Annotated in this window: 49 protein-coding genes and 10 pseudogenes (1 of these 59 only partly in view); 33 read left to right on the forward strand and 26 right to left on the reverse strand. The window is 69.4% G+C overall.

All coding sequences use genetic code 11. From position 1 onward, the window contains the following. The first annotated feature begins 383 nt into the window (after positions 1-383). Positions 384-980: a hypothetical protein gene (locus AB0B29_RS34650; protein ID WP_362246195.1), complete on the forward strand. Its 597-nt coding sequence runs from the start codon at positions 384-386 to the stop codon at positions 978-980. A gap of 28 nt (positions 981-1,008) precedes the next feature. Next, positions 1,009-3,705 (forward strand): DEAD/DEAH box helicase, encoded by a 2,697-nt coding sequence (locus AB0B29_RS34655; protein ID WP_362246370.1) that lies wholly within the window; start codon positions 1,009-1,011, stop codon positions 3,703-3,705. Between the two features lie 129 nt (positions 3,706-3,834). Here the strand turns inward: AB0B29_RS34655 and AB0B29_RS34660 are convergent, their stop codons facing one another. Together AB0B29_RS34660 and AB0B29_RS34665 are read right to left on the reverse strand one after the other, a co-directional pair. Next, entirely contained in the window at positions 3,835-4,053 is a 219-nt protein-coding gene (locus AB0B29_RS34660) for a helix-turn-helix domain-containing protein (RefSeq protein WP_362246372.1), read from the reverse strand. A gap of 382 nt (positions 4,054-4,435) precedes the next feature. Next, positions 4,436-5,287 carry a hypothetical protein gene (locus AB0B29_RS34665; protein WP_362246197.1) on the reverse strand — a complete coding sequence of 284 codons (852 nt, stop codon included), beginning with the start codon at positions 5,285-5,287 and terminating at the stop codon, positions 4,436-4,438. 265 nt (positions 5,288-5,552) lie between these two features. On the opposite strand from AB0B29_RS34665, the gene AB0B29_RS34670 reads away from it, so the two are divergent. Continuing rightward, on the forward strand, positions 5,553-5,756 hold the full coding sequence (locus tag AB0B29_RS34670) for a hypothetical protein (RefSeq protein WP_362246199.1): 204 nt from the start codon (positions 5,553-5,555) through the stop codon (positions 5,754-5,756). A gap of 380 nt (positions 5,757-6,136) precedes the next feature. On the opposite strand, the gene AB0B29_RS34675 is transcribed toward AB0B29_RS34670, so the two are convergent. The 4 genes from AB0B29_RS34675 to AB0B29_RS34690 form a co-directional block, all read right to left on the reverse strand. Then, on the reverse strand, positions 6,137-7,198 hold the full coding sequence (locus AB0B29_RS34675; protein WP_362246201.1) for a hypothetical protein: 1,062 nt from the start codon (positions 7,196-7,198) through the stop codon (positions 6,137-6,139). Positions 7,199-7,209: 11 nt separating this feature from the next. Continuing rightward, entirely contained in the window at positions 7,210-7,953 is a 744-nt protein-coding gene (locus AB0B29_RS34680) for an ATP-binding protein (RefSeq protein WP_362246203.1), read from the reverse strand. Next, complete coding sequence (locus AB0B29_RS34685) at positions 7,950-9,641, reverse strand: Mu transposase C-terminal domain-containing protein (RefSeq protein ID WP_436845956.1); 1,692 nt, start codon at positions 9,639-9,641, stop codon at positions 7,950-7,952. The genes AB0B29_RS34680 and AB0B29_RS34685 overlap by 4 nt, the downstream gene beginning before the upstream one ends. A 191-nt stretch (positions 9,642-9,832) precedes the next feature. After that, the gene (locus tag AB0B29_RS34690; RefSeq protein WP_362246207.1) at positions 9,833-11,098 is read right to left on the reverse strand and encodes an ATP-binding protein; all 1,266 of its coding nucleotides are present in this window, start codon (positions 11,096-11,098) and stop codon (positions 9,833-9,835) included. 282 nt (positions 11,099-11,380) lie between these two features. Between AB0B29_RS34690 and AB0B29_RS34695 the strand changes: the two are divergent. Next, positions 11,381-12,140: pseudogene (locus AB0B29_RS34695) on the forward strand (helicase associated domain-containing protein); the annotation flags it as partial. A 276-nt stretch (positions 12,141-12,416) separates the two neighbouring features. On the opposite strand, the gene AB0B29_RS34700 reads toward AB0B29_RS34695, so the two are convergent. Beyond that, positions 12,417-12,572, reverse strand: a complete 156-nt coding sequence (locus AB0B29_RS34700) for a hypothetical protein (protein WP_318197911.1) — start codon at positions 12,570-12,572, stop codon at positions 12,417-12,419. Positions 12,573-13,494: 922 nt separating this feature from the next. Here AB0B29_RS34700 and AB0B29_RS34705 point away from each other — a divergent pair. The 4 genes from AB0B29_RS34705 (at position 13,495) to AB0B29_RS34720 (ending at position 17,603) form a co-directional block, all read left to right on the forward strand. Then, positions 13,495-14,037 (forward strand): hypothetical protein, encoded by a 543-nt coding sequence (locus AB0B29_RS34705; protein ID WP_362246209.1) that lies wholly within the window; start codon positions 13,495-13,497, stop codon positions 14,035-14,037. Between the two features lie 569 nt (positions 14,038-14,606). Then, positions 14,607-16,091: a PP2C family protein-serine/threonine phosphatase gene (locus tag AB0B29_RS34710; RefSeq protein WP_362246211.1), complete on the forward strand. Its 1,485-nt coding sequence runs from the start codon at positions 14,607-14,609 to the stop codon at positions 16,089-16,091. Continuing rightward, a complete protein-coding gene (locus AB0B29_RS34715) occupies positions 16,091-16,591 on the forward strand; it encodes an STAS domain-containing protein (RefSeq protein WP_362246213.1) in 501 nt (166 codons plus the stop codon). Before AB0B29_RS34710 ends, AB0B29_RS34715 begins: the two co-directional genes overlap by 1 nt. Positions 16,592-16,955: 364 nt before the next feature. Next, positions 16,956-17,603: a GNAT family N-acetyltransferase gene (locus AB0B29_RS34720; RefSeq protein WP_362246374.1), complete on the forward strand. Its 648-nt coding sequence runs from the start codon at positions 16,956-16,958 to the stop codon at positions 17,601-17,603. Positions 17,604-17,672: 69 nt separating this feature from the next. Here the strand turns inward: AB0B29_RS34720 and AB0B29_RS34725 are convergent. Both AB0B29_RS34725 and AB0B29_RS34730 read right to left on the reverse strand, forming a co-directional pair. Further along, positions 17,673-18,059 (reverse strand): annotated as a pseudogene (locus tag AB0B29_RS34725) (VOC family protein); the annotation flags it as partial. A gap of 331 nt (positions 18,060-18,390) precedes the next feature. After that, complete coding sequence (locus AB0B29_RS34730; protein ID WP_362246215.1) at positions 18,391-18,696, reverse strand: hypothetical protein; 306 nt, start codon at positions 18,694-18,696, stop codon at positions 18,391-18,393. Between the two features lie 451 nt (positions 18,697-19,147). On the opposite strand from AB0B29_RS34730, the gene AB0B29_RS34735 reads away from it, so the two are divergent. Further along, positions 19,148-19,564, forward strand: a complete 417-nt coding sequence (locus AB0B29_RS34735; RefSeq protein ID WP_362246217.1) for a hypothetical protein — start codon at positions 19,148-19,150, stop codon at positions 19,562-19,564. A gap of 279 nt (positions 19,565-19,843) precedes the next feature. Here the strand turns inward: AB0B29_RS34735 and AB0B29_RS34740 are convergent, their stop codons facing one another. The 8 genes and pseudogenes from AB0B29_RS34740 to AB0B29_RS34775 all read right to left on the reverse strand — a co-directional run bounded on the left by AB0B29_RS34740 (position 19,844) and on the right by AB0B29_RS34775 (position 25,428). Further along, positions 19,844-20,689, reverse strand: coding sequence for an enoyl-CoA hydratase/isomerase family protein (locus AB0B29_RS34740; RefSeq protein ID WP_362246219.1), 846 nt, complete (start codon positions 20,687-20,689; stop codon positions 19,844-19,846). A gap of 62 nt (positions 20,690-20,751) precedes the next feature. Beyond that, entirely contained in the window at positions 20,752-21,273 is a 522-nt protein-coding gene (locus AB0B29_RS34745; RefSeq protein ID WP_362246221.1) for a class I SAM-dependent methyltransferase, read from the reverse strand. Between the two features lie 232 nt (positions 21,274-21,505). Next, a pseudogene (locus AB0B29_RS34750) lies at positions 21,506-21,682 on the reverse strand (helix-turn-helix domain-containing protein); the annotation flags it as partial. Further along, the gene (locus AB0B29_RS34755) at positions 21,607-22,071 is read right to left on the reverse strand and encodes a response regulator (protein ID WP_362246223.1); all 465 of its coding nucleotides are present in this window, start codon (positions 22,069-22,071) and stop codon (positions 21,607-21,609) included. The pseudogene AB0B29_RS34750 and the gene AB0B29_RS34755, both read right to left, overlap by 76 nt. A 313-nt stretch (positions 22,072-22,384) precedes the next feature. Then, positions 22,385-23,308, reverse strand: a complete 924-nt coding sequence (locus tag AB0B29_RS34760; protein ID WP_362246225.1) for a low temperature requirement protein A — start codon at positions 23,306-23,308, stop codon at positions 22,385-22,387. An 85-nt stretch (positions 23,309-23,393) separates the two neighbouring features. Next, positions 23,394-23,537: pseudogene (locus tag AB0B29_RS34765) on the reverse strand (low temperature requirement protein A); the annotation flags it as partial. Positions 23,538-23,697: 160 nt separating this feature from the next. Next, positions 23,698-24,549, reverse strand: a complete 852-nt coding sequence (locus AB0B29_RS34770) for an alpha/beta fold hydrolase (RefSeq protein WP_362246227.1) — start codon at positions 24,547-24,549, stop codon at positions 23,698-23,700. 60 nt (positions 24,550-24,609) lie between these two features. Continuing rightward, positions 24,610-25,428 carry an oxidoreductase gene (locus AB0B29_RS34775; RefSeq protein ID WP_362246229.1) on the reverse strand — a complete coding sequence of 273 codons (819 nt, stop codon included), beginning with the start codon at positions 25,426-25,428 and terminating at the stop codon, positions 24,610-24,612. A 165-nt stretch (positions 25,429-25,593) separates the two neighbouring features. Here AB0B29_RS34775 and AB0B29_RS34780 point away from each other — a divergent pair, with 165 nt between their 5' ends. The 9 genes and pseudogenes from AB0B29_RS34780 to AB0B29_RS34820 all read left to right on the forward strand — a co-directional run bounded on the left by AB0B29_RS34780 (position 25,594) and on the right by AB0B29_RS34820 (position 30,047). Beyond that, positions 25,594-26,172 (forward strand): TetR/AcrR family transcriptional regulator, encoded by a 579-nt coding sequence (locus AB0B29_RS34780; protein WP_362246231.1) that lies wholly within the window; start codon positions 25,594-25,596, stop codon positions 26,170-26,172. A 76-nt stretch (positions 26,173-26,248) separates the two neighbouring features. Beyond that, positions 26,249-26,446: a hypothetical protein gene (locus tag AB0B29_RS34785; protein WP_362246233.1), complete on the forward strand. Its 198-nt coding sequence runs from the start codon at positions 26,249-26,251 to the stop codon at positions 26,444-26,446. 460 nt (positions 26,447-26,906) lie between these two features. Next, positions 26,907-27,755 (forward strand): PhzF family phenazine biosynthesis protein, encoded by an 849-nt coding sequence (locus tag AB0B29_RS34790; protein WP_436845957.1) that lies wholly within the window; start codon positions 26,907-26,909, stop codon positions 27,753-27,755. 93 nt (positions 27,756-27,848) lie between these two features. Further along, positions 27,849-27,976 (forward strand): annotated as a pseudogene (locus tag AB0B29_RS34795) (RacP protein); the annotation flags it as partial. Between the two features lie 68 nt (positions 27,977-28,044). Next, positions 28,045-28,361, forward strand: a pseudogene (locus AB0B29_RS34800) (transposase); the annotation flags it as partial. A gap of 62 nt (positions 28,362-28,423) precedes the next feature. Then, positions 28,424-28,564 (forward strand): hypothetical protein, encoded by a 141-nt coding sequence (locus tag AB0B29_RS34805; protein ID WP_362246237.1) that lies wholly within the window; start codon positions 28,424-28,426, stop codon positions 28,562-28,564. Positions 28,565-28,570: 6 nt separating this feature from the next. Beyond that, positions 28,571-28,978, forward strand: a complete 408-nt coding sequence (locus tag AB0B29_RS34810) for a transposase (protein ID WP_362246239.1) — start codon at positions 28,571-28,573, stop codon at positions 28,976-28,978. Further along, a complete protein-coding gene (locus tag AB0B29_RS34815; protein WP_362246241.1) occupies positions 28,963-29,250 on the forward strand; it encodes a plasmid pRiA4b ORF-3 family protein in 288 nt (95 codons plus the stop codon). The genes AB0B29_RS34810 and AB0B29_RS34815 overlap by 16 nt, the downstream gene beginning before the upstream one ends. Next, on the forward strand, positions 29,247-30,047 hold the full coding sequence (locus AB0B29_RS34820) for a class I SAM-dependent methyltransferase (RefSeq protein WP_362246243.1): 801 nt from the start codon (positions 29,247-29,249) through the stop codon (positions 30,045-30,047). Before AB0B29_RS34815 ends, AB0B29_RS34820 begins: the two co-directional genes overlap by 4 nt. 364 nt (positions 30,048-30,411) lie before the next feature. Here the strand turns inward: AB0B29_RS34820 and AB0B29_RS34825 are convergent. Next, positions 30,412-30,687, reverse strand: a pseudogene (locus tag AB0B29_RS34825) (IS701 family transposase); the annotation flags it as partial. A 255-nt stretch (positions 30,688-30,942) separates the two neighbouring features. On the opposite strand from AB0B29_RS34825, the gene AB0B29_RS34830 reads away from it, so the two are divergent. The 3 genes from AB0B29_RS34830 to AB0B29_RS34840 all read left to right on the forward strand — a co-directional run bounded on the left by AB0B29_RS34830 (position 30,943) and on the right by AB0B29_RS34840 (position 34,385). Next, positions 30,943-32,898 (forward strand): amino acid transporter, encoded by a 1,956-nt coding sequence (locus AB0B29_RS34830; RefSeq protein ID WP_436845958.1) that lies wholly within the window; start codon positions 30,943-30,945, stop codon positions 32,896-32,898. A 57-nt stretch (positions 32,899-32,955) separates the two neighbouring features. Next, on the forward strand, positions 32,956-33,114 hold the full coding sequence (locus tag AB0B29_RS34835; protein ID WP_362246247.1) for a hypothetical protein: 159 nt from the start codon (positions 32,956-32,958) through the stop codon (positions 33,112-33,114). Positions 33,115-33,650: 536 nt separating this feature from the next. Beyond that, complete coding sequence (locus AB0B29_RS34840) at positions 33,651-34,385, forward strand: tRNA-dependent cyclodipeptide synthase (protein ID WP_362246249.1); 735 nt, start codon at positions 33,651-33,653, stop codon at positions 34,383-34,385. A gap of 348 nt (positions 34,386-34,733) precedes the next feature. Here the strand turns inward: AB0B29_RS34840 and AB0B29_RS34845 are convergent, their stop codons facing one another. Further along, positions 34,734-35,003, reverse strand: a complete 270-nt coding sequence (locus tag AB0B29_RS34845) for a recombinase family protein (protein WP_362246251.1) — start codon at positions 35,001-35,003, stop codon at positions 34,734-34,736. 1,214 nt (positions 35,004-36,217) lie between these two features. Between AB0B29_RS34845 and AB0B29_RS34850 the strand changes: the two genes are divergently transcribed. Both AB0B29_RS34850 and AB0B29_RS34855 read left to right on the forward strand, forming a co-directional pair. After that, entirely contained in the window at positions 36,218-36,388 is a 171-nt protein-coding gene (locus AB0B29_RS34850) for a hypothetical protein (RefSeq protein ID WP_031106884.1), read from the forward strand. 364 nt (positions 36,389-36,752) lie between these two features. Next, positions 36,753-37,145 carry a peptidase inhibitor family I36 protein gene (locus AB0B29_RS34855; RefSeq protein WP_362246253.1) on the forward strand — a complete coding sequence of 131 codons (393 nt, stop codon included), beginning with the start codon at positions 36,753-36,755 and terminating at the stop codon, positions 37,143-37,145. 60 nt (positions 37,146-37,205) lie between these two features. Here the strand turns inward: AB0B29_RS34855 and AB0B29_RS34860 are convergent, their stop codons facing one another. Continuing rightward, entirely contained in the window at positions 37,206-37,427 is a 222-nt protein-coding gene (locus tag AB0B29_RS34860) for a hypothetical protein (RefSeq protein ID WP_362246255.1), read from the reverse strand. Between AB0B29_RS34860 and AB0B29_RS34865 the strand changes: the two genes are divergently transcribed. Next, entirely contained in the window at positions 37,416-38,822 is a 1,407-nt protein-coding gene (locus tag AB0B29_RS34865; protein WP_362246257.1) for a glutamine synthetase family protein, read from the forward strand. The two genes, AB0B29_RS34860 and AB0B29_RS34865, sit on opposite strands and share 12 nt — an antisense overlap. 591 nt (positions 38,823-39,413) lie before the next feature. Here the strand turns inward: AB0B29_RS34865 and tpg are convergent. The 4 genes from tpg to AB0B29_RS34885 all read right to left on the reverse strand — a co-directional run bounded on the left by tpg (position 39,414) and on the right by AB0B29_RS34885 (position 44,028). After that, a complete protein-coding gene (gene tpg / locus AB0B29_RS34870) occupies positions 39,414-39,971 on the reverse strand; it encodes a telomere-protecting terminal protein Tpg (protein ID WP_362246259.1) in 558 nt (185 codons plus the stop codon). A 12-nt stretch (positions 39,972-39,983) separates the two neighbouring features. Then, positions 39,984-42,212: a telomere-associated protein Tap gene (gene tap / locus AB0B29_RS34875; RefSeq protein WP_362246261.1), complete on the reverse strand. Its 2,229-nt coding sequence runs from the start codon at positions 42,210-42,212 to the stop codon at positions 39,984-39,986. Between the two features lie 746 nt (positions 42,213-42,958). Beyond that, positions 42,959-43,375 carry a BBE domain-containing protein gene (locus AB0B29_RS34880; RefSeq protein WP_436845949.1) on the reverse strand — a complete coding sequence of 139 codons (417 nt, stop codon included), beginning with the start codon at positions 43,373-43,375 and terminating at the stop codon, positions 42,959-42,961. A gap of 131 nt (positions 43,376-43,506) precedes the next feature. Then, complete coding sequence (locus AB0B29_RS34885) at positions 43,507-44,028, reverse strand: hypothetical protein (RefSeq protein WP_362246263.1); 522 nt, start codon at positions 44,026-44,028, stop codon at positions 43,507-43,509. 531 nt (positions 44,029-44,559) lie between these two features. Between AB0B29_RS34885 and AB0B29_RS34890 the strand changes: the two are divergent. The 6 genes and pseudogenes from AB0B29_RS34890 (at position 44,560) to AB0B29_RS34915 (ending at position 51,958) form a co-directional block, all read left to right on the forward strand. After that, positions 44,560-45,465, forward strand: a pseudogene (locus AB0B29_RS34890) (SDR family oxidoreductase). 502 nt (positions 45,466-45,967) lie between these two features. Then, entirely contained in the window at positions 45,968-47,476 is a 1,509-nt protein-coding gene (locus AB0B29_RS34895; protein ID WP_362246265.1) for a cryptochrome/photolyase family protein, read from the forward strand. 630 nt (positions 47,477-48,106) lie between these two features. Continuing rightward, the gene (locus AB0B29_RS34900; protein WP_362246267.1) at positions 48,107-48,295 is read left to right on the forward strand and encodes a hypothetical protein; all 189 of its coding nucleotides are present in this window, start codon (positions 48,107-48,109) and stop codon (positions 48,293-48,295) included. A gap of 125 nt (positions 48,296-48,420) precedes the next feature. Continuing rightward, positions 48,421-50,178 carry a histidinol-phosphate aminotransferase family protein gene (locus AB0B29_RS34905; protein ID WP_362246269.1) on the forward strand — a complete coding sequence of 586 codons (1,758 nt, stop codon included), beginning with the start codon at positions 48,421-48,423 and terminating at the stop codon, positions 50,176-50,178. Continuing rightward, positions 50,175-50,978: a phosphatidate cytidylyltransferase gene (locus tag AB0B29_RS34910; RefSeq protein WP_362246271.1), complete on the forward strand. Its 804-nt coding sequence runs from the start codon at positions 50,175-50,177 to the stop codon at positions 50,976-50,978. The genes AB0B29_RS34905 and AB0B29_RS34910 overlap by 4 nt, the downstream gene beginning before the upstream one ends. Positions 50,979-51,184: 206 nt before the next feature. Next, entirely contained in the window at positions 51,185-51,958 is a 774-nt protein-coding gene (locus AB0B29_RS34915) for a polysaccharide deacetylase family protein (protein ID WP_362246273.1), read from the forward strand. Between the two features lie 106 nt (positions 51,959-52,064). Here the strand turns inward: AB0B29_RS34915 and AB0B29_RS34920 are convergent, their stop codons facing one another. Further along, a complete protein-coding gene (locus AB0B29_RS34920; RefSeq protein ID WP_362246376.1) occupies positions 52,065-53,009 on the reverse strand; it encodes a MerR family transcriptional regulator in 945 nt (314 codons plus the stop codon). Between the two features lie 119 nt (positions 53,010-53,128). Between AB0B29_RS34920 and AB0B29_RS34925 the strand changes: the two genes are divergently transcribed. Further along, positions 53,129-54,652, forward strand: coding sequence for an alpha/beta hydrolase (locus AB0B29_RS34925; protein ID WP_362246275.1), 1,524 nt, complete (start codon positions 53,129-53,131; stop codon positions 54,650-54,652). Positions 54,653-54,887: 235 nt separating this feature from the next. Further along, positions 54,888-55,949 (forward strand): fatty acid desaturase family protein, encoded by a 1,062-nt coding sequence (locus AB0B29_RS34930; RefSeq protein ID WP_436845959.1) that lies wholly within the window; start codon positions 54,888-54,890, stop codon positions 55,947-55,949. Positions 55,950-56,003: 54 nt separating this feature from the next. Here the strand turns inward: AB0B29_RS34930 and AB0B29_RS34935 are convergent. Further along, positions 56,004-56,261, reverse strand: a pseudogene (locus tag AB0B29_RS34935) (alpha/beta fold hydrolase); the annotation flags it as partial. A 53-nt stretch (positions 56,262-56,314) separates the two neighbouring features. Between AB0B29_RS34935 and AB0B29_RS34940 the strand changes: the two are divergent. Further along, positions 56,315-56,502, forward strand: a pseudogene (locus AB0B29_RS34940) (helix-turn-helix domain-containing protein); its annotated part runs 34 nt beyond the window's last position; the annotation flags it as partial.

Raw genomic sequence — 56,502 nt, forward strand, 5'->3', positions numbered from 1 at the left:
GCTGCTGCGCATGGAGGACGAGCTGGGCAAGCGGCTCATCGGCCAGACCGAGGCCGTGCGCGCGGTGAGCGATGCCGTGCGGCGCTCCCGTGCCGTCCGCTGCGCTCCCGGACCGGCGGGACTTTGTCCCGCTACCAGGCTTGCGCTTCGCTCCAGCCTGGCCGGCGGGTCCGCTGCGCTCCCCCGCCTGACGGTCCTTCCGGCTGCGCCTTCAGTACCGTTGGGGCCCGCTAACGCGGGCCAGCTGGTTACAAGGGCGTGGGGGTCGCTCGTGCGGGTCGGATTTCTGTGTTGTGGCTCCTCGGATTGATGCATCATGTACCGTTGGCGAAAACATGAGACACCCCTCAACCTCAGTGCACCGGCTCAGGAGATGAATGCTCGTGGACAGAGAAGAACCTTCTACATTCTGTCACCCGGCGTGGGACGTGCTGGTCCCCGCACGCGCGGCCTACCTAGCAGCCGTATCACCTCACTATGACGAGGTGTTCTGGGATGTTGCGCAGCACGTCGAGCGTGCCGGCAGTCTTGGTAAGAGGGACATCGCTGCCTTGGTCGTGTGGAAACGCCTCTCTGCGCAGACCCGTTGGGTGACAGCTCTCATGTCGCTGCCCGACAGCCAGGTGCGAGCCGTCACCGAGCAGGCCGTCGCGTCAGTGCAAAACCTCACTCTCTCACTCGGTGAGGCGGCTCAGGCGGGGCGCAGTGCCATCTCTGAACTGCCGGGGTTCGTCAAGGGTGACGCTCTCGCGTCGGCCATCCTGACCTCGGCAGCTCCCACGCGGATGGCCGTCTACGACCGGCGTGTCCAGCGCGCCATCGACCTGCTTGGGCTCACACTCACGGACCGTCCGGGCCGCTACGGCCGCTACATGGACCTCCTCGACACCCTCCTCAAAAACAGCGGAGGACGCGCAGAAGGTTGGACCCCGCGCGATGTCGACACTGCTCTGTACTGGGCTGGAAAGAACCCTGAGTAAAAGTAAGGATGAGAGAGTCGATGAAAAGATGCAGGGAAGGGCTCTGAAATTGCAGAGGATCACTCTGAAGGAACACCAGGTTGACCAGAAATCTGCGTTCCGAAAATGGGTAGGATTTCCTGCAAGATCATCTGTGCCCCCGCAGGGTGCCCGGGGCACGATCGTGTCAGCGACCGGTTCGGGCAAGACGATCACGGCCGCCGCGTGCGCGCTGGAGTCGTTCGCCAACGGCCGGATCCTCGTGACCGTGCCCACCCTGGACCTGCTCGTGCAGACCGCCCAGGCGTGGCGCCTGGTGGGCCACCGCGCCCCGATGGTCGCGGTGTGCTCGCTGGAGAACGACCCGGTGCTGAAGGAGCTGGGGGTGCGGACCACCACCAACCCGATCCAGCTCGCCCTGTGGGCCAGGTCCGGACCGGTCGTCGTGTTCGCCACGTACGCCTCCCTCGTGGACCGCGAGGATATCGACGAACTCCAGGGCCAGCGCAAGGTCCGCGGGCCGCTGGAGGCCGCTCTGGCAGGCGGGGAGCGGCTGTACGGGCAGCGCATGGACGGCTTCGACCTAGCGATCGTCGACGAGGCCCACGGAACCGCCGGTGATCTTGGTCGGCCGTGGGCGGCTATCCACGACAACGCCCGCATCCCCGCCGACTTCCGGCTCTACCTGACCGCGACGCCGCGCATCCTCGCCGCGGCCCGGCCGCAGAAGGGCACGGGCGGCCAGGAGGCGGAGATAGCGACCATGGCCGACGACCCCGAGGGCACCTACGGCGCATGGCTCGCCGAGCTCGGGCTCTCCGAGGCGATCGAGCGCGAGATCCTCGCCGGGTTCGAGATCGACGTCCTGGAGATCCGCGATCCTTCGCCCGTTCTCGGGGAGTCGGAGGAGGCGCGGCGCGGCCGGCGCCTGGCGCTCCTACAGACCGCCCTCCTGGAGCACGCCGCCGCGTACAACCTCCGCACCGTCATGACCTTCCACCAGAAGGTGGAGGAAGCCGCCGCGTTCGCGGAGAAGATGCCGGAGACCGCTGCCGAGCTGTACGTCAACGACGCCTCCCAGGACGATCTGGCCGCCGCCGACAAGCTGCCGAAGTCCTCCATCGACGCGGAGTTCTACGAGTTGGAGGCCGGCCGCCACGTCCCGCCGGACCGCGTGTGGTCGGCGTGGCTGTGCGGCGACCACCTCGTCACCGAGCGGCGCGAGGTCATCAGGCAGTTCGCCAACGGCATCGACGCCGCCGGGCACCGGGTCCACCGCGCCTTCCTCGCCAGCTGCCGCGTGCTCGGAGAAGGCGTCGACATCACCGGCGAACGGGGAGTCGAGGCCGTCTGCTTCGCCGACACCCGCGGCTCCCAGGTCGAGATCGTCCAGAACATCGGCCGCGCGCTCCGGCTCAACCGCGACGGCAGCACGAAGATCGCCCGCATCATCGTGCCGGTCTTCCTCGATCCCGGCGAGGACCCCCAGGACATGGTCGCCTCCGCCAGCTTCCGCCCCCTCGTAGCCGTCCTCCAAGGCCTGCGCAGTCACGATGAACGACTCGTCGAGCAGCTCGCTTCCCGTGCCCTCACCCACGGCAAGCGCAAGGTGCACATCCGGCGCGATGCGGAAGGGCGGATCGTCGGGGCCGGCGGCGAGGACGGCGAGGACCAGGAGCACGACGACGGCGCCGACGCTGCTGCCGAGTCCGCGCTGCTGCACTTCTCCAGCCCGCGCGACGCCTCCACGATCGCGGCGTTCCTGCGCACCCGGGTCTACCGGCCGGAATCACTGGTGTGGCTGGAGGGCTACCAGGCCCTCATCCGCTGGCGAGCGGAGAACGAGATCACCGGCCTCTACGCCGTGCCCTACGACGCCGAGGTCGAAGTCGGGGCGACGAAGGCGTTTCCGCTTGGCCGATGGGTCCACCAGCAGCGGAAGGCGCTACGGGCCGGAGAGCTGGAGGAGCGGCGCAAGACCCTGCTGGACGCGCCCGAGGCCGGGATGGTCTGGGAGCCGGGCGAGGAAGCCTGGGAGAACAAACTCGCCGCGCTCCGGTCCTACCGGCGGGCCATGGGGCACCTCGCTCCGCGTCAGGACGCGGTGTGGGGCGAGGGCGAGGCGATGGTGCCCATCGGGCAGCACATGGCCAACCTTCGGCGGAAGGGAGCGAAGAACGGCCTGGGCAAGGACCCGGAGCGGGCCGCCGTACGCGCCGCGCAGCTCACCGAGATCGACCCGGACTGGAACTGCCCCTGGCCACTGGACTGGCAACGGCACTACCGCGTCCTCGCGGACCTGGTCGACGCCGACGGCCAGCTTCCCGACATCGCACCCGGCGTGCTGATGGACGGCGACGACATCGGTAAGTGGCTGGAGCGGCAGAAGAACCCGGGCACCTGGGCGCAGCTGTCCACCGAACAGCAGGAACGGCTGACCCAGCTGGGCGTACAGCCCGCTGAGGCCCCCTCTCCCGCCCCGGCGGTCACCCGCGCGACGAAAGGCCAGAGCAAGGCGCAGCAGGCGTTCCAACGCGGGCTAGCGGCCCTCACACAGTGGGTCGAGCGGGAAGGGGCGAGCGGGTCGGTGCCGCGCGGCCACAGCGAGGAAATCGCGGTCGACGGCGAGGCGGAACCGGTGCCGGTGAAGCTGGGCGTGTGGGTCTCGAACACCAAGGCCCGGCGGGACAAGCTCAGCGCGGAGCAGCTGGACGCGCTGCGGAAGCTGGGCATCGACTGGGCATGACGCTGGCACCGCACGACCATTGAGCCGGACGGTAGGAGCAGAGGCCCAGCAGCGGGTGGGTCACCGTGTAGTACCCATACAGCTTTGCAGGTGGCGACTCCGCCAGCGTGAGTCGTTTTGCGCGGCCCGTCATGATCGCTGTGGCGGGTTGGCCGACGCCTGCGTGAATGACGTGCCCAGGAATTCACGTACAGCGGCTTCGGGGATGCGGAAGGATCTGCCGGAGGCGGTGCGGACAGCCGCCAGATGCCCGCTGTGCACCAGCCGGTAGACGGACTGCTTCGACACCCGCATGATCGAAGCAGTCTCCGCCACGGTGAGGAGGACAGGCGCGGCCTGTGCTGCCAGGCGAGTGGCGACGACCGTGAGAGCCGCTCGTAGTTCCTGCGACATAGCGGCGTCCAGTCCGTCCAAGGGCAAGAGGCTGAGGGCTTCCATAGCCTCGGGCAGGTCATCGATCGCTTCAGTCCCTTCATGGGCATGAAGGCGGGCCATGGCGTCACGCAGCCTACGCAGACCGGTGTCATCGCTGGTCAAGGAGTCGAGCGCGGTGAGAATTCCGGTGACGTCCTGCTCGGTCACTTGGCCACCGTGGGCGATCGTGTTGCGCAGATGGGTAATGGCGCGGATGGCTTGGGCGGTGCTCTGTGGGGTCCGCTCCCGGAGGCGTCGTGCCGCGTCAGTGCCTAGCGATGACGCGTTGAGCAGCGCGGTGAATTCGTCGTCGCGGCTAGTCATCACGGTCCCCCCTCCTCTTCTGCTTGGCTTTGGTTCTCCAGCGGTAGAGCGAGCCTTCGACGGCTCGGACGGTCGTGGCGTCGACCAGCTCGCGGATCTCGTCTTGTGAGTAGCCGTCCAGGGTCAGCGCGACGATGGCTTGGACGCGTGGGTCGGTGATCTCCCCCAGTTCGTCCAGGACGCTCAGATTGCCCAGGACCTCCTGGGCGACGCTGAGTGTGCTGACGGGTGGGCTGTAGAGCTCCTTCTCCCGGCGCAGGGCGCGGTGCTGGCGGGCTTCGCTGGCCCTGTGGCGGCGGAACTCGTTGGGAAAGTCGTACGCGCACGCTCCCATGAAGTAGGTAGTGATGCTTGCTCCGCCCTCAGGGGTCCATCCCTTGTCGACCAGGGCCTGCTGGCGGAAACGCGGCAGGGCTCGGGCGATGGTCATGGTGGCCAGTTCCTCGCGCAGGTCGCTGTCGGTGGCAAGGTCCTCCAAGTCGAGTTCGTGGGGGTTGAGGCCGAAGCCGCGCTGGGCGACCAGGTCGAAGATGTAGCCGGAGTGCATCCAGCCGCGCAGGACAGAGATGCCGTAGCGGACGAGTTCTTCCACGAACAGGTCGTAGCGCGGGCCGGTGAAGCCGTCTTTTTCGAGCAGGGCCACCAGGCGTCCGTCGGCCAGCCGACGGTCGATGTTCTCTTGCAGCCGCCGGGCGATTTTGGCCTGGCGGCCATTCATGGCACGCACGTCCTGGGGGGTGACCGGGGCGCCGAGCAGCCGCTGCGCGTCAAGGGGGCCGTCGTTAGGTTGTAGGTTGCGGGCGCGCGCGGCCGCGACCTCCTCGCCCGCGCCGTCGCCCTGCATGCCCTCCCCTTCCGGTTGTCGTCTCCGCCCCCTTTAGCTGTGCAAGGGGACGGCTCGCCACCAACCGCGCCAGCCCACTCGCAAGCTCCCGGGCCGCCGCGGCCGGCGCCGAGACGACCCCTTGTAAGTGCGCCCTCCACGGCCACCCCACGGATTTTTCCAAGATTCTTTTTTGGCCCACGGAGCCGGGAAATCAGGCCGTGGGGTGGGGCTCGGACTGGCACTTACGAGCGGACGTCACATCATCAACCTCTGGGGAGAAATAGTGAGTTCGCCCGTGCCGACGCCGCAAGGGCCGGCCCCGTTCCTGACGATCCACACGGCCGTCGTCCTTCTGATCGCGGGCGTCATCGGCCTGGTCGTCGGAGGGCTCGCCTTCCTCAGCGGCGGTGCCGTGGCCGCTGCTGTTCTGGCTGGTCTGACCGCAGCCGGTGTCAGCGTCCCGGTGCTCCGCTCACTCATCGGCTGAGGCCCGGCCACGGTCTTTATGGATCTTCCGAAGGAGGCACCGTGGATCAGCTCCCCGCCGGGCTTCAGGACAGGGCGCTGCTCCTCGAAGTCTTCCGCCTCATCGGGGGATGATCAGACCGGTGAGCTCCCCCGCGGTTGGCATCCGCCTCGACGCGTCGGGTCAAGCGATCCCGCTCTGCCGCTTCGGCTGCGGTCAGCCCGCAAGCCTTCCAGGACCCGAAGGGCGGCTACCCGAACACTTCTCGTGCCGCCGGAAGCATGAGGCGTGATCCAACGGCCAGCGCTGACGGCCCCTCGCTGCGTCACCTGGTGTCAGAGCCCCCTGCCCGGTTCAGGTGGGGATGCCGTGTTTCGCCGCGTAGCAGGACGCCGTTCCAGTCACAGAGGCTGGGTGGCGTAGGACCTTCGAGCGAGCGTGGTGGCCCGGGCGGGCTGGTCGGGCGGCGGCGTAGCGGGTCGCGGCCTGGACTTCGTCGACGATGCGGTCGCTACGCAGCATGTCGTTGGCCAGCTCTGCAGCAGAGGGGGCTCTGGCTGTGCAGGTGGGTAAGTCACAGCTCGTGCAGGCAAGGAAGCGCATTGCCAGGTGCCCGTCGAGGGGTCCCAGTTCCCCCGCACGCTGCCGTCGAGAAGCGGGTTGAGGAAGATTTCGGCGGCATGGGCTGCTTCCGGGAAGGTGCGGCATCCCTGGAGGCCGAGGGAGGCGCCGGTGAACAGCGCGGCGGCGACGGCCGCGGCCAGGCGAGGATGTGCGGTTGCCGCGTGCAGCCGGTGGGCGACTTGCTGGGCGGTGTGCGCGGTGAGAGGAGCGGGTGGTGGGCGGTGCCGCCAGGCGATCTGCGGTGGCGTGCACGGGTCGGCGCAGGGGCAGGGGCTGTCGTAGGAGACGAGGCGGTCAAGTGCCGGCAGGGTGAGCCACCGGCTGGCTGGCGTGGCGGGCTCGTCTGCGGGCGGGGGTTCGGTGACAGGCGTGCCGTAGTAGTGGCGGCGGGCAGCCTCGATGTCGGCGGTGACGGAGTAGTCGGCCGTGCGCAGGGCCTGGTGCAGGGCGGCGGGAAGGTGAGGGCGGTGGCAGACCAGGGTCAGGTGGATACCGGTTCGGGCCTGTAGCTGCAGGAGGCGCATCGTGCGGCGGGCGGTGAGGCGGTGGGTGCGCAGGACGGTCAGCCGGGTGACGGGCAGGGCGGTCATCCAGGCGGTGGCGGCTTCCCAGGCGGGCTGGCGGCCGCCGGGGAAGCGGCCCGGGAGCAGGGGCGGTTTGCCCAGGGCGGCGAGAAGGTCGTGGGCGAGGCCGGTTTCGCTGGTGGTGCCCGGGCCGGGGTGCAGGGTGATCCGGCCGGACGGCGGATGGTGGGCGGCTAGAGCGGTGTGCGTGTGCAGCGTGTCGTCGTGACGGTCGAGGACCACGGTGATGGACGGCAGCGGCGGGGCGGGAGGCATGGGTGGTGTGGTCAGGCGAGGCGGCTGAAGGCCCAGCGCAGCAGCTCTTGGTCGACGCGGGGGCGGCCGGTGCGTGCCAGGGCGGTGCGGGTGTGGGCGGTCAGCTGGGCCCAGGCGCGGAAGTTGCCGTGTGCGGCGTGGCTGTCGGCGAAGGTGATGTCGTCGGGGTCGGCGTCGGCCCAGACCGGGTGGAAGAGCGGGATCACCTCGAGGACCTCGTCGGGTGTGAGGCGTGTGAACTGCTGCCAGATGAAGACGCGGGAGGACAGCATCGGTTCGCGGCGCAGCACGGTGTGACAGCCCGCGCCGCCGACGAAGATGATGGCGAGCTGGGTTGAGGGCTCGTCCCAGAGGTAGCGGAAGTATTCGAAGGCCTCACCGTTGAGCCACTGGGCCTCGTCGACGAGGAAGGTACGGGGGCGTTCGGCCAGGGCCGTCTTCAGCAGGCGGTCGAACTCGCTGGGGTGGCGCGGTGGCTCGCCGGCCAGGTCGAGTGTGGTGAACAGTTCGTAGCGCACCGCGCGTGCGGTGGGCCGGGCCCGGAAGGTGATCTTGCGGACGTCCTCTCTGGGTTCGAGTGCGCGCAGGCAGGTGTTGACGGCGAGGGTCTTGCCGAAGCCGGCGCCGCCGTGGATGCACATCATCGCGCGGGCGGCGACGGTGTCGCTGATGTTCTCCCGGGCAGTGAGCAGGGCGCGGGTGGTGACCACGGACGCATCGGGCAGGTCGACGTACTGGTAGGTGGCCGCGGTCACAAGGCGTCTCCGTCTTCAGCGTTCTGCGCAGTCGGCTCGAGCGGGCCGTCGGGGGCAGGTTCGGCGGGGAGGGGAGCAGGCCGGCCGGGCGCGGTCCGGGCAGCGAGGGAGGGCGGAGTGCGCCAGTCGGCCGGTGGCGCGGCGGGCGGAATGAGGTCCGGCAGCGCCAGCTTCGAGGCGTCGGTGTGCTCGATGGCGGCCAGTTCGTGCCCGGCTTGAGCGCAGGTGATGGCTCCCAGCCGCTGGGCCGGCCCGGCCGTAGTGGCCGGGGCGAAGCGCTGTCGGCGCAGCGCCTCGGCGGCTTTCACCTCGGCACGCAGACGCCGGGCACGCTCCGCACGGGCTGTCCGCAGGGCATCAAGTTGTTCGGGGGTGGCCGCGTCCGCGAGGTGCGCGGAACCGAGATACTTGCCGCTCGCGTCACAGATGTCGATCTCGTGATCGTGGTGCGGCATGTAGCGCACTGTGACGCTACGGCCGGCCTGGCCGGTCATCCATGGGGCGATGTAGGTGCGCCCGCGCCACCGCACGCCGTGGCTGGTCAGCTTCCGCGGGCGGCCGTCGTCCTCCAGAGTGAACGTCCACAGGTCGGCGGCGGGCACGTCCGTGACGGGAGTCGGATCGGCCTGCCATGCCTCAAGCGGCGTACGGCCGGACAGCGCCTTGGGACGGTGCTCGGTGTTCCACCAGTGTGTCCAGGCCAGCACTTCCGCGGTGAAGTCTTGAAACGACATGGCACCGGACGTCTCTGGCTTGCGGCCCGCGTCTTTGCGTCGCCGGCCGGAGCGGGGCTTGGTGGAGGTGCGGGTGTAGCCGGGCAGGGCCGCGAACAACATCCGGTCGACGGCTCGGTTGAGGTTTTCCACCGTGCCTTTGAGATGGGGGCTGTAGGCTGGCAGGTCCTTCACCGTCACGCCCATCGTTCCGAACGCCGCGGTGACGGTGGTCGACAGGAAGTCCTTGCCCCGGTCCACCCGCACCTGCTCCGGTGTCCCTCCCGCAGGGCCGTAGGGATCTTCACGCAGAACAGCGGCGCGCAGCGCGACCAGCACGGAGGCACGGGAAGGAACGCCAGGAGTGACCGCGGTGCCGGTGATCACTTTGGTGGCGGTGTCGATGAACCACGTCACCCACGGGCGCACCAGGTCGCCGTCGGCATCGACCAGCAGCGGGGCCTGGACGTGATCGGCCTCCCACACGTGATTGCGCCAAGAGGCCGCCCGTTTACCGAAGACGTCGTGCGCGCGTGCCGCATCCGGTCCCGTCGCAAGACCGGCCCGCTCCCCCGCGGTGAGATCACGCCGCACCGCGCGCAGGAACGTCGACAGCGACGGCACCGGGTCCAGCAACGGCACCGCACTCGGCGGGGCGCCCGCGGGAGAAGCCGCGGAATCAGATGCCGTCATCGGCTGCCCTTCACGGCCGCCGGTCTGGGCCCGGGTCACCAACTGGCGGTGGACCGCGGAAGCGTTGCCGTGCCAGTACGCCAGCAGCACCCGGATCTCCCTGGTGATCTCGAACCGGTCACTGCTGCGTTCGCCGGGGCGGATCGCGGCCCGGGGCGACCGGGAGGCCTCAGCCAGCCACCGCCACACTGTCCGCTCCGACACGCCCAGGCACTCCCCGGCCAGGCGCACATGCTCCCGCGACAGCCGCCGCTCGGCGCGCAGTGCCAGCAGACGACGCACCGCCGGCGCCCGCAACGCCGTCAGCGACTCCTCCCCCAAAACACCGGCCGGATTTTCCGGCGGCGCCATCGGCTGCCCGTCCACTCCATGCCCCTTCGTTCTCATCCGCTTTTCGTGAAGCCCCTCTTCGCTCACCCCGTCGGAACAGGTGAAGGCCCCCCGTACGCGAGCCCTCCGAGCAGCGCGGACCGTCACGGGTAGGGTCCAAGACGCGCGCAGGCCTGCTCGATCAGCTCCCGATTCACACGCCGTGCGGGGCCGCGCTCGCGGGCTGCGTAGACATGCGACGTGATCTTCGCCCACGTGCGGAAATTGCCGCGCGCCATCTGCTCGTCCGCCCGCGCAAGGTCGTCCGGGTCCGCCTGCGCCCACACGGGATGGAACAGGGTCAGCGTCTGCGGGACTTGAGACGGCTCAAGCCGGCCGACCTGGTGCCAGGTCAGCACGCGCGAGCGCAGCGCCGAAGCACGGGCGAGGGCCCGCTCGCTTCCCGCCCCACACAGCACCAGCGCCGCCGCACAGCCCGGCGCGTCCCACAACTGCCGCAGATAATCCAGCAATGGCGGCGTTAGCCGCTGGGCGTCATCGATAAACAGCACACCGGGCTCGGCCAGGGCCCGCGTCAGAGCCTGGCTGGCCGGCCCGGCCCGGTGCGGCAGCGCCCCCGATGGCAGCCCGAGCGCTTCACACAGCGAGGCCCGCAGCTGCGGCAGACCGGGTGCCACGCCGGCCACCGCCCGCCACACCGGCACCCGGCCGGGCAGAAGATGCAACGCCTGCTCGACGGCGACCGTCTTCCCCAGGCCCGTGTCCCCGTACACACAGCACATCCCGCGTGCCGCGACCGTACGCCCCACAGCCTCCGCCACAGCGGCCACCTGCCGTGTGGACACCAGCCGGGCTCCCGGCACGTACAACCGCACACCGCCGCCCCGCACGCCCGCATCCGCGGCGCCCTCCTGCACCGGCATGTCGGCGGGCGGCCCATCGACAACAAGCGGACCGCCCGCCCCGTCCACGAGCCCCAAATCCGCCAGCGCCCGGTCATACCGGCTCGGTTCCAGCCCCACCCTGGCCCCTGCCGGACGGGCCACCTCAAGAACCCGGCCCGCCCCCAGATCCCGCTTGATCACCCGGTGCAACGTCGGCAGCGAGGGCACACACTGCGCACCCCACCCCTCCAACGCCCCCTCTTCCTGGGCCCGGAGCATCCTGCGCCGCAACTCCGCGACGTTCCCGCCCGCCTGAGCCAGGACCTCCCACAAGGCGTCACTGAGCGAAAACCCGTCCTGCCGCGGCCGCGCCTCGACATGGCCCCGGCGCCCATCGGCCAGCCACCGCCACACCGTCCGCTCCGACACACCCGCCAACTCCGCCGCGATCCGCACATGCAGCGCCGACAGAGTCCCCTCCCCATCCACCGCAAGAAGCCGCCGTACCACCACACCCCGCGCCAACGACACACCCCCCGTCGGCACAACCCCAGCCGACCCCGCCCCGGGCTCACCCGCCGGACCCCCCTGAACCGTCATACGGCCCAGCCCACCCGACCCCGCCAGCCCCTCACATAGGAACAGCGAAACCCATGACAGCCAGCAACCAACCTGCTAGCCACATCACAACAGCCGCTTGGTCACCCCATGACAGCGACCACAACCCCGTCCCGGACCCACTACCAGGACACCCACATCACAAGCCCGCTGACACCCACCCGCTGCCACCCCACCACCCACTCACACAAGACCGTGCTGGACGCGCCGGAGGTCGGGATGGTGTGGGAGCCGGGCGAGGAGGCGTGGGAGAACAAGCTCGCCGCGCTCCGGTCCTACCGGCGGGCCATGGGGCACCTTGCGCCGTGTCAGGACGCGGTGTGGGGCGAGGGCGAGGCGCTGGTGCCGGTCGGGCAGCACATGGCCAACCTCCGCCGGAAGGGCGGTCTGGGGAAGGACGCGGAGCGGGCCGCCGTTCGCGCGCAGCAGCTGGCTGCGATCGACGCGGACTGGGACTGCCCGTGGCCGCTGGACTGGCAGCGGCACTACCGCGTCCTCGTGGGCCTGGTCGACGCCGACGGCAGCCTGCCGGCCATCGAACCCGGAGTGCTGTTCGAGGGCGACGACCTTGGCAAGTGGCTGGAAAGGCAAAAGGATCCGGGCACCTGGGCGCAGCTGTCGAGCGAGCAGCAGGAGCGGCTGTCCCATCTGGGCGTGAAGCCCGACCAGGCCCCGTCTCCCGTCCCGGCGGCCGCTCGTGCGGCGGAAGGGAACGAGTAAGGCGCAGCAGGCCTTCCAGCGCGGCGTTCAGGCCCTTGCGCAGTACGTCGCCCGTGAGGGCCACCGCCGCGTCCCCAGGGCCCACGGAGAAGAGATCGCGGTGGAGGGCGAAGCCGCCTCGGTGGTCGTCAAGCTGGGCGTGTGGGTCTCGAACACCAAATCGAGGCGTGACACGCTCACCGCGGAGCAGCGCGCCGCACTGCGGGAACTGGGTATGGAGTGGGCGTGACACAACTGCCTGGGAAGATTCCGGTCGGCCGTTCTATTGGCTGGTCGGGTTCAATGTCTGTCTCGGGGCGGGAAGAAGCCCTGGCGGTTTCACTCGGCTTTCCCTGTGATGTGCGTCCAGCGAGAGAAGAGGCAGGCGCAGACGCCTGGGAATGCGCGCTGCTGCGAAGCGGAGCAACGTAGCACGGGATCGCCGGCTAGCCCAGCCGGCGGTCCCGCCCATCGTTGATGATCCACCGCCACTATCTGCCCTTACTTTCAAAGGCATGACCTGCCTTTAGAAGAAGTGCTTGCGTCCACCGACCGCGCGACCGGTCGCACCCAGGAGCCACAGGATGGCGCCCACCAGAATGAGGATGCCACCGATCGTCGTCAGCAGACCCATGCCGACAAGCAGGCCGATAATCAGCAGAATAAGCCCAAGAATGATCATCTCAAAACCCCTCGTCAATTCCGGCTCGAGCGTGTGTGCGTTTAAGCTTCACAAGGGCATGAGTCGTCCCTTGGTTGGTAAATCACGACCAGCTCCGAAGGCCAGGACTTCGGTGCGATAGTCCTTGTGCCCGGCGACACGGGGTTCACGCACTCCTTCGAGACTTCGTTCAGTACGCCATCTCCTCGACCGTCCTGCGCTCCGGAAGACCCTTCCACCCCGTACGGTTTGGATGTTGGTGATGGAGACACTGGGCAGCGGCGCCTTCGGGCAGGTCGGGTCCTCAGTTCCAGGGGGTTCTTCACCCTCTCCAGCCAGCGCCAGGTGGCGGTGGCACCTGACGGAGCCGCATCGAGGATGCGGCCGGGGGAACGCGCACCCCGGCCTACAGGGCCGCACGCCAGCCAAGGCGGCAGTGAGCCCACCTCCCCCAGGGTGAGAGCTGGCACCGCTCGAAGGGAGCGGTCCCGGCGGTGACCAGGACAGGACCGCCGTTGGTCTATGAACGGCCAGCGACCTGCTCAGCTCGAGGACATTCAGAGGAGGGTTTGTGCGGTCCCGGCTGCCAGAGGGGTGCCGCGTGTCAGCGAGGCGGCGGCTGCGGCTGACCTCCTCGACCGCGCCACAGGCGCTCTGCGCACCGGCGGGTCGGGACCGACCGCGGACTGGCCCACCCCGGCGCCCGCTACGCCTGCTCAGTGGGGTGCTCGGCTCGGTCCGTCTCCTCCGGCCAGCGCAGGCAGAGAGCGCACAGGCGGACGCTCTGAGCCTGGCGCCGTAATGCCGGGATCATCCTTTCGGGGCCACCCGGTGCGGGAGCAGGCCCGGTCCTGCTGGTGATCAGTAACGTGCGGACATGCCGTCACTCGCACGGCGTGACCGCGTCGTTTGGCGCGGCTTTTTCTGCTCCGGAGGTGTCTCGATGACGAGTCCTGGTGGCCTGCTCCCCCCGGTCGGGCTGGAGATCCCATGCTCCAGCCACGCCGCGGACGTACCGCTGAAGATCGACGCGGTCGGCATGGTCCAGCTCGACTTCAAGGGCGGCATCAGGTTGCGCGTCGAGTCGAACATCGGCGGTGGTGTCGGCGGGGTGAGGCTGAAGATCATCGGTGAGGAGTACAGCGCCGACCATCCGATGCTCGGCAGGGTCACGCTCTCGCAGGCCGACATCGACACTACGCCGCTCAGCCTGCTGGAGATCGTCTCGGCCACGCCGCAGACGTTCAGGAACACCCTGTTCCACGACTTCATCCTCAGCATCGAGAAGTTCCCCGGCTCCGACGAGCCGGTGGTGCTGGCCAACACCAAGACGATGACCACCCTGAACAACAGCCTCCGCGTGTTTCCCCCGCAGGGCGACGTCTATCAGATGCAGGAGCCAGTCAGCTTCGCCCCGATCGGCAACCCGGGCAGAGTCGTCGCACAGCTCATGAACCTTCCGATCACCAGGTCCCACAACCCCTGACCGCGAGCCTCGCCTGACCGGCGGTCGTCCAGGCATCAGGCGGGGCGACGCGCGAGCGCGTATGGCGGCGCGCATCGTCCACCAGGACGCGCTGACGTTCTTCGCGGAGCCCTGTTGCCGGGCGATGCCTGCACCGCCCGGCAACAGGGCGGACTGGGGACATGGGTGCATCCGCAGGGGGTGGTGACGCCTTGGCGCGCTGAGCTTCCTTCGCACACTCGGGCCGTCGATCAACTGCTTGGTATTCCAGCTGCCACTATTGCCGGGCCGCGACGCTGCCTCGGAACGGGTGGAGCAGCTGTCCGTGCGATGGGCGAAACTACGGCGCTTCAGCGCGGTCCAACCCCGGTCTGAGTTGTTCCGGCCCGAGCGTCAGGAAGGCCGATCGGGCCGAGGGCGGCGGTTGCTGGTTCTCCCGTTTCTGTTGCCGAGAGTGACCGCATCACCGGGCAGGAGGCCGCGTCCGGTGCCCGGCTGACGGCGGCATTGGCGTCCGGGCGTCCGGTCGATTTAGGCTGCGCCGGCTCGTGTCGTTCATGGCGGCAGCCCATCCACGGAGAGGAAAGCCGATGATGCAGCAGGTATCGGCCACCGGCCCGGCTCCCGGGCGCCGCCCCGAGCTGGTCCCTGACCCGGATGTGGAGGCGGCCCGGATTGCAGCGGTGCGCCGCTACGACATCCTCGACACTCCGCCCGACGGGGCGTTCGACCGGGTGGCGGCGATGGCCGCCCGGCTTTTCGACGTGCCGGTGGCCACCGTCACGATCGTGGACACCGACCGCATCTGGTTCAAGGCCGCCCACGGCCTGGAGGGTGTCGCGGAGATCGGCCGTGATCCGGGCCTGTGCGGCTCGGCGATCCTGCGCGATGACACGATGGTCATCCCCGACACTCTTCAGGACCCCGTCGCGGCGGACAACCCGCTGGTCGCCGGGGAAATGGGGGTGCGCTTCTACGCCGCCGCACCGATCATCACCCCCAACGGGCACCGGCTGGGCACGGTAAACGTCCTCGACACCCGGCCGCGCTCGATCACCGAGGAGGACACCGCCACCCTCGCCGATCTCGCCGCGATCGTGCTGGACGAGATGGAGCTGCGGCTGTCGGCGCTGCGCGCACTGCGCGACGAGCAGGCCCGCCGGGAGGCGGAGCAGCGGCACGCCGAGGCGGAACGGGCGCGGGCCGAGGCGGAACGGGAGGCGCGGGAGAAGGCGGAGCGGGACAAGGCCGCCATCGCCGCGTTCGCCTCCACCCTGCAGCGCACCCTGCTGCCCCCGGCTCTTCCTGTGGTGCCGGGCCTGGAACTGGCCTGCCACTACCGCACCGCCTCCGCCCACGATGTGGGCGGTGACTTCTACGACGTCTTTCCCCTCGACGGTGACCGGTGGGCGTTCTTCCTCGGTGACGTGTGCGGCAAGGGCCCGGAGGCGGCGACCGTCACCGCCCTGGCCCGCCATACCCTGCGCACCGCGGCCCAGATCAACGCCGACCCCGTCACCGTGCTGAGCGCGCTCAACACCATGCTGCTCACCGACGTCACCGCCGGCCGCCGCTTCTGCACCGTCCTGTTCGGTCTCCTGGAACCTCGGGAGGACGGCGGTTTCACCGTCACTGTCGCCGCCGGCGGCCACCCGCCGGCCTACCACCTTCGCCCCGACGACAGCGGCGCCGTCTGGGTGCGGGCCGTACGTCCCAAGGGCGGGATGCTTGTCGGCGCCTTCCCGCAGGCGCTCTTCGTCCAGACCACGTTTTCCCTGACGGCCGGGGAAAGCCTGTTCCTCTACACCGACGGGCTGATCGAAGCCCGCACCACCGAGGGCGACATGCTCGGGGACGACGGCCTGACCGGCTTCCTCCACCAGCGCACCGGGCCCGTCACCGCCACCTCCCTGGTCGAGGACAGCATCAGCCTGCTGGCCTCGCTGCCCGACGGAGCCGGCGACGACGTGGCTCTGCTGGCCGTGTCCGTCCCCCACCCTCACACCACACCCCACGGCAGTGCCGCTGCCACCGCCCACACCGCCGCCGCGCCCGAACACTTCGGCCAGGAGTGATGACCGACGTGACCAACACGCTGCACCTGACCGTCCAGCACCCACGCCCCGACCTCGCAATCGCCACCGTCGCCGGCGACGTGGACCTGCACACCGCGGACACCCTGCGCCGCGAAGCCTCCAAGATCCTCGAGCGCGGATGTCCGCGCCTGATCCTGGACCTGTCATACGTCGGCTTCTGCGACTCCGCCGGTCTGAGCGCCCTCATCGGCCTCTGGCACGCCGCCCAGGCAGTGGGCGCTGCCCTCGGACTCGCCAACGTCCCTGACCGCCTGATGCGGATGCTCACCCTCACCGGCGTCGACGCAGTCCTGCCAGTCCACGCCACCGCCGCCGAAGCACTCACCACCATGACCGACAGCCCATCCACCAGTGCAGGCGAGCACGGCTCCATCACCCCAGTCTCCACGGACGCCGGGACCCGTGAGCCGACCGAGGTGGAGCGCCCGGCCTGCGACAGCGGTTTCCGGCCGAGAACCCCCGCAGACGGTTTGAAATGAAGTGGCGTTGCTGGTGCCCTGTTGCTTGGATGCCCGGCGTGACCTCTGCTGATTTTGACGGTCATCCCCAGCGGGCATTGCTGGACCGGCTTGAGGAGTACTACGACGCCATCCCGCGCCACGGCGCCCGAGTTGAGGACCACGGGCCGCTGACCCTGTTCGTGCGGAAGGGCAGGGCTGGCCGTTCTACGCACGTCCCGCACGGGGATGGAGCGGACCGCTGGAGGCCACCGACGTGCAGAAGGTCCGTGCCCGCCAGCGGGAGCTGGGGGTCCCGGAGCGTTTCGAAGGGGTCGCGGAGACCACGCCCACGCTGCGGGCAGCAATCGAGGAGTCGGGACTCGTGGTTCACGAACATCCGCTGATGGCACTCGATCCCGGTACTCCCGCAACTCCATTGGAGGAGTTGTCCGGCAACATATCCGTGCGAATCGTAGGCGCGGACGATCCGATACTGCCCAGCGCCCTGGCCGTTCCTCACGTCGCCTTCGCCGAGCCTGGAACCCGCTTCGGTCACGCGGGAGCACCACACCTGGCGGAAGCGATCGACGCCCGCGTCGCCGACGGATCGGTAAAACGCACGATCGTGCGTATCCGAGCAGGTCTGACGGCGGTCGCCGCAGCTGTCGAGCACGGATCAGCGCTGTCCGCAGGCCAACACCCATTACGCGCAGGAGTCAGCGAGATCGTCGGCGTCGGAACACTCCCCGCAGCTCGCCGTCGCGGTCTCGCACTCGCAGTCACCGCGGCACTGGTGGCCGACGCCCGATCGCGGGGTGCGGCAACCATCTTCCTGTCGGCAAGTGACGACGACGTAGCGAGGGTCTACGCCCGACTCGGCTTCCGCAAGATCGGTACGGCGCTGATCGCCGAACCCGCCGAATCTTCCCAGTTGCTCCAGGTCCCCATGTGCAGTGCACTCCCCCTTCGTGATGCGGTTGCGGCACCCCGCGCCGTCGGCGCCTTGGTCAGGGGCGCCGCCGGAGCGGATGCTGCGCTGTCCGGGCAGTGAGGTCTCCTCGGCAACGTGACGGTTGCGGTGTGTGACGGGGTGCGGGTGCCCGCTCGCGGCCTGGTTCTGCGGTGCCAGGGTGCGCAGGACGCAGAACTCGTTGCCCTCAGGGTCTGCCATGACCACCCAGTTTCGGTCTGAGCCCTGGCCCACATCCGTCTTGGTGGCGCCGAGGCCGAGCAATCTGGTCACCTCGTTCTCGGTGCTGGCGTCGATCGGGCTGACGTCGAGGTGAAGCCGGTTCTTCACGGTCTTGCCCTCGGGTACCTGGATGAACAGCAGGGTGGCTGGCATCTGGCGGGCCCGAACATCCTCGACGGTCGGCACCCAGGAGCCGATCTCGACCTTGCCCTCGCTCCGGTCGATCACCTTGAAGTCCAGGACCTCGCACCAGAAGGCCGCGAGCCTCTCCGGATCGTGGCAGTCAACGGCCAACTCGGTGAACCTACTTGTCATGACTCTCCCAGATAGCGCGGGACGGGGCTCAGAGTATTGGCTGGGCCACCCGTCCGGCTTCGCAGGCGCGGGCTGAACCAAAGCAGAGACGTGGCAGCCGCCCGATCGTTCTTGAGTCCCGCCCCCGGGAAACCGAGGCCGCCAGGGTTCCGGACGACGCGTCAGGGCAAGCGATCCCGCTCTGCCGCTTCGGCTGCGGTAAGCCCGCAAGCCTTCCAGGACCCGAAGGGCTGCCCGAGCACTTCTCGTGCCGCAGGAAGCATGAGGCGTGAACAGATCTCTGGTGGGCGGTTGTCCGGCGCCGGGGGACGGCCGCGGGGGCCAGCTAGCGTCAGGTTGCCTTGTAGGTGGTGGGGGCGGTGGGAGCCCCCACCGCCCCCCCACCACCGAGCAGGTCTGCTGGAACAGTCCCTGCTTCGTTCCCCTGGCGGGCGAAGGCCGGCCACCTCGGATCGCCGCGCTTGCCCTCGGTTGCGGGCAGCTCGTAGGCGCGTACCTGCTCGTAGGTCAGCAGCACCCGCTCGGTGTGGCTCCAACAGCCCGTGCGCGCCATCCAGTCCCGCTCGATGTCCTCGCCCGAGCAGTCGAAATCGCCGACCATTCTCCGGGGCTTCACGAGCGTGCGGTTGGTATTCACGCAGCTCAGGGGCGGTCGATATGACCGTATCTGACGCAACAGAATGGTGCACGGATTCGCTGAATGGCTTCAGCCAAGCCGGTCAGCCGGTCGATGGGAGCCTGCCGTTCGGCCGGCTCTCGCTCAATTCCCTGTCGGAGGACGTCCATGTCGCGGCGGGCCTCGATCGCCTCGCGCACGATCGCAGCCAGGACGTTGGGAGCCAGCGCCTCGGCCCGGGTGGTGGTGGAGCCGGAGAACGAGCGGCAATCGGTGACGCTCGGCAGGGGCGGTGGGCAGCTGGTAGGTCTCGACATGCTCGGGGGGGACGGCAGTGACGGAACATCAACACCGTGGGCAGTGAAGACCTTGGCCCGTAGACGCGAGAAACATCAACGCGCTAGGTAGTTTGACGCGCGAGAAAATTTTCATTGTCGACTGCGTGTCACCTGGCCACTACCAAAGGGGATAGGTGGCACAGACCGCTACCGTCCCGGCACAGGCCGAAGCGACGAAGACCGTCCGACAGTTCTACGCGGAGATCCGCGTCGGGAACCTGCACGTCGATCAGACCCTCGACCCTGCTCGCCTGTTTGGCACCAACACCGCCGAGGACGCCGGGCCGTCCACGCAACGGAAGAAGGACACCGCGTGGACGGCGCGGCTGATGAAGATGTGGGCCCCCTTCGCGCTGCTCCCGGCGATCGTCTCCCTCCGGGAGGACGGCCAGTACTACCTTCCCGATGGCCGGCACTCCACACAGGTGGCGGTCGAGAAGGAGGGCCCGGACCTCCTCCGGGACTGCATGGTCTACGAGAGCCTCTCCGACGAGCAGCAGGCGAAGTTGTTCCTCGCGGCGAACCGCGACCACAAGGCCGTAAAGCCGTAAAGCCGTTCGACATCTTCCGCGTCCCGAACACCGCCGGCGACCCGCGCCACACCCGTATCCCCGCCGAGGTTGAGAGCTGCAATCTCGGCATCTCGGGCAGCACTTCGGCGAACAAGATCGGCGCCGTCCAGACGCTCACCTCCATCGCGGTGATGGACGAGAAACACGCCGCCCGAGCAGCGCGGGGACTTCGGTTTGCTGCGGGTGGTCGACGTGCTTCTCACCGGTTTCCGTACGGAGGGAGGCGACGCGAAGCGGGCATCATCGCGAGGACGGCGCTCATGCCTGTTCATTGATGAGGCCGGCGCAGTGGCCCAGGTTCCGCTCGATCTCCTCAAGACCCATCTCGGCGATGGCCTTTCCGAGCTGCGGCACACGCGCCTGGAACCCCGGCCAGTTGACCGATTCCGCGAACTCCGCCCAGGACGCACGCAGATCGGCCACCGGCGGCAGAGTCGACCGGTTGATCTGTGTCTTGGCACCCAGGACGGACTGCTTGTCGAACGAGGCGATACGCGCTGCCACGCCATTCACCAGGTCGTCGAGTTCGGCGCCGGCGACGGCCCGGGTCACCCACCCGTACCGCTCGGCCGTATCGGCGTCGAAGTCCTGGCTGGTGAGGATCGCTTCGAGAGCCCGGTCCCGCCCCAGCAGCCGGGCCAGACGGTCGCTGCCGCCACCGCCGGGGACAATGCCGATCGCGACCTCGGGTTGGCAGAAGAACGCCTCCTCACGGCTGGCGTAGCGCAGGTCGAAGGCCAGGGTGATCTCCTCCCCGCCGCCCCGCGTGCGCCCGCGGATGGAAGCGATGCTGACGAACGGGGCACTGGTCAGGCTCGTTACCAGGTCGACCCACGTCGGCGTCCCGTCGGCGCTGTTCAGCGCCAGGAGTTCGGGCACCTGGCCGAGATCGGCGTGGTTGAAGAAGTATCCGGGCGTGCCGCTGTCGAAAACGACGACCTGAACCTGCTCGTCCCGGCTCAGCTCGCCGACGACGTCGACCAGTTGAATCACGGTGTCCGCGCCGACGACGTTCACCGGCGGATTCGAGAAGGTGACCTTGCGGATCTTCGGCGCCACTGTCTCGATACTGAACATGCTGTGCTGCGTCATGGTGTGCTCCAATGCTGATCCTCTGAAAGTGCTGAGGGGACGAATGGGTGAAGGGGAGAATCAGGGGGGCGTTGTCAAGGTGTTCCGGAGGCTGTCGTCGGCGGCCTTTTGTGACAGGGCAGGGCGGCGCGGTGTACGTACGCCGGCGGGACGTTCGGCCACACCACCCGACTGCGCTCGACGGCGGAGAACCGCGCGGCCAGTTCGGCGGCGCACCGTCGGACCGGCGGTGTCCACGCCGCGTGCACGTACGCAAAGGTGCTGAACCTGCCGCTCGTGGCGAGTGAGCCGACCGCCGCGTCGAGGATCCGGCGTTGCCGCTCGTGCGGCGTGACGGTCCACGGCAGACCGGACACGATGACGTCGACCCGATTCGGGACGAGCGTCGCCAGGTCCTCGGCGCAATCCTGGACCACCTCGACGGCGCTGCCCTGGTATCGGTCCGCGAGCCGGCGGGCGAACACCGGGTTCAGTTCGACCGCCACCAGCCGCGCCCCCGGAGCCGGCCGCCGCAGGATGGCCCCGGTGATCGCGCCGGTGCCGGGCCCCAGCTCCACGACGACTTCGGCGTGGTCCAGGCCGAGTCCGGAGATCATGGCCTGAGCGAGGGTGGAGGAACTGGGAGCGACCCCGCACCGGTGAGTCGGGGGCGGCGAAGGAACTCCCCCATGATCGACATGCCCCGAACCTAGGCATCGGCTGTCTCGTCGGGCGTCCTCCCCAGCGTCCGGCCGTGTCATCCACCAGGACGAACCAGCCCGCTTCGTAGGCCACGACGACCGCTTGTATGCGGTCACGGATGTGCAGTCTGGTGAGGATCCGGGCTACATGGGTCATGACCGTGGTCTCGCCGAGGAACAGCCTCTCGGCGATCTCCACGTTGCTCAGCCCGCGGCCGACCAGACCCAGTACCTCCCGCTCGCGGTCGGTCAGTGTGTCCAGGCGTGCATCGGTGAGCGGAGCGACGGCGCCTGTGACGTACCGGTCGATGAGCCGCCGCGCCACCGACCGGCGATCATCGTGTCGCCGCGCAGCACACCGCGGACGGCGACGAGCATCCCGGCGGCCGAGGCGTCCTTGACGAGGAATCCACTCGCTCCGGCACGCAGCGCCGCGTACGCGTACTCGTCGCGGTCACAGGCACTGAGCACCAGTACGTGTGTCCCGGACAGCTCGGCGCGCACCTGCGCGGTCGCCGAGATGCCGTCCAGACACGGCATCCGCACCCCCATGACGACGAGGCCCGGGCGCAGCGCGAGTGCCTGCACCACAGCCGTCTCGCCGTCCCCGACCTCGCCGACGACCGTGAGGTCCGCCTGGCTGTCGACCACCCCGCGCAGGCCGGCCCGCATCAACTCCTGGGCGTCACAGATCAGTACGCCGGCCTCTGTCATGGCGCCCCGCCCCCTGACACGGCCCCCCGCTCCCGCGCACCGGTCGGCCTGCGTGCGGACACCGGATGGTCGGGGGTGCGGGCATCGGCGTAGACGGCCGTGCCCGGGCCGAGCGGCTCGAGGGCAGGTGTCGGGCCGAGGCCTCGGTCGACTTCGGTGATGAAAACGGAGCTGGTGGACAGGCCCATCAAATCCTCCTGATGCAATGGGGCGTGAGAGGCGTACTGGCCTGACCGAACGGCCCGCCGCTCTTCTGTGCGGACCGGACGCGTGTGCCGGGGGTCAGGTGATCCGGTCAGTTGTGTGGGCGGCCTCAGGAGGTCGGCTTCGCATGCGCGTCGCCGGTCGGACGGCGTTCTTCGAGCGCGGCCAGCACGACGACGATCGCCGCGGCGATGACCACCGCAAGGTACACCGTGGCCGCCAGCGTGAGCATGCCTGCGACGACCAGACAGGACAGGGCGAGCAGCCGTGACCAGTACAGGCCGTCGAACAGGCCGGCCCCGTGCCAGGACTGCGTAGCGATGAAGAGGCCAGGCCCCCCGCCGAACAGCAGCAGGTTCGTGATGAGGCCGGCATGCTCCATGGGGTGTGCGATGACGCGTTCATCGGCCACAGCGGCCGCGATCAACCCGGTGACCGAGGCCATGAGGCTGATGACGCCGCTGCGCCCGGCCCGCATCGCGTCCTCCGTCCACTCGTAGTGGCGCCCCACACGTTCGCAGCTACCGAAGAACAGCCAGAACAACGCGATCGTGCCGGTGAACGCCACGCCGGCGGTCAGGAGGGTCACCGGCTTGTGCGGCGCCGCAGTGAGTGCGGTGCCGGTGGTCATCACCGTCTCACCCAACGCGATGATCATGAACAGGCGGCCGCGTTCCAGCAGATACCCACCGGCCAAGCCGACCTGCCGGGACTGAAGCCTGCGACCGGGCAGGGGATACACCGTCCAATCACCCGCCAACCCGACCAGGGCCGCCACCACCCACCACGCCAACCCCGCACCGCCACATACCACCGCGCCGGTCAGCCACAGGGGTACGGCCGTGATGAACCAGATCAGTACGCGAACGAAGTGCTCCTGATTGACCTCATCGAGGCCCACCCTGAGCAGCCATACCGTCCGGCCGATGTGAATCAGCAGGAAGGTGGCGACGAAGACCCACCCGGCGTCGTTGAAGGCGCGTGGGATCGCGGCGTTCATGAACAGCCCGACGAGCATGACCGCCAGCAGCATCCGCCGGGTTCGCGGGTCCTTCGGCCGGGACCAGGGTGACCGCCCAGGTGGTGTACGCCCACGCCGCGTAGACCGCGAGGTAGAGCACGAGCGTCTGGGCCGCGCCGGTCCACGTCGGGTGCGCCAGCAACTGATGCGACAGCTGCCCGATCGCGAAGACGTAGACCAGGTCGAAGAACAACTCCAGCGGCGTGACCTCCCGGCGCGCCTGATTATTGGTCAACTGCACGGGGTCTCCTCGGTTGCACGGTTCCAGGGCGATGTCTGACAGTTGCCAGCCGGCCGCCGGCGGAACCGCTTACGGAAACGTCGTCCGGGGACGCGGACCTGGACCTTGACCATGACCGGGGGCGTTGCGATTTCCGGGCTGTCGGGCTTGGGACGAATGGTCAGTCGGCGAGGAAGGCCGTCACCTGGGCGGCGAAGTCCTTGGCACGCTGGAAGAGGAAGGCGTGACCGGCGTCGCTGTAGGCGACGAGGGTGGCGTGGGGAAGGTGCTGTACGGCGGTGTAAGCCGCCAGCGCGGGGATCATCACGTCCTGCATGCCGGTCGCGTACAGGACGGGCTGCTGGATGCTCTCCAGGTCCGCTCGCACCTGCTCGAAGGGGATCGCCGCGTCTTTCCCGATCGCGGTGATCTGACCCGTGGCCGCCGCCTCGGACACCTCGGGGACCCCGGTGGCCAGCCGGGTGGCCACCCTGGCGAGGTGGGCGTGCCCGGCGGCGCGCCCGGTGTCCGTCTCGGGGAAGAACAGGTACACCAGGTCGTCCCCCGTGACCTGGGGCTTGGTCATGGTGGCGCGCACCTTCGGGTTCGGGTCCGGGGCGCCGGGCACCGTGCCGCCGGGGTTGGCGGCGGCCACGACCAGCCTGCGGACCAGGTCGGGCCGGGTGCGGGTGATGTGCTGGGCGACGGTGCCGCCCAGCGTCCAGCCGAGCAGGTCGACCTGCTTGAGGCCGAGGGCTTCGATGAACTCGACTGCGCCGTCGGCGAGTCCCGCGAGGGAGTCGCGCGGGGTGCCGGTGGTGTAACCGGTGCCGACGTTGTCGAACACGATCACGTCGTGCTCGGCCGCGAGGCGGTCCAGCAGTTCCGGGTCCCACCAGTCGAGGGTTCCCCGGACCCGGTTCAGAAGGATGAGCGGGGTACTGCCGGTCGGGCCGAGGCGCCGGTAGGTGAACGTCGCGGAAGGACCTTCGACGGTGAGGTCTTCGGCTGCGTCTGCCAGGTATGTGCTCATGGCGAGCTTCGCTTTCCTGTCGCTGTCGTCAGGTGGTGGCTGTGTGGGTGGTGGGGGGCGTCAGGCGGCGGGCAGGCGGTTGAGCTTGCGCAGCTGCTGGTCGAACATGCGGGTGGGGACGATGCGCCGCATGGTGCGGACGCGTCCGGTGATGGCGCCGGCGGTGTAGCGCAGCTTGGGCTTGGCGTCGGTCGCGGCGGCGACGATCTCCTTGGCGACGACGGTGGGGGCGTCGCCGTCCTTGACCGCACCGGCCATGTACTCCTCGAAGACGTGGCGCTGGTGGGCGTAGACGTCCAGGGGCCGGTCGGGACGCACGCTGGCCGCGTCGAACGCGGTGTTGGTCCAGGCGGGTTCGACGAGCAGGACCCGCACGCCGTACTCGCGGACCTCGTGGTCGACGGACTCCGAGTAGCCCTCGACGGCGTGCTTGGAGGCGGCGTAGGCCGCCATGTAGGGCTGCGGCATGAACCCGACGATGGACGAGATGTTGATGATGCGTCCGCTGCGCGCCGCGCGCATGTACGGCAGGACGGCGTTCGTCATGCGGATGACGCCGAAGACGTTGATGTCGAACAGGCCCTGCGCCTGCGCGACGGAGCTTTCCTCGGCGGCGCCCGCCGAACCGATGCCCGCGTTGTTGACCAGGACGTCGATCCGCCCGAACCGGTCCATGACCTCTGCGACCGCGGCGGTCACTGAGGTGTCGCTGGTCACGTCGAGGTCGAGGAAGGTCACGCCCTTGAGGGCGCTGACGTGCGCGGTGTTGCGGCTGGTGCCGACCACCTCGTAGCCCGCCGCGGCCAGCGCGAGGGCGGCCGCCTTCCCGATGCCGGAGGAAGCACCCGTCACGAGGGCTACCGGCCGTGTTGTCGTCATCCTGAACTCCTGATTCCGGGACCGGGGCAACCCCCGATCGGTATCATCAACGTATCAGTTAATTCAGAAGAAGCAACAAGGGAGCATCAATTAATGAGCGAGCCGTAGCGTTCACGTATCCTCTGCAGAGGGTCAAGACGTGAGCCGACGAGACAGGAGACAGACATGGGCCGAGCACTGCGGGCAGATGCCGAGCGCAGTGTGCGCGCGATCCTGGAGGCGGCCGAGCGAGTCCTCGCCCAGGACGCCAATGCTTCGATGGAGCAGATCGCCGAGGCCGCGGGGCTGACCAGGATCACGGTGCACCGGCGGTTCGCGAACAGGCAGGCACTCCTGGAGGCGCTCGCCGTATCCGCGAAGCAGCAACTCATCGACGCCATCGAGGATGCCCGCCCCGACGCCGCTCCCGCCCTCGTCGCCCTGTACCGGGTGACCGCGAACGTGCTGCGGGTCAAAAGCGCCTGGCGCTTCACCCTCAGCCACGCCACGGCTCACACCGAAGCCGCCGCCGCCCTCTGGGCCGAGATCAACGCCCACACCGTCAAGCTCTTGACCCGGGCACAGCACGAGGGACTCCTCGCCCCGGACACGGATCTCGACTGGACGGGGCAGGTGTACTACGCCCTGATGAGCGAAGCTCTCAACAGGCCCGGCGCCGACCAGGACCCGACCGCCCAGGATCCGGACACGCTGGCCACACTCGTCATCGACACACTGCTGCATGGCGCCGGACCACGCGACTGAGTCTGACTGCCTGACCGAGTGAGTTCGACGCCCCCACTCATCGTTGTTTCGATGTTCCTCAGCCGGGCCGTGGGTCGTGCCAGGTATCCGTGCGGCGTCGTCGGCGCAGAACGTCGCCGAGCGGCACTTCGTCGACCTGCTGCTGGACCACTCCCGGGGCCTCGCGGAGGAGGTCGCCCCTGGCCAGGTGCGCGCACAGACGAGACGCTCGGAGTATGCCCTCGTCGTCAGCTCTGTCCGCCCTCGCATCGGCCGGATCCACACGTGCGGGTGAGGTGCCGCCTGCGATGCATGAGGCGTTCTGCGACTTCACCAGCGTCACGGTGTAGAGCGAAAAGCCGAGCGTGATGGCGATGTGTCGGTGAGCACCGTCTGACGGCTCGCGGAGGTGCGCAGGTCAACCAGGGGCCGGGGTGCGCAGTTCCAGCGATGGTGAGTGCTGCGTCTATGAGCCGTGTCGCCTGATGTACGTCACCGACTCTGTGGTGAGTCGGTAAGGGCCCGGCTCGACGTGACGTACCAGACCGTCAAGGGCACCGGCAGCGAGGAGCGCGCAGATCGCCTCGGCACCGCGCCGCCTTCTCATAACCACCTGATCCGGCGGACTCTTGGCCTCCGCACATGAGTCCAATTATTCGAAAGTGGCCCTGTCCGGGCATCGGTGCATCCGCTGGGGTGGACATGTTCCCGCCCACGGAACTGCTTCCGCTGCTACTGAAAGGCCCCAGATGCTCATGCGGCGCTCACGTCCGTTTGCACAGGTCGACGTGTTCTCCTCGACTCCCTATCTCGGCAACCCGGTAGCGGTTGTGCTCGACGCGGCCAACCTGGACGATCAGGCGATGCAGCGCGTTGCCCGCTGGACGAACCTGTCGGAGACGACCTTTGTGCTGCCGCCTTTGGCCCCGGAGGCGGACTACCGGCTGCGGATCTTCACCCCCGGTGGCGAGCTTCCGTTCGCCGGCCATCCCACCCTCGGCTGTGCCCATGCCTGGCTTGAGCACGGCGGAACCCCCCGACTGGAAGACCGGATCGTGCAGGAGTGCGAGGCCGGACTTGTCGAAGTGCGTCGTGGCGAGGACATCTTGTCGTTCGCGGCCCCGCCCACCCGGCGCACCGGTGAGCTGGAGAAGGAGTACCTGGACCAGGTCGTGGCGGCGTTCGGCATCGACCGCGACCAGGTGCTCGGCCACCAGTGGGTCGACAACGGCCCCGGCTGGGCGGTCGTCCGGCTCGCCACCGCTCAGGAAGTGCTCGACCTGGAGTTCGACCTGTCGCAGATCCCGACCGCCATGGTGGGGGCGATCGGCGCGTACCCGCCAGGCTCGGAGCAGGCGTTCGAGCTACGCACCTTCGCCCCTGGCGTTGGAGTGGCCGAAGATCCGGTCTGCGGCAGCATGAATGCTTCGGTCGGCCAGTGGCTGACCAGCACAGGCGCGGTGCCCGCGAGCTACAAGGTCTCCCAGGGCGCGCGGCTCGGCCGGGCGGGAGAGATCACCATCACGGCCGACCCTGACGGGACTGTCTGGGTCGGCGGAACGACGACCACCTGCTTCCGTGGTACCGCCGCGCTGTGGCGATGAGAACCAGCACGAAAGCCTGGCGGCCGGTCACGAAGTCGGTCAGGAGAAACGCCCGCTCCTGGCGGCCCGCGCCGGATCGGACAAGGGGGCAGGAAGAAGCTGAGCGAGTTCCGCCGGTTCATCACCGGCACCGCCGCCCCGCACGCAGCCGCCCACCCGGACGACAGTGGGTCAAGCACATCATCGCCCAGCTCAACTCCATCGAATCCACCCTCGACCTCACGCCAGCTCCTGACCTGCGGCGGGACCGCCCCGCGGGGCGGTCCCGCCGCGCTCGAAGGCCCGCGTCATGCGCCGACGCCGCTATCCCTCGGACACCACGAACGCCGAATGGGCCCTGCTCGAATCGCTGCAGCCCGCCCCGGCCTGCGAGACCAGCAAGGCCGGCCGGCCGGAGAAGCATCCCCGCCGCGAGATCGTCGACGTGATTCGATACGTCGTCGATACGGGTTGCAAGTGGCGGGCCCTGCCTGCAAATTTCCCGCCCTGGCACACCGTTTGGGGGTTCATGGCCCGCTGGGCAGCGGCCGGATCGTCGGCCAGATCCGCGATCCTCTCGCTGGGCGGATCCGCCGCGACTTGGGCAAAGGACCCCGCGCGGTCGCGCCCTGGCGGCCGAGGTATGCGCCCTCTACCGCAGCTGCCCGCCGGGCTCAATGGTGCTGTCAATGGACGAGAAGACCGCGACGGCCGCCTGCTCGCGCAGGCAGCCCGGCCGGCCGCCGGGCCCGGGGCGGCGGCGGGAGTTCGAGTACATCCGCCACGGCATCGTCTCGGTCACCGTCGCGCTGGACGTGCACACGGGGTAGGTGGTCATGGAGGAGCTGAAGCGCAACGACTCCGCGCACTTCATCCGGTTCCTGGCCCGGCTTCAGCGGTGCATTCCAATCAGGCTGACGATCCAACTGATTCCGGACAACGGCTCCTCGCATACCTCCAAGGTCACCCGGGCTTGGTTGAAGCGGCATCCGCGGATCGTGCCGCACTACACCCCCAAGCACGCCTCCTGGCTGAACCAGGTGAAGATTTTCTTCTCCCCGCCGGCCCGCGCCGTCCTGCGTCACGGCGACTTCTCCTCCGGCACCGACCTGCTTGAGAAGGTCAGCGACTTCGCCATCGTCCACAACGAGACGGCCTGTCCGTTCCGTTGGAACTACGACGGTCGCCCCCGCCAGACCGGGGACGAGCCCGCCGCCGCGAAGGAAGAGTGCCGTGCCCGCTGACTCCGTCCTTCAGATCAACGTCACCCTGGGCCGACATCCGCCCGCCGATCTGGCGACGGCTGCAGGTCACGGCCGACTGCAAACTCTCACGTCTGCACCTGGTGATCCAGACCGCGATGGGCTGGGAGAACTATCCCCTGCACCTCTTCACCACCCCGGCCGGCGACTACGGGCTACGCGACAGCGAACCCGGTCACCGCGACGAGCGGAAGACCCCGCTGGATACGGTCACTCCCCCCGGCGGCGGCACGCAACTAGGGTACGACGTATGAGCCAGACCCCCGTCGACCCCGTCGCGCACAACCGCCTCGCCTGGGACCGCGAGGTGGAGGAGGGCAACGAGTGGTCACGCCCGGTCGGCCCCGAGGTGATCGCGAAGGCGCGGGCAGGCCAGTGGTCCATCGTCCTGATCGGGTACGAGCCGGTCGACCCGACCTGGTTCCCGCCGGAGATCGCCGGTCGCGACGTGCTCTGCCTCGCCTCCGGCGGCGGGCAGCAGGGCCCGGTGCTGGCCGCGGCGGGTGCGCGGGTGACCGTCTTCGACAACTCGCCCCGCCAGCTGGCGCAGGACGAGATGGTCGCGGCGCGGGAGGGGCTCGGCCTATGCACCGTGCTCGGCGACGCGCGCGACCTGAGCCCGTTCCCGGACGCCTCGTTCGACCTTGTCGTCCACCCGGTCTCCAACCTGTTCATCCCGGAGCTGGCGCCGGTCTGGCGTGAGTGCCACCGCGTGCTGCGCCCCGGCGGGACGCTGCTGTCCGGCTTCCTCAACCCGGACGTCTACCTGTTCGACGCCGAATCCTTGGAAGCGCGCGGCGAGCTGGTGGTGCGCCACCGCCTGCCCTACAGTGACCTCACCCATCTGGAGCCGGCTGAGCGGGAACGACTGTGGGGCCTCGACGCGCCGTTGGAGTACAGCCACACGCTCACCGAGCAGCTCGGCGGGCAGATCGCGGCGGGCTTCGCCATCACCGGCTTCGCCGAGGCGCCGCACCACTCGCAGGTTACCGCCGGCTGGCTCTCCGGCTACTTCGCCACGAAAGCGGTCAAGGCTGGCGCCGGTCACTGACCCTCCACCGGCCGGGCCAGGCCTGCAGGCAGGCCGACGGGCGGCTGGGTCAGGCGGGCAACGACCCTGCTGATACACAAACCGGGAACATCCCGGCCTCGGCAACCTCGCGTCGCTCATCGTGCTGACAACCGCGGGGCAGCCGCACCACGCACGACCGCCTCGACATCGACGCCATCAACAAACACCTCACTGCCCGATAACCATCGGCGGAACTTGTACGGTGCAGCACTAGTAACGCTTCGTTAGGTTGTGGGCTGTCTGTGGCTGCTCCGGGGGCGGGGCAGGGGGCGTCCGCAGGTGGTGCAGGTACCGGTCCAGCACCTCAGCAGGTCCTGAAGAACGTCGAGGACCTGATAGAAAGTCAGGCCGGTGTGCGGAATTTTGGGTCGACCCTCCGGACAGCGAGGAACGCCTGGGCGGCGGTGACGAGGGCGACGTGGTGGAGCCAGCCGCGCCACGTGCGGCCCTCGAAGTGGTCCAGCCCCAGACCATGCTTGAGTCCGCGGTAATCGTGCTCGATCCACCAGCGCATCGTGGCCCACCGCACCAGGCCAGCGGCCGGTGTGGTGGCCGGCAGGTTCGATATCCAGCAGTCCGTCGGAGCGTCCTGGCCGTTAGGCCACTCGACGAGGAGTGTCCTCGGACATGACTCCGCCCCGGCATAGCGTCTGCACCCTCACCGCGCCCTTCCGACTCAGCTGGCACCGATCATTCAGCCGGCCCTGATGGCCCACCGGCATCTCACCCGCTACCAGCGCCGCGGTGTCGGGCGGTCGGCAGGGCGCATACTCAGTGATCGTCGCACCAGCGGGTATGCGGTGGCGTGCGGCGATCGATTCGACAGACAGGCTGAAAGGACATGGGGGATATGAGCGAGGCGAGTGGGCCGGTGATGCCGGAGACGGTGGACAGTCCCGCGCTGCGTGCACAGCCGACCGGTGCGGCGGCGCGGTGGCTGTTGCGGCACCGGGTGCAGCCGGTGGGGCCGGCGGCGGGTGAGAGTCATGCCGAGCCGCATGCCTGGTGGAAGGTGATGTGCCTGACCGGCGTGGACTACTTCTCCAGCCTGGCCTACGTCCCGGCGATCGCAGCCCTCGCGGCGGGGGCCGTATCGCCCTTGGCGACGTTGCTGATTGTTGCGCTGACACTGCTGGGGATGCTGCCGATGTACCGCCGGGTGGCCAGGCAGAGCCCTAACGGGGCGGGGTCGGTGGCGATGCTCGAGGATCTGCTGCCGTTCTGGTGGGGCAAGCTGTTCGTGCTCGTCCTGCTCGGCTTCGTGGCCACCTCGTGGATCATCACCATCACCCTGTCCACCGCGGACGCCTCCGTCCATGTGGTGGAGAACCCCTTCTTCCCCGCCGCCCTGCACGGCCATGAAGTCGCCCTGACGGTGGTGCTGCTGCTGATCCTCGGCGGCGTCTTCCTGCTGGGCTTCAGAGAAGCGGTCAAGGTGGCCATCCCCCTGGTGGCTGTCTTCCTCGCCCTCAACGCCGTCGTCATCGGCGTCGGCGTGACCCACGTGCTCACCGATGCCGGCGCCTGGTCTGCGTGGACCGGCTCCCTGACGGATCTCGGCGGCTTCGGCGACCTCGCGGGCCCCGCACTGCTGGCCTTCCCTCTGCTGGTGCTGGGCCTGTCCGGCTTCGAAACCGGTGTGAGCATGATGCCGTTGGTGGCGGCCGACGGCGCCAACGACGAACAGCGCCTGCAGGCCCGCATCCGCAACACCCGCAAGCTGCTCACCACCGCAGCGCTCATCATGAGCGTCTACCTGCTGGCCGCCAGCTTCGTCACCACCGTCCTCATCCCCGAGGACGAGTTCAAGGCCGGAGGCGCCGCCAACGGACGTGCCCTGGCCTGGCTCGCGCACGAGCACGTCGGCGAGGTCTTCGGAACCGTCTACGACATCAGCACCATCCTCATCCTGTGGTTCGCCGGCGCATCCGCCATGGCGGGACTCATCAACATCGTGCCCCGCTACCTGCCCGACTACGGCATGGCCCCCGAGTGGGGACGCGCGGTACGCCCGGTCGTCCTCGTCTACACCGCCCTGTGCATCATCATCACCGTCGCCTTCGACGCCGACGTCGACAAGCAGGCCGGCGCCTACGCCACCGGCATCCTGGCGATGATGGTCTCCGGCGCCTTCGCCGTCACCGTCTTCGTCGCCCGCAACCGGCGGCGCGCGGCCACCGCCGGCTTCGCCGCGCTCACGGCAGTGCTGCTCTACGCGCTGATCGCCAACATCGTCGACAAGCCCGATGGCATCGCCATCTCCGGCTTCTTCATCCTCGGCATCATCACCGTGTCGCTCATCTCCCGGATCTCCCGCACCACCGAACTGCGCGCCGACCGCCTCGTCTTCGACGAAGCCGCCCGCCAGTTCATCACCGACACCCTCGCCCACGACCAGTCCATCAACATCATCGCCAACCGCCGCCAGGCCGGCGACAAGGCCGAGTACAGCGCCAAAGAACGCGAGCAGCGCGGCACCAACCCGGTACCGGGCCTCGCGGATGTGCTCTTCCTGGAGATCGATGTCGTCGACCCGTCCGACTTCAGCGAAACCCTCACCGTCCACGGCGTCGAAGTCGACGGCTACCGCATCCTGCGCGCCCAGGCCCCGGCCGCACCCAACGCCATCGCCGCCATCCTGCTCGCCCTGCGCGACGCCACCGGTGTGCGGCCCCACTGCTACTTCGCCTGGGCCGAAGGCAGCCCTTTGAAGCACATGTTCCGCTACTTCCTCCTCGGCCGCGGCGACACCGCCCCCGTCACCCGCGAAATCATCCGCAGCAACGAACCCGACCCCGACCGCCGCCCCGGCATCCACGTCGGTGGCTGAAGCCGCGCCACCCCGGCCGCATGCACGAAGTGAAGCGATCGAAAAGAAGCTGGCACGATGGCGAGGCGCTCGAGGCCCGACCGCGGTATCCGACGGGTGCAGTACGTCCTGTTCGTGCTGATGGCCGCCCTGGGAACCGCCGGGTTCGTCACTGCATCGATGTGGCTGTGGGGGCTCGCCGCCTGGGCACTGATCACAGCCGGTTTGATCGAATGATCTACCGACCGTGAGTCCTCTTCAATGGCGCTGCCGCCCGGCTGCCCAGACCGGGCCGGGATCCCGGACCAACGTGTGGGGGGGCAACTCCGCCCAGGGCATCCACCGCTACACGAACGACGACCAGAACCCCTGGGGGGAACATCCCCGGAGGCCTCTCCGACATCGGCGCAGCCGCCGACGACACCGATCGAGCGGTGTTCCAGTACGGCCACACGTCAGGCGGTGTCGTGCCTACCAAGGCCGGTGAGCAGGTGCTGCCCGGCCCCGCACGCACACCCGGGTCTTGCTGCTCAGCGGCTGGGTGCTGCCGACGGGCCGGCATTCTTTGGGACCGGTGACTGCGGGAAAAGACGCTCTTCGAGAGCGGTCACTCCGAACAGCGGAGCCCACATCGCCACGGGCATGTTTGCTTATGCCGAGCCCGCATTTGACGCAGCGCTGCTCTGCCCAAGTCTGCCGCGCGCGGAAGAACACGCAGTGCCTTACGGTGTGCTGTAAGTGATCATTGGGGTTGGACGGGACGTAGGGAGATTGTGCAGCACGAGCTGGTGGACATTGAGCCCTGCACCGACAACTGCGCCCGCATCCTGGCCGCGGGCGAGCACATCGTCCTCATGGTCAGTCCTGGCAATCCGTACCTCTCCGTCTCCCGCCTGGCGATCCTGTTCCAGTGGGCCGCCCAGGAGATCAAGCACGTCGACATCGTGGTGTCCGACCTGCAGATGACCGAGGCCACCTACCTCGCCCGCGGACTCCCGGGCAGCGAGGCCCGCAAGAAGGCCCGGGCGGATGTCCGTCAGATGGCCTCGCGTATCCGACGCGCCCGACAAGCAGCGGGGGATCCCGATCTGCGGGTGAGCGAGTTCGAGGACTGGACGGACAACCCGGAATACCGCCGGGCGTGCGCCTACGTCCAGCACGCCATGCAGGACCCCGCCTACCGTGCGCTGTGCCGACAAGGCACCCGGGACGCAGCCAAAGCAAGGATGCCTGCCGGCTGGGAGCCTACAGAACAGCACATCACCACCGGACTGATCCACAGCATGAAAGCGCTGCCCTTCGCCATCAACGCCGTAGGGATCTTCGGCGCGTCACAAACAGTCACCGCCTACAGCAAACCGGCAGCACAATTCACCCACTTCTTCAACGAAGACTCCGCATTCCGGGCCTTTCCCGGCCAGGGATACATCGGCCTGCGCGCCCGCGAACAAGAAGCGAAAAGTCCCTCAGGCGCAAAACAACACAAGGCGCACATCCCTACGAACTGAACCCACCGGCCCAAGTGCCGGCAAACGGCAAGGCGGTACCGGGCACCACCCACTGGGGGGAGGGACGCCGACCGGAAGGCTCGTGGCGGTGAAGCCAAGGATAGGCACTGAACAATGTCTGCGGGGCCGGACCGCTCCGGTGGCCGCTCGTTCCTGCAAGAGCCTGAGCCTTCGAGTCCGGCCCCGCGGATCTCACCGCTGAGGAGTCCGCTCAGCCGGTCCGTGTCGGTGGGGCCAGTGGCCGCCCTGAAATGACTCCAAGCAGCGCACCCCTCGTCGCCGGTCTCGGTCTCGCCGTCGTGCTGGCCGGCACCGGCCCGGTCCACTTCGCCCGCAGGCGCCGTACGGCTACTCAGAACTGACGGTCAGGCAGTGCAGCACCTGCCCAAGGAGCGGGCCGCTCGCGGTATGTCGCGGGCGGCCCACGTAGGAGAGCACGGTTTCCTGCACGGTGAGCTCACGGGCGAGCCGGTCCAGGTTCGGAGCCAGGATCCCGTCCGCTTTGCCCTCGGCGATCCACTCCACGGCCTCCATGAGCCCGGGGCGCTCGTCGAGCAGCGTCGTCCCCGACTTTCCGGCCTTGCCGTCCCCGTCCGTGACCATGTGCACGATCCGCACGCGGGGGGCTGGGCCTTGGCCCACTTCCGGCAGTCGGTTTCCTGGGCGGGGAGGCCGTAGCCGTCGACTGCCTGGTCGGCGGTGGAGACACAACACACGAACACGAGACGGAGAGCACGGTTGTGAGGAGTGGTCGCGACTGAGCCGCCCGCTTCACCCAGCTGGCGATCGTGGCGATGGTGCCCACATCCATCATCTGGCCGGCCCACTGCACGATCCGCTCGTCGTAGGCCCCGAACTCCACCCCGGCCTCCGCGAGCACCTCGCGGAGCGCTGCCTCCCGGTCGGTGCGGAACTGCTCGGGCGAAGGCTCCCGGTCGATGTGTCCGGCGGGCAGGTCGTTGGGTCGGTCGTCGTTCACGGTCTCCCCTCGAATCACGGCGGCCGACCGGCTCCGTCTTGTACGTGGGTGTTCTGCATCATTGCGGCCCCCCACTCGTCTTCGTCAGGCGTCCTGGTCTTCCGGAAATCGCGAGGGATCTCCAGGAGTTCGGTCAGTGCGGCCTCTGCGGCCGCAGCCGGGCGCGCCCGCTGCCCGGTTCGCGCGGTGCGCTCTTGTGCCCTCTGGGTCCAGCGTGCTGACCAGATGGAAAGCGCGCCACCGGTAGCCGTTCCGACAACTCCTGCGACCGCACCGATCCACACGGAGGTACTCATAGGGACCATCGTCGTGAAGCGCCGGGGTGCTGCGGGAAGAGGCCAGCTCCCGGCTTCACAAATGTGCGGGTAGCAACGGTAGCCGCACCACCGTGCGGGTGGGTGCGCACCGAGTCCATCCGTGCGCGCCACGAGGCGCACCACGTCCATCCGGTGCGCATCCACTCGGTGGGCGTGCGCACCCCCACGTTGTCCACTTCATCCAGTGGCTCCACTCGGTGAAGTGGACGCTGAGCACGGTGTCGTCCACTCCCGGCCGGTGGACTCCACTCAGTGGAGTGGAGTCGGACACCGTTGGTGCGCATCACCTCCTCATCGGGTGGGTGGCTTTGTCCGCGAGATTCACCCACGAAGCCAGACGAGCGGGGCGTGGACAGCAAGTCCCGCTCCAAGTTGCGCGTCGGATTCGCGCGGGCGCGCCGGGCGCCCGCTGGCCGTGAGGTGAACACCAGTGACGAAACGGAGCCCAGTTCCCGCAAGAGCAGTGTAGAAACCAGGCAGAACAGCCGCGTGTTCTTCGAATTACCGGGCACCAGGAGCGACGGAGGTTGATAACTATGGTTCCCCTGCTTCTCGTCCTGCTTCTGGCTCTGATCCTTTTCGGCGCGGGATTCGCGCTGAAGGCACTGTGGTGGATCGCCGTCATCGTGCTGGTCGTCTGGCTGCTGGGCTTCGTGCTGCGCAGTGCGGACACAGGCGGCCGCAAGGGCCGCTGGTATCGCTGGTAGCCCACCACACAGCAGCCAGCCTGTGGGGCCCGGGCACACCCGGGCCCCACAGGCCTGTTGAGTCTCAGGGCATCCCCCGTGGCAAACGGTGTAACCAACACCTTCCCGGGCACACGGCCTCATAGCTGGGGCCCGGTGAAGCAGCGGAACCTGCACCTCCAGTCACCGGACCCCAGCCACACCCGACACCCCGCACGGCCTGGCCCTGGCATCGGCGAGCCGACCCGCGTCACGCGCCGGCTTCCTCCACCGGAGTGAAGAGGCGGGCAAAGCCGCCCGGCCAGCCCGTTGCAGCCCGTATCTCTGGTGCGTGATCAAAAATTTGATGCGTGCCGGGGCCGTCGCCGCCCTCATCCTGTCCTCGATGTGCGTAACGGCTTCCGCTTCCGGTGAGGCCACTCCACAGCGGGCCGCCATCGACTGCCCCTCCGGCTACGTCTTCATCTACCCCGAGATCGACTTCGGCGGGCACCCCTGGTTGCCGCGCGCCGTGGACGGCAGCGTGACGGTCCTGCCCTCGGCGATCCGTGACCGCGGCAGCTCCATCCGCAACACCTCGGACCGCACCGCCCGCACCCGGGAGAGAGGCGCCGACACCCGGTTCAGACCGCAGACGCGTACGCCCGTCAACGGTTTGTCCGGGTGCCCCGGAAGCCCGGAGCGGGCCCGCGCCCCCGGGAGGCCTGGGTCACGATTGGCAGACCGAGTTCCGGCGACTTCGGACGCTGCCTGCCGACAGGGGACGCGCTACCGATGAGCAGCCGGCCCCCTTGGCTGAGACTGCCTGCTTTCCGTCCTCATTTCGTTCCCCGTATCTTCAGAGGAGCTCGGTGTCTCGCAGAGCCAAGACGCCTCCTTTTACGCCCACGACAACGCCATCCTGGCCCAGCTCGGCGTCCAGGCCGAACTCGCCCGAAAGATAGATGTCTTCGGCAACTTCGCGATCAGCTTCTCCGTCATCTGCAACCTCGCCAGCGGAACGAGTCGCCATCACCGCCCAGCAGGGCGGACCAGAGGAGGACGTCTGATGCACAGCCACGACGAACAGCGCAACGAGCAACCCACGGCACTTTGGCCCCGGCCCACTGGAGCCGTCACGCTGGGGACGTTCAAGGAATCCGTCCAGAGTGGGCAGATCACAGCGGTGAGACTCGCCGTGCCGGACATGCAGGGTCGCCCCAAGGGCAAGATTTTCACCGCTCCCGTCTTCGTGGACCGGATGAACTCCGAGGCGGAGATGTGTGCCTACGTCCTGGCCACGGACGTCGACATGACCCCGCTCGATGGCTTCGCCCTCACCGGCTGGGAGCAGGGCTATGGCGACATCGGTGTGAAGGCGGATCCGAGCAGCATCCGCCTCCTGCCCCACCAGCCCGGCACTGCCCTCATCATGGGTGATGTCTTCCAACACGACGGCCGGCCCGTCGAGGTCGCTCCCCGCCACATGCTGCGTACTCAGCTGGAGCGGCTGGACGATCTCGGCTACCACGTGGCGCTGGGCACGGAGGTTGAGTTCGTGCTGTACCAAGGCACTGACCAGGAGGCACACAGGTCGGCATACCGTGGTTTGCGCCCGGCCTGGTCTGGCGACCTCGACTACGCCCTCAGCCATCCCCCGGAAGTCGCTGACTTACTCCAGCACCTCCAGGATGCTCTGCGGGAAGCGGGCGTTCCCGTCGAGGCGATCAAGACCGAGGGTGCGGCAGGCCAGGTCGAAGTGACCTTCGCCTACGGCGAGGTGATGTCGGCGTGCGACGCCTACACCGCCTTCCGACTCATCGTGCCGGACCTCGCTCAGCGGCGCGGTATGACTCCGACGTTCATGGCCGCACCCGCGACCGGTGTGGGCAGCGGCCTGCATCTGCACCTGTCGCTGTGGTCCGCCAGCGGCAACGCGTTCGCCTACCACCGGAGCGCGGACCTGCCTCCGGTGTTGGAACGGGCCATTGCCGGCCTGGTGTCCGGAATGCCACACCTGGCTCCGCTTTATGCCCCCACCCCCAACGCCTACAGGCGGTACGCTCCGCACACCTTCGCCCCGACCAGCTACACCTGGGGCTTCGACAACCGCACCTGCGCCATTCGCGTCACCGGTGTGGGCGAGAGCGCCCACCTCGAAGTCCGCCTGCCGGGCGCCGACGCCAACCTCTACCTCGCTCTCACTGCCGCCTGCGCCGCCATCATCCACGGTATCCAGGACCACCCCGAACTTCCGGCGCCCTGTGGCGGCGACGCCTACACGGCAAGCGAGGCCGCCCCCGTGCCAGCCGACCTCACCGAAGCCATGAACAGCTTCATCGGCAGCAAGGTCGTGTACCACGCACTTGGGGAAACAGTCATGAACCACTACGCCCGCGCGGCCCAGGCCGAACTCGCCTGGCACCGCAGACAGGTCACCGACGTTGAGCGCGAGCGGGGTTTCCACCGTGCTTGATCTTTCCCTTCGCCCCGCAGAGACCCAGCTTCGGCATCGGCACCGGTCGCCCGCCCGTTCAGGTCCACGCTGGCGACTGCTACGCCGCAGGCAACAGCCACCGCCACCCGCCCCGAAGCCTGATGATCACCGGCGCGTCTGCGGAGGCCAGGACCTGCGGGGCGTGGCTGCCGCCGCTGAGCACCAGAACAGCGTCCACATCCCTCTCCAGCAAGCCCCGGTAATCAAGGAACCTGCGAGCCGGTGGTGCGCCGTACTGGTCACCGAGCAGACCGAGCAGACCCGGTGAAAGGTCACCGAGCACGGATATCTCGAATTACTCGGAAAGACTGCGAAGATAGGGCAGGTGCATGATCTGGGCAACGGTGCCACAACCGATCGCACCTATGCGTATGCGTTCTGTTTCTGACACGGCACCAACTTAAGACGTCGGGTCATCGGGAGAACCTCGGAAAGCACGGCGGATGCTCTGGCAAGACCTCGGGAAACGGGATGGTGATACCTTCACACCGAAATCCAGACGCTACAAAGCCAGGAGCAGCAGCAAGGGCCCGAACCAGCGGGCAGTTCGGGCCCTTGCTGTTGGGAGACCTACAGGTCGAACTCGAGGTGCTCGATGTCCGTGAACCGGACCTCTTCCAGGCTTCCGGCGCGGCGGCCGCCGTCCTGGAAATAGACCTCCTTGAGGGCTTCGGCGGCGATCTCCTGCAGTCGGGCGTCGGTGGCGCCGGCCTCCTGGGCTTCGAAGAGGCGGGCGGCGTACTGCGGGGGCAGGGCGACGGTGAGGTGCCGGATGCGGTCCTGGTCGGTCGACCCGATCGGCGCGGTGTAGCCCATGCGGGCCCGGGTGTCGATGACGATGCCGCCGGTGCTTGCCGCCTTCGCCTTGGCCTTGGCTCGGATCTGCGGCTGCCAGCGCTTCTTCACCTCGCGTTCCAGGCGCGCGGCGAGGTCGGGGCGGGGCTTTTTGATCTGGTCCTTCACGTACCGCTCGACCGTGCGCTGGGAGATCCGCAGCATCTGGGCGACCGCCTTGGTGCCCTTGAGCTGCTTGACCAGGTACCGCATCTGCGCCCCCGCGCTCTTGGGCACCGGGCGGGTGAACGCCTTCTGCACCGCGGCCTCCAGGCCGTCCCCGAACAGGCTCATCGTCGCCCTCTCTTACTCTCCGTTGTCGACGTCGGTGACGGTGCCGTCCTTGATGTACCGGGCGAGGTTGAGCTCGGGGGCGTTGAACCGCTCGCGGACCTCTTCGCCCCACAGCACTTCCTGGGTGCCCTCGTGCTTGACCAGGCCGGGGTTGATGCCGAGCTTGAAGCCGCCGGGCAGCGGCTTGCCGTCCCGGTACGGCAGGAAGTCCAGCGGGCTCGGTCCGTTCGCGGCGTAGACGACGCAGTCGGACAGGATCGCGACCGGGTAGTGCCCGGTGAACGCGGCGTGCTTGACGATCTTCCGATGCAGGTTGATCCGGGTGCGGGAGATGACGGCGGCGCGGATGTCGGGCCGCCATGTCGGCCGGGACAGTGCGCGCCACGGCTCGCCGGGCCGCCAGCCCTCGCCGCGCGGGCGCTCGCGCAGCTTGCCCAGGCCGCCCTTGACCGTTGCCTTGATCGCCGAGACGACGATCGCCAGCTCGGGGTCACGGCTCTTGTAGCCGTCCATCGCGGTGAGGAAGTCGGCCGGCGACAGGTCGGCGTCGACGCCGAGGTCGGCCATCGTGGCGAGGAAGGCGTCGCGCAGCCGGTTGTACCAGCCGTCCAAATAGCGGCCGTTCTCGAAGCGGACGTACGCCTCGATCGGCGCGACGTCGTAGCCGAGCTCCACCGCGTAGGCGACGGTGGGAGTGGCGTACCAGGCCGGGCCCTCGGGACGCTCGCCCTTCGGCGTGAACGGGCTGGGCAGCAGACTCGCGTCCAGGTCCGCCCACTTGTCCTTGCCGACCTTCACCCTCGACAGGTCAACGTGCGAGAGGTCCACCAGCCACGAGCCGGGCAGTTTCGGGTCGAACACCGGGGCCTTGACGTGCGTGGGTGCGCCGAGGCCGACGACCAGGCCGTTCGCTCCGGCAGCGAAGGCCATGTTCACGTCGATGCCGACCAGGTGCCGCAGGGTGCACTCGGCATCGGTCATCGGCCGCGCCCAGTCGTAGGCCTCCTCGAACAGCTTCTCGCCGGGGCCGCGGACGTGGAAGCGCGGCAGGTCCTTGAGGAGCGGGTGCCCGTCGGGAGCCTCGCACGGGGCGCAGTCCACCGGGCCCTTGCCCAGCGAGCCGGGGTTGTGCTCGGAGTGCCGCTTGCCCGTCACGTCGGGTTCGGAGGCGCGGGTCGGCGGATGCAGGGCAGTCATCAGCTCCAGGCCGGTGACGGCGGTGGAGCCGCGCGGCGTCATCACCCGGGACGCGTACACGCCCAGCACCCGGGCGAGTTCCGCCGGCGGCAACTGCCCGGCCTCGCCCCAGTGGCGGGCATCGAGCGCGTGCCACGACGGGATGCACAACTGCACGCAGGCCCGCTCCGAACCGGTGGCGGAACGGTAGATCCGCGCCCACGGCCCGAAACCCCTCTTGGTCAGCTTCCACTGCGCGCGGGCCAGCTGCTTGACGACCTTGTGGCCTTCCGGGATCCGCCCCGCGAGCCGCTCCTCGTCCGTGAGAACGACCGGGAGACCGTAACGCTCCAGCGCCGCCTCCGTGAGCACCAGCAGGGGGTCGGCATCCTTGCCCGGGCCGGACAGCTTCGGCTGACCGAGCTTCGCCTCCTTCAGCGTCCACTCCACCAACGCCGGGATCGACTTCGCCGGTACGTCCTGAACCAGGCCGCCGACGCAGTACGCCAGCACCTGACCGTCTGCGTCGACGTCGACGACGGCAAGCGGTCCGTTCTCGAAACTCGGGTCGGTGCCGCCCGCCGGGTTTCCGGCCGGGACCGCCTTCCGCGCGCCCGCGCGGCGCGACGTCGACGTCGACGTGCTCCTGGTGGTACGGGCCAGGCGTGGCGCGGCCTGCTCAGCAGCGGCAGAAGCGGGGGCGGTCTGGGTGTTCTCGTGTTCGGTCATGGCCGCCGCCTCGGAGGTCGGGCCTGCGGACAGAGTCCGCGCCTCCGCGGGGGCTGGCCGGCCGGTGAACGTGGGAGGCGCCGGGTCCGGGGCGGGGTAGAGCTCCGCAAGCTTCTTCAGCAGCCGCGCGTACGCTTCACGTTCGGGGCCGCGCGGCTCGGTTGTCTTCTTGACCGACTCCCAGCCGGACACCGTTGCCCGGCGCACCTTCAGCGCGGCAGCCACTTCGTCCAGCGTCAGCCCGTGAGCCTGGCGCAGCCGCTTGCGCTCCTCCGCCGGCGGCAGCGGGGAGCGGGACGCGACCAGCGCGTCGACCGCGTCGAACAACTGGGCCATGGAACACCTCCTGACCGACACTTTACCGAATTAACCGTATGGATCGCGTACAGGTTGCGTACATATCGCGTCCCTTGCTCGCTCGGAGGTTGCCCTCTGTGCGCGAGGGTCCAGTGCGGGTCGCCCGAGTCGGGGCAGGCCTGACATGACACGGGCAGCCCGGTTGCCGCCAGTTGGTCAAGCAGGCTGGGCAGTTCCGCGGGGACGGCTGCGGCCAGGTAGCTGAGGATCTCACGTACTCGAATCTGTTCGCCCGGCCCCTTGGGACGGCGTCTGTCCCGGCGGGCGGTTGTCGGGGGCAGCGGTACGTGGGCGAGGACGATGTCGGGCACTACCGCGGCTTTGTGCTGTCGCTGCGGCGCAGGCGCTGCAGGCGTCGGCGAGCCGCCATAGTCGTCCGCCCCTTTCGCGTGCGAGGAGGAGGCGGATGGGGCCGGCGCAGCCGCGGTGGCGGGGTGCCAGGGGCGGCAGCGTTCATGACATTCGCTCGACGAGCTCTTCAGCACCCTGTGCCGCGGGCACGAGCTGCCCGGCCCGGCCCAGGACTGACCCCGCGCCCAAGTGCCTGGGCAGGTCCCTGCCCTTGCCTCCCCTGGGAGTTCACCCTTCAGTTCCTGCGGTTCACCAGCCAGCACGCCGGCTCAGCGCGCAGGAGCATGCTCGACGACGCCAGCCTCAACACACCAACGACGGCCAGAGGACCGCATACCGCGCCTCCGCACCCTCACCAGCAGATCGACTCCCGCTCACGGGCCCGTTTGGACACCGGCGTCGTCGCGACTGCTCTCACCCGCGTCGCCCACAGCGGTGTGTGAGGCGGGGCGGCGGATCGACTGGGCGCGGCGGAAGACGTTGTGCGGGTCCCAGTGCTTCTTGGTGCGTTGCAGGCGGGCGTAGTTGTTCTTGTAGTACAGCTGGTACGCGCTCTGCCCCGAGGTGTTCAGAGTTGGATCGTCGAGGTCGACGTCGGGATAGTTGACGTAGCAGCCGTCGGTGTTGGACGAGGCGGCAGCCGGTACAGCGGGGTCGGGGACCGCGGGGACTCCGCCGGTGCTCCGGTAGACGTCCCGGTAGAAGTCGCGGATCCATTTCAGGTGGGGGCTGCGATGGACGATTCCCCCCTCCGCCACCGGGGCGGCGACGATGAACCGCTTCGCGCACACGCAGCTCTGGCCGGAATCGGGGGAAGCGCGCCTTCAGCGCTGCCGGTGACGTTGGAGGCGTGTTGAGGATCGGACGGGCGAAGTCCAAGGACCCAGCACGCGTGTCACATCAACGCCCCGGGACAGCACCTTCAGGCGGCGTCGTGGATGACGAGCTTGAACTCGGCGAGGGTCAGCAGACGCGGGCTGGCGTCGTTGTGCGTGACACGGAGCGCGATCGGAGTACCCGGGACGACGAAGGCGCCATGGTTCTTGACGTAGTACTGGCCGCCGGGCGTCGGCGTGCGGTGCTCGGTCGCCGTGGTGTCGTTGGGGTGTGGCGTCAGGCCCAGCGGGTCACGGACGTACTGGTCGCGCAGTTCGGTGTAGCCGGCTGTGCCGCTGGCGGGCTCCCACTGGATCATCGCGTGCAGGTGGCCCCAACCGGCTTTTGACGGCCAGATCAGGCCGCTCCGGTCGTCCGTCGACCAGTCACTCACCACATAGCCGTCCGGCTGGACGGCCTGGTGCATCTCGAACCGGTCCGTGGACTCCCCCGTTCCGAAGGGGAACCGGACAATCTTGTACGTGGTCCCCGGCGGGATCAGCTGAGGTGTATCGACCTTGAGGGAGCAGACCTGCACTCCGGCCGCAACGCCACCATCGGTAGACATGGTTCAGCATTGCCCGCGGTCGGCCGACGGTATGCCCACGCCGCTGCCCGCCTGCCCGCACGCCCTTCCGACACGGAGCAGGCAGAAACACGAAGGCGCAACTCGGTCAGGGACATGACCTCGACGCCTTCGGAAGTGCCCGCGTGCGCGGCGCAATGTCGCAGGTGTCGCCATAAGTTGATCGTAGTGACGAGGAAAGGGCTTCTGTCACGTGGCGGGAACAGGAAAGGACGGCGAAGGGCCATGGTGTTGGCGGAACGTGTCATCTCGGCACGCGGCACCGAGTTCGTGGACGATGCATGGCCGCCGGACAGCGGCCGGCCCGGTGGCTCACGACGCACCCACTGACAGCACCTTGCTCGTCCTGGAGATCGGTGCCGGGTTCAATACCCCCGGGGTGATCCGCCTGTCACTGGAGAACCTAGTGCGCCGAACGCCAGGGGCCTGCCTCGCCCGGCACCCCGGGCGGGTCCCGGTGGAGCACCTTCGTCACCGCCGGAAGGAGACACGCACGTCATGTCCGAGCTACCGATGGGGTCCGCGGGTCCCGCGGAATCCACGAACCTTGCGGGATCTGCGGGGCCTACGGAAGGCGTTCCTCTGGTCGCGGTCACCGGCTCCACCGGCCGGCTTGGTGGGCGCGTCGCACGCCGTCTGGCCGAGCGGGGCCTGGCGCAGAGACTGGTGGTCCGCCGCCCCGACCGTGCCCCGAGGCTCCCCGGTGCGGTGGCCGTACGCGGCGACTACGCCGACCGGGGTTCGGTGCTCGACGCCCTCGCGGGCACCGGGACCGTGTTCATGGTGTCCGCCTCCGAGAGCGCCGAACGGCTCGCTCAGCACAAGACGTTCGTGGACGCCGCCGCGGATGCGGGTGTCCGGCATCTGGTCTATGTCTCGTTCTACGGCGCCGGTCCCGAGGCCACCTTCACTTTGGCACGCGACCACTTCCACACCGAGCAGCACATCCGGGCCAGCGGCCTGGCGTACACGTTCCTCCGGGACAACTTCTACGCGGAGTTCGTCCCCGACCTCGTCGGCGGGGACGGCGTCATCCGCGGCCCGGCCGGACAGGGGCGTGCCGCGTTCGTCGGCCAGGACGACATCGCCGACGCGGCCGCCACGGTGCTGTCCCGTCCGGACGAGCACGCGGGCCTCGCCTACGACCTGACCGGGCCGGAGTCCCTCACGCTGGACGAAGCGGCCGTGATCCTTTCCGAGCAGCTCGGGCGCACCGTCACGTACCAGCCGGAGACGATCGAGGAGGCCTACGCCTCCCGTGCCTCCTACGGCGTTCCGTAGTGGCAGCTGGACGCCTGGGTGTCCACCTACACGGCCATCGCGTCCGGCGAACTGAACGGTGTCAGCGACGCGGTGCCACGCCTCACCGGCCACGGGGCCACCCCCTTCGCCGACGTCGTACGCACCGCCCGGCGCTGAACCGCGTCGCCGACGGGCGGCACGTGTCACGTGGTCCGCACCCGGCCGGCGAAGAGTGAGCAAGTCGACGGAGCACGGCGGTACCGGTGTGCTAGTTCGTACGCTCGCACCGGGGCCATCGAGGGTTGCACCCCACGGGCCCTGATGATCCGCTTCCCGACGAGCCCGACGCCCCCGCTGGGAGAGAGACATGGCCCTTGCCGCCCCTCGCCGCCTACCGAGCAGCCATCGCCCTTGATGAGCCCGTCCGTCCGACGACTGCTTCCGCCACGGCCGACCGGCTGGACGCACCCGTGCGCAGGGCACTGCGCCCGCTCACTGCGGAACGGCTCAAGATCACCCAGGGTTGCCACCTGCCGACCCCGCACGTTGTGCACACCGACGACCCGGTCGTCGGCATCCGAACGGGGGACGCTCGGTGGTCGACCGCATCCGGTACCGCTCCGGCGGGCGAAAACGCATCGCCCGTATACATGCCCCACCCGGCGGAAGGCCTCCAGCCGTGTCCACCCCGCACTGGCTCTTCGGCGACCAGCTCGGCCCGCATTTCCTCACTCCCACCGGCGAGCAGGGCCCCGAGCAGGGGGCGACCGTGGTGATGATCGAGGCGAGGTCGGTCTTCCGGCGCAGGCGTTTCCACCGCGCCAAGGCCCACCTGCTGCTCTCGGCGATGCGGCACCGCGCGGCGGAGCTGGGTGAGCGAGTGACGTACGTACGGGCGGACACCTATCGCGAGGGGCTGCGCCGGGCGGTGGGCGAGGCCCCGGTGACCGTGTGCCACCCCACCTCGTACGCGGCGCTGCGGCTGGTGCGTTCCTTGCCGGGGGTGCGGGTGCTGCCCGCCCGCGGTTTCCTCGTCGCGCACGAGGAGTTCGCCGGCTGGGCCGGGGAGCTGGGTGGGCGGCGGCTGCTCCAGGAGAACTTCTACCGCTGGGTGCGGGAGCGGCACGACCTGCTGATGGACGGCGGCAGCCCGGCCGGGGGCCGGTTCAACCACGATCACGCCAACCGTGAGCCGCCGCCACGCGGCGCCACCGCGCTGGACGTGCCGGGGCCGTACCGGCCCCGGGAGGACGACATCGACGCCGAGGTGCGTCAGGACCTCGATCGGTGGGAGCGCGAGGACGGGGTGCGGTTCGTCGGGCGGGACGGCCCCCGCCGCTTCCCGGCCACCCGGCGCGAGGCCCTGTCGGCGCTGCGCCGCTTCGTGGCGCACCGGCTGTCCGCCTTCGGACCGTACGAGGACGCGATGCTGGCCGGCGACCCGGTGATGGCCCACAGTCTGCTGTCGTCCTCGATGAATCTGGGACTGCTGCACCCTGCCGAGTGCGTGGAACGCGCCGAGCGCGCCTGGCGGGAGGGGACCGTCCCGGTGAACAGCGCCGAGGGGTTCGTCCGGCAGGTCGCGGGCTGGCGGGAGTACGTCTGGCAGCTGTACTGGCATTTCGGCGAGGACTACCGGCACGGCAACGCTCTCGGGCACACGCGAGGACTGCCGGCCTACTTCGCCGAACTCGACGCGGACGCGGTCACCGCACGCTGTCTGTCCGAAGCGCTGGCCCAGGTCCGGGACACCGGATGGACGCACCACATCCCCCGCCTGATGGTGCTGGGGAGTCACGCGCTGCAGCGCGGGTGGGACCCGGCGGCCGTCACCGACTGGTTCCACCGCTGCTTCGTCGACGGCTACGACTGGGTGATGGTGCCGAACGTGGTCGGCATGTCCCAGTACGCGGACGGCGGCCGAATGACCACCAAGCCGTACACCTCCGGGGGCGCCTACATCCACCGCATGAGCGACCTGTGCGAGGGCTGCGCCTTCCGGCCCACCGACCGCACCGGACCGCACGCGTGCCCCTTCACCGCCGGGTACTGGGCTTTTCTGCACCGGCACCGGCAGCGGTTGTCCGGCAACGCGCGCATGCGGCGTGCGCTGCAGGGTCTGGACCGGCTCGGGGACCTCGACGAAGTGCTGCGTCAGGAGCGGCGCCGAGGGGACGAGGCGCCGTGACGTGGCCGCGTGGTGGTGGGTCCGCGGCGTAACCGGGGCGGCGGACCGACCTGCAGACGGGCCTCCCACGGACGGGTGTTGCCCTGACCTGTGTCAGGAGCTCAGAACCCGGTCCCTCGCCAGGTTCTGAACACGGCGTTTTCCGTAGGTCAGCACCTTCACTTTTCGAGACGAGGGGGATTCATGAGTCACTCCGTGAACCGCAGGGCGCTGCTGAGGTCGGCCGGATCCGCGGCGGTGGCGGGATCGCTGGGTGCGCTGGGTGTCACGGCGCTCGCCACACCCGCGCAGGCCGCACCCGCGAGTCGGCTCCGGCTGGGACCTGCGTGGCTGGATCTGGCTGGACATCAGCAGGGACGGCGGCAGAACCTGGTCCTTCGCCGACGGTACGTATCTGTCGGACGGCACCGGCTACGCGCACACGTCCGGGTGGCTCACCCAGTCCGACCCGAACTACGTGTTCAGGGCCAGCTACGACCCCCATTTCAGGCCGTCAACCCGTACCTCCAGAGCGGAATCTGGTAGCCGCGGGCCACGTCAGAGACGGACGAACTGCCGGCGTGCCCCGGGGCCGCTACGTGGTTCACCGGCTGCGCCGCCCCGCTGAGCTTGCCCCCGTCCCTCGACAGGGTGGGGCTGTCCGCGAAGGACGTCTCCTCGTTCAAGCCGCGCGACGTACGCAGTCTGGTGCGCGCGACGCGTGGGCGCCGCCGTGGCGCGCTGACCGATGATCAGCTGCCGGAGCTCGTCGGCGTGGTGCTCGAGCCGGAGAGCAGGCCGGTCGTGACGTACTTGGGATACGCGGTCCGCCGGGCATGAGTCACGCCCCCGCGCCGCAAGCGCCTGAGTACGCGTACTCAAACCGTCCGAGCTGTCCGCCCCTGCTGCCCACAGGCCTGTCGTAGCCACACTGGACCGCCTTGTCCCCGTACGAAGAGGTTCCGATGGCTCGTGCCCTCAGTCTGCGTTCCGCCACAGCCGGTGACATCTCCTGGATTCACGAACTGCGGCACCGCGTCTACGCGGAGGAGTTGGCCCAGCACGTGCCCAATGCCGAGGGGCGGCTGGTCGACGGACTGGACGGTGACAACGTCTACCTGGTCGCGGCGCGGGGTGCGGATCGTGTCGGGTTCGTGAGCGTGACACCGCCCTGGGTCGGCCGGTACGGGCTGGACAAGTACCTGACCCGGGCGGAGCTCCCGCTCCTCGACGAGGCCGACGTCTTCGAGGTGCGGCTGCTCACCGTAGAGCCGGACGCACGGGCGGGCGCGGCAGGCCCGCTGTTGATGTACGCGGCGCTGCGCTGGATCGCGTCCCGGGGCGGGCGGCTGGTGGTGGCGATGGGCCGTGCCGACCTGCTCGGCATGTACCGGGCGGCGGGTCTGCGTCCCGTCGGACGTACGGTCCGCAGCGGGGCGGTCGACTTCGAAGTGCTGACGGGAGAGGTGTCGGTGCTGTCGCGCTGTGCCGCAGGGCGGCATGCGGCGACCCTGGCCCGGTTGGCGGCCGGTGTGGACTGGGAGTTGGACATGCCGTTCGCGCCCCGGCCGGACGGTTGCGAGCACGGTGGGGCCTCCTTCACCGCGGTGGGCACGGACTTCCGCACTCTTGAACGGCGTGACGAGGTGGTCGCGGCCGACGTGCTCGACGCCTGGTTCCCACCGGCTCCCGGGGCACGCGCTGCGCTCGCCGAGGACGTGGGGTGGGTCGCCCGCACCTCACCACCGACCGGTGCGGAGGGGTTGCTCGCGGAGGTCGCCGCGGTCCGCGGCCTGCCCCCGGGGACGCTCGTGGTCGGCGCGGGATCCTCCGATCTGATCTTCCGGGCCTTCGGCCGATGGCTGACATCGACGAGCCGGGTCCTGTTGATGGATCCCGGATACGGCGAGTACGCGCATGTCACGGAGCGGGTGATCGGCTGCCGCGTGGACCGGTTCCGGCTGCGGCGCGACGAGGGCTGGCGCATCGATCCGGTCAGGTTGTCGGCGGCCGTCGCCGACGGGGCGTACGACCTCGTGGTCGTGGTCAACCCGAACAACCCGACCGGCCGCCACGTACCGGCCGCCGGGCTGCGCGAGGTGATCACCGCCGCCCCGGCCCGCACGCGATGGTGGATCGACGAGGCGTACCTCGGCTACGTCGATCCCGCCGAGTCGCTCGCCCTGTTCGCGGCACGGGACCCCCGCGTGGTGGTCTGCACCTCGATGTCGAAGACGTATGCCCTGTCCGGCGTGCGGGCGGCGTACCTGGTGGCCGAGCCGCGTACGGCGCAGGAGCTGAACCGGTGGACGCCGCCCTGGGCGGTCGGGCTTCCGGCCCAGCTCGCGGCCGTGGCGGCACTGCGCGACCCGGCGTACTACGCGGCCGCGTTGCGGCGTACGCACGAGTTGCGCCGTCGGCTCGCCGCCGACCTGTCCGCGGTGGACGCCTCGGTCGATGTCGAGGAGTCGGTGGCCAACTTCCTCACCCTGACCCTGCCGTGGGGCGGGCCGAGCGCCGCCTCTTTGGTCGCGGAGTGCCGGCACCACGGTGTGTACCTGCGGGACCTGTCGCCGCTGTCGCCGGCGTACGAGGGCCGCACCGTGCGCGTCGCGGTCCGCGACACCGGCGAGAACGCGCGCATCGTGGACGCCTTCCGGGCCGCCCTCGGTGTACTGCGCGCGTGCCCTCGCGTTGTGCCGGGCGTCAGGGCGGCACAGTGACCTCGGTGGCCGCGCTGGCGCCGTGGCTGGGCGGCGCGCTGCTGATGAGCGGCGTGGCCGTGGGGGCGTCGCGGCGGCGGGAGTTGCTGGTCCGGTGGTGTGCGTGGGCCGTGGGTGTGCCGCTGGTGACCGCCGCGTTTTGGTGGGGGCGGCCCGGGATCGCTCTGCTCGCCGGAGTCGTCGCGGTGGTCGCGGTGCTGGAGTTCGGGGTGCTGGCCCGACTCCCCGCCGTCGACCGGGCGGTCCTCGCCGGGGCCGTCACGGGGTTGATCGTCGCCGCCGCATGGGCACCGGACCAGGTCTGGCGGGTGGGCGCCTTCGGGGCGCTCGTGCTGGTCGCCGTGCCGCTGGTGGCCGGCGATGCCGAGGACGGAATGCGACGGCTCGGCACCGGTCTGCTCGGCTTGGTCTGGCTGGGCGTGCTGGCCGTGCTGGTGCCGCTGGGGTCGCTCGGCCTGGCGCTGTTCGCTGCCGTGTCGATCGCCGATGTGGTGGCCTACTTCGCGGGCAGGCGGCTGGGCGGCCCCCGTTTGTCGCCGCTGTCCCCGGCCAAGCGGTGGAGCGGCGTGCTGTGCGGCGCGGCGGCGGGCCTTACGGTACTCGCACTGTTGTCGGCGTGGAGCTGGCCGGCGGCGGCCGCGGTGGCCGTCGGCGGTCCGGCGGGCGACCTGGTGGAGTCCCTCGTCAAGCGCGGCGCCGGGGTCAAGGACTCGGGTCGGTGGCTGGCGGGAGCGGGAGGGCTGCTGGACCGGATCGACTCACTCGTGGGGGCGCTGGCGGTGGCCGTGTTGCTGGGGTGAGCAGGGGCAGAGCAAGGCTGTGAGTCCGGCCGAGTGACCTGACCAGGCTCTGCCGGGGTGGATGCGGAGCCGGTTTGTCCGTGCTCCCCTGCGGGATTGTCCGAGATCCGTAACGGAGGGATCCCCCGGCCGACGTCCCTCGTCCTGTCAGGTGGCCGCAAGGTGGCCGGGGATCGGGCGAGGAACTTCGAAGGAGCGGGGCGGACATGGCGCGACACGGTGGTGGGCGGGGCTGGTACGGCAAGGTCGTCGGGGCGGCTCTCGGGGTGACGGTGCTCGCCACCGGTGCCTCGGTGTGGACCGCGCAGGCCGGCGCCACCGGCACGCCGGCACCGAACACAACGGCGTCCGTCTCGCCCGGCGGTGGCACCGAGCCGGTGGCGTTGAGCATCGCGCACGCCTCGGAGAAGGGGGCGCGCGGTGTCAACATCACCATCGACGACGGCCCCGACCCGGTCTGGACCCCTCAAGTCCTCGACGTGCTGCGGGAGTACGGGGTGAAGGCCACCTTCTGCATGGTGGGAACGCAGGCCCAGGCGCACCCGGACCTCGTGAAGAAGGTCGTCGCCGACGGGCATCGGCTGTGCGACCACTCCGTGTCGCACGACACCGCCATGGACAAGAACTCCCACGCCTACCAGTCGCGGCAGGTCCTCGACGCCGAACGCATGATCACCAGGGCGTCCGGAGGTGTCCGGCCGATGTACTATCGGGCGCCCGGCGGAGCCTTCACCCCGTACAGCCGCAAACTCGCCGCGTCCCGGGGGATGCGGCCGCTGGGCTGGAACGTGGACAGCAAGGACTTCGAGCGGCCCGGCACGGACGCCATCGTCGCCACGGTGGAGCGGGAGCTGCCCAACGGGCCGACGCTTCTCTTCCACGACGCCGGCGGCGACCGGTCCCAGACGGTCGAGGCGCTGCGACGGATCCTCCCCTGGCTCAAGGAGCAGGGCTACTCCTGTGGCTTCCCTGTCCGTTGAGCGGCCCTGGTCCGAGGCGCCGGGCCGGTGGTCCGGCCTTCTCCCGCACGCCGCCGAAGTCGCGGCGTGCGGACGGCGTTTCGCCGAGCGTCTCGTGGGAGGTCATTCACGCTGCTCCGGCGTTGTCCCGCTGCAGTGCCGCGCGCAGCCAGTCGTCCGCGGAGCCCGGGGTCGGCTGCGGGCGGCTGCCGGGCGGGGTCAGGACGACGGCGGCGAGTTCCCAGTACCGGTCCAGCCGTGCCTCGGCCGACAGACGGGTCGCCAGCGAGCGGCGGAACTCGGCGGTGTCACGGCTGCGGTAGGCGCTCGCGTACGCCGCGACGTAGGCGTCCAGGGCCTCGCCCGGCTTCGGGTCCTGTGCCCGGCGCAGGTGTGGGGCTGCGAGTTGGAAGGCTTCGACGAGGCCCGCGTACAGCAGGACGGCACCGTCGGCCCCTACTACGCGGTGTATCTCCGGCTGGGGCTGCCGACCGCCCGGGCAGGGGGCCGTCGTCATCGCATGCAGCCGGGCGAAGGCGAGCACCTGGGACGGGTGCGGTTCGTCGGGCGGCTGGGGGACGGCCGCCTCCAGGAATGCCGCGGTTGCCGGGCGCGGCATCCGTGCCGGCAGCCAGGCGCGCCAGAACCTGGCCAGTGGTGCGGTGCTCGGCGGGGTCTTCAGTGAGCTGAGCAGCCTCAGCCGGCCGGCGCGCTGAGCCGGCGGGCAGTCCCGCACCAGCTGGAGTGCCGCTTCCCTCCAGCGCAGTGCTTTCAGCTCACTGCCGAGCTCACGCAGCCGGCTGTCGAGGGCGCCCTCCAGTGCCCGGCCGGCTGCCTCGTCGTCCTCGAGGATGCGGCGCACCTCGGGCAGGGGCAGGTCGAGGGTGCGCAGGGAGCGGATCAGTTGGAGTCGTTCCAGTGCCTGGTGGCCGTAGCGGCGGTGTCCGCCACCGGTGCGGCCTGCTTCGGGCAGCAGGCCCTGGTCGGAATAGAAGCGGACGGTCTTCACGGTGGCACCGGCCCGCTCGGCGAGCTCCCCGATGCTCCACAACGACTCGTTTGGCGTGGACAGTTGAACCTCCCTCAGAGGGAGTTCCTACGGTACCGGGACGCGGGCCGGCAGACGCAGTCGCCCGCGGACGACGGCGTACGCGACCGGCGCGGCGTCACGGACGGGTCCGGGAGGGCTTTGTGCAGGTGTTCATCATGGTGGCGGGCGTGTTCACCGGGGCTCATGTCTGGCAGGAGACGGCCGCGCGACTGGTCGCGGCGGGCAGCGCGGCGCACGCGGTCCCGCTGACGGGCCTCGACCCGGCCCGGCCCGCCGCGCCGGAGCACGTCGGTCTGGAGACGCACATCGAGGACGTGATCGCGGCGATCGACGCGGTGGACGTGACGTCGGAGCAGGAGATCGTGCTCGTGGGTCACGACTACGGGATCCATCCGGTGCTCGGCGCCGCCGATCGGCGGGCGGAGCGCATCGCACGCGTGGTCTACCTGGACAGCGGGATGCCGCAGAACGGTGTTCCTGCGCTGGCCGCCGTGCCGGACCAGGCGCTGCGCGCGCAGCTGGCCGAACGCGCCGAGGCGGGCGAGAGGGACGGCGTGCTTTCGCCACCGGCTCGTGACGAGTGGGGGCGCTGGGGCAGTACCGCCGGTGTCGACGAGGCGGCCCTGGAGCGGCTGACCGCCCTTGCGGCGCCGCAACCGCTGGGCACCCTGCTGCAGCCGCTGCGGTTGACCGGAGCTGTCACCGCGGTTCCCGTCACCGGCGTGCTGTGCGCCGGGAACGGCGCCGGTATCGGTCTGGTGCAGAGGCTCGTCGACTTCGGCGACCCCGCGCTGGCCGCCCTGACCCAACCTCAGGTCACCTTCTTCGAACTTCCCACCGGGCACTGGCCGATGCTGTCGTGTCCCGCCGCACTGGCAGACGTCCTGCTGCGGGCCGCGGCCGGTGAGGGGCACCGCCTGCGGGCGGTCGGCGACGATGCGCCGCCGCCCGCCCATCTGCGCCCTTTCCCGCTGGACGTCCCCGAGCTGCCTCGCGACCGCCGGGGCCGAGTCGATCTGTACGTCCCCGACGGCGACGGCCCGCGACCGGCGGTGGTGTTCGTGCACGGTGGGCCGGTGCCCGCCGGAGCGCGGCCACGTCCGCGTGAATGGCCGACCCTGGTGGGCTACGCCCGCTTGGCCGCCGCCGAAGGCATGATCGGCGCGACCGTCGACCACGGTCTTCACGACATCGCGGACTACGAGCGCGCCGCCGCGGACATCGCCGCCGCGGTGGAAGTGGTGCGGGGCGACGCCCGCGTGGACGCCGACCGGATCGCCCTGTGGTTCTTCTCCGGCGCCGGCCTGCTCACCACGGACTGGCTGACACGGCCCCCTGCCTGGCTGCGCTGCCTGGCCGCCTCCTACCCGGTCCTGGCTCCCTTTCCCGCCTGGGGAATGGCAGGCAGCCGCTTCCACCCTGTCAGGGCGGTCGAAGAGGCGGGGCCCCTGCCCGTCGTCCTCCTCCGTGCCGGGCTGGAGGCACCCGAGATCGCCGCGACCGTCGAGGCGTTCGTGGCCACTGCCGACAAGTGCGCAGCGCGACTCGAAGTGGTCGATGTCCCCAACGGCCATCACGGGTTCGAAACCGTCGACGCACCTGAGGAGACGGTCCCGGCCCTGCGCCATGCGATGCGCTCGGTGGTCGCCCACCTGACGGGGTGAGTCCCCGGCCTCAGCGATGCGCCGGCTCGCCGGCTGTACATGGGGCGGTCTCCGTTCCGGGCATGGTGCCACCCCGGGTGCGGTGAACCGTGGAGGGCCGGCTGCCATGGCGGGCGCCGGCACCGGACTTGGCCGCATCTGCGGTCTCCCCCCGGCACCATGGTGGCGCTAGCTCCACCCCCGTCAGGGGGTGGACGTCATTATGCCGGCGGAGAATGCTCTGGATACTGAGCTCATGACCACATCGATGGCTGTGCAGACAAACCCGCCGACGCGAGGAGAACAGCAGCAGAACAGGGGAAGCGACTTCTCCGAATTGTCTCGGCGGATATCCGAGGCCGGGCTTCTCCGGCGCCGTCCCCTGTATTACACCGTCCGTTTCGGTCTGGTCGCCCTGTCTCTCGTGGGGTGCGTCGCCGCGTTTGTCGCACTGGGGGACAGCTGGGGCCAGGTGTTCGTCGCCGTCGCCCTGGCCGTGGTCTTCGGTCAGCTCGGACTGGCGGCCCACGACCTCGCGCACCGACAGGTGTTCTCCCGTCGGCAACCCAGCGAGGTGGGAGGGCTGCTGGTTGCCGACCTGCTGTTGGGCATGAGCTACGGGTGGTGGATGAACAAGCACACCCGGCACCACGCCAACCCCAACCACGAGGGGAAGGACCCGGACGTCTCACCGGACATTCTCGTCTGGTCGCACCGGCAGGCGCGCGCGGCCCGGGGTTTGCCGCGTTTCGTCGGAAAGCATCAGGCCGCGCTCTTCTTCCCGCTGTTGACCCTTGAAGGGCTGAATCTGAGCTTCAGTAGTTTTCGAGCTCTGAAGAGTCCGTCGATGAAGAGGCCCGCACTCGAAGGCACGCTCCTGGTGGCGCATTTCGTGGTGTACTTCGGCGGCCTGTTCACCGTCCTCTCCCCCGCCAAAGCACTCCTTTTCCTCGCCGTCCACCAAGGCCTGTTCGGGATCTACCTCGGTTCGGTGTTCGCGCCCAACCACAAGGGGATGCCGATGATCGAGGAAGGCAGCAGGCTGGACTTCCTGCGCCGCCAGGTCCTCACCTCGCGCAACGTCCGGGGCGGCGCACTGGTGGACGCCTTCATGGGCGGGCTCAACTACCAGATCGAGCACCACCTCTTCCCCAGCATGCCGACACCCGCACTCGCCAGGGCCCAGGCCATCACCGAGCGGTACTGCGCCGAGTTGGGCATCCCGTACCACCAGACGGGACTGATCGCCTCGCACCGGGAGGCGCTGCGCCATCTCAGGAGTGTCGGCGAGCCGCTGCGCGCCCCGGCGGACGGCTGATTCCGATGGATCGCGCAGCTGTGCCTTTCCGCATGCGCGCCCGGAACGGCGCACGCCGCTGGAACGGCCGACGACCACCTCGTGTTCAGCACCGAGCCGGTCCAGGACCGCTGCGCCCCGACGTGCGTGGTCCGGGACGGCGTAGCTGCGGTCGGCCGGTTCGGCCGACCGGCCGTGGCCGAGCAGATCGATCCGGATGACGCGGTGAGAACCGGTGAGCAGCGGAACCATCGGGTTCCACGAGTGGCTGGAGGAAGCGGATCCGTGGATGAGCAGGAGTGCAGGGGCGTCGCGGAGGCCGTCCTGGCACACGTGGATGTCACCGTCGTTCAGGGACACAGTCGAACACTCGGTGGTCCGGGCAACCCAAACCCGCCGTGAAACTGGTCCGCTTCGACCCTGCCGCCCACCACCTGGTCGCGGGTGAAGGGGCGGCCCGCGTCGCGGCCGACACCGGTTACGCCGACCAGTCCCACCTCCATCGGGACGTCAAGGCGTACACCGGGGCGTCTCCCGCCACGCTGGTGGACGCCCCGTTCCTCGCCGTCGACGA

Origin of the sequence: Streptomyces tibetensis, from assembly GCF_040647715.1 — a bacterium.
GTDB lineage: Bacteria > Actinomycetota > Actinomycetes > Streptomycetales > Streptomycetaceae > Streptomyces > Streptomyces tibetensis_A.

Bases quoted from the DNA above. Each gene is read 5' to 3' on its own strand.
- AB0B29_RS34655 (WP_362246370.1), top strand. From the start codon at position 1,009: ATGCAGGGAAGGGCTCTGAAATTGCAGAGGATCACTCTGAAGGAACAC.
- AB0B29_RS34775 (WP_362246229.1), bottom strand. From the start codon at position 25,428: ATGACGACAACACGGCCGGTAGCCCTCGTGACGGGTGCTTCCTCCGGC.
- AB0B29_RS34755 (WP_362246223.1), bottom strand. From the start codon at position 22,071: ATGACAGAGGCCGGCGTACTGATCTGTGACGCCCAGGAGTTGATGCGG.
- AB0B29_RS34850 (WP_031106884.1), top strand. From the start codon at position 36,218: ATGGTTCCCCTGCTTCTCGTCCTGCTTCTGGCTCTGATCCTTTTCGGC.
- AB0B29_RS34760 (WP_362246225.1), bottom strand. From the start codon at position 23,308: ATGCTGCTGGCGGTCATGCTCGTCGGGCTGTTCATGAACGCCGCGATC.
- AB0B29_RS34930 (WP_436845959.1), top strand. From the start codon at position 54,888: ATGACCACATCGATGGCTGTGCAGACAAACCCGCCGACGCGAGGAGAA.
- AB0B29_RS34885 (WP_362246263.1), bottom strand. From the start codon at position 44,028: ATGTCTACCGATGGTGGCGTTGCGGCCGGAGTGCAGGTCTGCTCCCTC.
- AB0B29_RS34770 (WP_362246227.1), bottom strand. From the start codon at position 24,549: ATGAGCACATACCTGGCAGACGCAGCCGAAGACCTCACCGTCGAAGGT.
- AB0B29_RS34705 (WP_362246209.1), top strand. From the start codon at position 13,495: ATGACGAGTCCTGGTGGCCTGCTCCCCCCGGTCGGGCTGGAGATCCCA.
- AB0B29_RS34710 (WP_362246211.1), top strand. From the start codon at position 14,607: ATGATGCAGCAGGTATCGGCCACCGGCCCGGCTCCCGGGCGCCGCCCC.
- AB0B29_RS34905 (WP_362246269.1), top strand. From the start codon at position 48,421: ATGGCTCGTGCCCTCAGTCTGCGTTCCGCCACAGCCGGTGACATCTCC.
- AB0B29_RS34820 (WP_362246243.1), top strand. From the start codon at position 29,247: ATGAGCCAGACCCCCGTCGACCCCGTCGCGCACAACCGCCTCGCCTGG.
- AB0B29_RS34830 (WP_436845958.1), top strand. From the start codon at position 30,943: ATGCCGGAGACGGTGGACAGTCCCGCGCTGCGTGCACAGCCGACCGGT.
- AB0B29_RS34790 (WP_436845957.1), top strand. From the start codon at position 26,907: ATGCGGCGCTCACGTCCGTTTGCACAGGTCGACGTGTTCTCCTCGACT.
- AB0B29_RS34780 (WP_362246231.1), top strand. From the start codon at position 25,594: ATGGGCCGAGCACTGCGGGCAGATGCCGAGCGCAGTGTGCGCGCGATC.
- AB0B29_RS34865 (WP_362246257.1), top strand. From the start codon at position 37,416: ATGCACAGCCACGACGAACAGCGCAACGAGCAACCCACGGCACTTTGG.
- AB0B29_RS34675 (WP_362246201.1), bottom strand. From the start codon at position 7,198: ATGCCTCCCGCCCCGCCGCTGCCGTCCATCACCGTGGTCCTCGACCGT.
- tpg (WP_362246259.1), bottom strand. From the start codon at position 39,971: ATGAGCCTGTTCGGGGACGGCCTGGAGGCCGCGGTGCAGAAGGCGTTC.
- AB0B29_RS34745 (WP_362246221.1), bottom strand. From the start codon at position 21,273: ATGATCTCCGGACTCGGCCTGGACCACGCCGAAGTCGTCGTGGAGCTG.
- AB0B29_RS34855 (WP_362246253.1), top strand. From the start codon at position 36,753: ATGTGCGTAACGGCTTCCGCTTCCGGTGAGGCCACTCCACAGCGGGCC.
- tap (WP_362246261.1), bottom strand. From the start codon at position 42,212: ATGGCCCAGTTGTTCGACGCGGTCGACGCGCTGGTCGCGTCCCGCTCC.
- AB0B29_RS34700 (WP_318197911.1), bottom strand. From the start codon at position 12,572: ATGATCATTCTTGGGCTTATTCTGCTGATTATCGGCCTGCTTGTCGGC.
- AB0B29_RS34665 (WP_362246197.1), bottom strand. From the start codon at position 5,287: ATGCAGGGCGACGGCGCGGGCGAGGAGGTCGCGGCCGCGCGCGCCCGC.
- AB0B29_RS34720 (WP_362246374.1), top strand. From the start codon at position 16,956: ATGGCACTCGATCCCGGTACTCCCGCAACTCCATTGGAGGAGTTGTCC.
- AB0B29_RS34835 (WP_362246247.1), top strand. From the start codon at position 32,956: ATGGCGAGGCGCTCGAGGCCCGACCGCGGTATCCGACGGGTGCAGTAC.
- AB0B29_RS34805 (WP_362246237.1), top strand. From the start codon at position 28,424: ATGGACGAGAAGACCGCGACGGCCGCCTGCTCGCGCAGGCAGCCCGGC.
- AB0B29_RS34810 (WP_362246239.1), top strand. From the start codon at position 28,571: ATGGAGGAGCTGAAGCGCAACGACTCCGCGCACTTCATCCGGTTCCTG.
- AB0B29_RS34915 (WP_362246273.1), top strand. From the start codon at position 51,185: ATGGCGCGACACGGTGGTGGGCGGGGCTGGTACGGCAAGGTCGTCGGG.
- AB0B29_RS34715 (WP_362246213.1), top strand. From the start codon at position 16,091: ATGACCGACGTGACCAACACGCTGCACCTGACCGTCCAGCACCCACGC.